This is a genomic window from Brevundimonas vitisensis (assembly GCF_016656965.1).
Taxonomy (GTDB): Bacteria; Pseudomonadota; Alphaproteobacteria; order Caulobacterales; family Caulobacteraceae; genus Brevundimonas; species Brevundimonas vitisensis.
This window is the reverse complement of record NZ_CP067977.1, coordinates 2,816,806-2,869,400: the sequence shown is the minus strand read 5'-3', so window position 1 is coordinate 2,869,400 and position 52,595 is coordinate 2,816,806. Positions and strand designations below refer to the sequence as shown.

The following is a 52,595-nucleotide window of genomic DNA, read 5'->3' as shown; positions in this document are numbered from 1 at the left end:
TGGGCAACCGGTTCGGGACCTACTTCATCGAGCGGGCCAAGCATGAGATGCGCCGGTGGCACATCAACTTGCCTGATCAGGACCTGGCCTATTTCCCGGAAGGGACGGACGGCTTCGTCCACTATGTCCAGGCGGTGTCGTGGGCGCAGAAATACGCGCGCGCCAACCGCGAGGTGATGATGGACAGCGTGCTCGGTGTGCTGAAGGCCTTCTGGCCGGATCTGGAGACGACGCAGGAGGCGGTGAACTGCCACCATAACTACGTCTCGAAAGAGCGCCACTTCGGCAAGGACGTGTTCCTGACCCGCAAGGGCGCAGTATCGGCCAAGCTGGATGAGCTGGGAATCATCCCCGGCTCGATGGGGGCAAAGTCCTTCATCGTGCGCGGCAAGGGCAATGCGGACTCGTTCTGCACCTGCTCGCACGGGGCTGGCCGGGCCATGAGCCGGGCCGAGGCCAAGCGGCGCTTCACGGTGGAGGACCACGTCCGCGCCACCGAGGGCGTCGAATGCCGCAAGGACGCCGAGGTGATCGACGAAACGCCGATGGCCTACAAGGACATCGACGCGGTCATCGCGGCTCAGACCGACCTGATCGAGGTCGTGCACACCCTGCGTCAGGTGGTGTGCGTCAAGGGATGACGGGAGCCGGTTCCACGCCTGTGGAGCCGGCTTTCGTCGTTCAGGGAATTACGCCGCCTCGTCCGCCTTGGGCATGACGTCACCAACCGTGGGGCAGTTGTCGACACGGGTCAGGAAGATGTCGCGGGGTTTGACGATTTCTTCGCAGTGACGGCAGGCGATCCGCGGGTCCAGGGAGTGGCCGCAGGTCTTGTGGATCATGTCGATGCCGGCGTCGCTGTCGCCATAGACATGCTTGGCACCCCAGCCGTGCAGGGTCACCAGAACGGCGTACAGATCCTTGCCCTTGGGCGTCAGGACATATTCGTTCCGGGGCGGGCGCTCGGAATAGAGCCTCGGCTCCAGCACCCCATGCTGCACCAGAGATTTCAGACGCGCGGCCAGGACGTTGCGCGCCAGGCCCAGTCGCTCCTGCCACTGCTCGAACCGGCTGACGCCGTTGAAGGCATCGCGGATCACCAGCAGCGTCCAGGGGTCGCCAATGACCTCCAGCGTCGCGGCGATGGAACAGCTCTGTCGGGAATAGTCTGCGGTACGGCCCATTCAGCGTAATCCGGAAAAGTGTGAAGCGGTTTTCCGATCAGATTACGCTTCGCCAAACTGCGAAGGTGACGCCGCGTCACCCAATATGCAAGTGGGTTGTCAATCGGGACGCACGTTGCATTGCACCACGACCCATGTCAGTCTTGTTTGGCAACGGACATGCGGGCAGTCGCCCGCGCTTCCTGCATTCCTCACCTGAACACGGGCGAAAGCGTCGTCTTTCGCCCGTCTCCTTGCCACGCTATCGCACGACCATGATCCAGCAGACCCTTGAGCAGGCCCTGATCCTGACCCCCGTCGCAGAGGGCGTGTTGAGCGCCGATCTGCACGGCGACTTTTCAAACGGACCGGTCAGCCAGCCGCCCGAGGCCGGGTTTCCGTTCGGGGGGCTGCTGGCGGCGCTCAGCGCCTCGGCCATGCGAACGGGCCTGGATGTCCGCGGACCGCTGCGGACCTTGTCGGTCCAGTACCTGGCGGCGGCGCGCTATGGCGAGCGTCTGGACTTCGCCCCTCGCCTGCTGCGTGGCGGCCGCAGCGCCGCCTTTGCCCAGGTCGAGGCCAGCCAGGGCGGTCGCCTGACCAATCACGCCACGGCCACCTATGGTGCAGACGTGCCGGGCCCCGCCCTGACGCCGCTGACCCTGCCGCCTCCGCCTTTGGCCGGGCTCGATCCCAAGGCCCAGCTCGGCGGCCCGATGATGCCCCGGTTTGCCCAGCACGTCGAATACCGCTTCGACGGCGGGCCGCACATCCTCAGCGGTCGTGACGGTGCTTCTGCCATCGAGCGGGTCTGGATGCGGATCGGCGATGGTCGTGCCCTGGACGAGATCGCGCTCTGCTATTTGCTGGACGCACTTTATCCGCCGGTCTGGACGGCCCTGACGCGCCCGGTCGCCATGTCGACGGTGGACCTGCGCTATGACTTTCTGACCGATGCATCGCCCGAGACGGCCCCTGACGGCTGGGCCTTCTTCGAGTTCCGCATGCTGGACTTCGGCCTGGGCTGGACGGTGGATGAGGCCACCGCCTGGGGCGTGGACGGCACCCCGCTGGCTATAGCGCGCCAACGGCGAAAGCTGGCCCCGCAAAGATCACCCGCCGAAGGGTGACGCTTGCGCTCACGCATTGATGCGCCGATCTAGGCCCCACAGTTTCTCCAAGGATTTCGATCATGTCCTCCGCCGATCCCGTCGTCATCGTCTCGTTCGCCCGCACGCCCATGGGTGGGTTCCAGGGGGCCCTGTCCGGTGCCAGGGCGACGGACCTGGGCGCGGCGGCGGTCAAGGCGGCTGTGGAGCGGGCGGGCATCTCTGCAGACAAGATCGAGCAGATCTACATGGGCTGCGTCCTGCCGGCGGGCCTGGGCCAGGCCCCTGCACGCCAGGCCGCACTCGGCGCGGGTCTGGGCCTGCACGTCGAGGCGACGACCGTGAACAAGATGTGCGGATCGGGGCTGCAGGCCGTGATGATGGCGTCCGACACTCTGGCCGCCGGATCGGCAGACGTGATCGTCGCCGGCGGCATGGAGTCGATGACCGGCGCCCCCTATCTGATGACCAAGCACCGCGGCGGGGCCCGGATCGGCCACGACACCATCGTCGACAGCATGATGATGGACGGACTGGAAGACGCCTATACCCCCGGCAAGCCGATGGGCTCCTTTGCCGAGGACACCGCCCGCACCTATCAGTTCACGCGTGAGGCGCAGGACGCCTATGCGGTCGAAAGCCTGACCCGGGCCCGCGCGGCCATCGCCTCGGGCGCCTTCAAGGCCGAGATCACCCCGGTCGAGGTCACCACGCGCAAGGGCACCGAAACGATCAGCGAGGACGAACAGCCCGGCAAGGCCATGCCGGAAAAGATCCCCGGCCTTAAGCCCGCCTTCGCCAAGGACGGCACCATCACGGCGGCCTCATCGGCCTCGATCTCGGACGGTGCGGCCGCATTGGTCCTGACGCGCCAGAGCGTGGCTGCGGCCCTGGGTCTGCCGGTCGTGGCCCGTATCGTCAGCCAGGCCTCCCATGCCCATGAGCCCGGCCTGTTCACCACCGCTCCGGTCCCGGCGATGCGCAAGGCTTTGGACAAGGCCGGCTGGTCGGTCGACGACGTCGATCTGTGGGAGGTGAACGAGGCCTTTGCCGTGGTGCCGATGATTGCCATGCAGGAACTGGGCATCGACCATGCGCGGCTGAATGTGAATGGCGGAGCCACGGCCCTGGGTCACCCGATCGGGGCCTCGGGCGCCCGCGTCCTGGCCACCCTTCTGGCGGCCCTTCAGGCGCGCGGCGGCCAAAAGGGCGTCGCCTCTCTGTGCATCGGCGGTGGCGAAGCCGTGGCCATGGCAGTCGAGCTGGCCTGACCACGATCTATTAGAAAAACTATCGACTCGCTACAAATCATATCGGTTCGTGGCGAGGCTGTTCAGGCCATAGGCTAACCTCTGCGGCACCACTCCCTGGTGCCGGGAGGGCTGACCCATGACACTCAGACAGAAATCCTCGGGACGAAAACCCATCGGTCGCGCAGCGCTGGCGACCTCGACGGCGATGATCGTCTGCGCCCTACTCGCCCCCACGGCTCAAGCCCAGGACGGCACCGACTCCGATGCTCAGGATCCCCGCTCGCGTCTGGTCTATGACGCACCCGAGATCATCGTCACCGCGCGCCGCCGTGCCGAGAACGTTCAGGACGTGCCGATCAGCCTGACCGTGGTCAATGGCGAGGCGCTGGAACGGACCAATACCAACAACGTCGGCCAGCTGACCCAGCTTGCCCCCAGCGTGCAGCTTCTCTCCTCCAATCCGCGCAATACGGCCATCACCATCCGGGGCCTGGGGGCCAGCTACGGCCTCGCGAACGATGGGCTGGAACAGGGCGTCGGTGTCTATGTCGACCAAGTCTATAACGCCCGCCCGGCGACGGCGACGCTGGACTTCGTCGACCTGGACCGGATCGAAATTCTGCGCGGCCCGCAAGGTACCCTGTTCGGCAAGAACACCACCGCCGGGGCGCTGAACATCACCACCCGCAGCGCCTCCTTCACGCCCGAGGCGACGATCGAGGGCACGGTCGGCGACTATGGCCTGGACCAGTTCAAGCTGAGCGTATCCGGCCCGCTGATCGGCGATCTTGTGGCCGGGCGGCTGTCGGTCGTCTCGACCGATCGGGACGGCTTCATCAGAAACACGACCACCGGCCAGCTCCAGAACGACGCCAAGAGCATCAGCCTGCGGGGCCAGTTGCTGATCGAGCCCACACCCGCTCTGACGATGCGACTCTATGCGGACTACAGCCGCCAGGAGACCGAGTGCTGCACCCAGGTCTATGTCCGGGTCGCGCCGACTCTTAGGCCTGCCGCCCAGCAGTATCCAAGCCTGGCGGCCGGTCGCGGCTATGCCCCGCCCAGCCTCAACCCCTATGACCGCCTGGCCGATGTCGATGCCGACATCCAGGCCGATCAGACCCACCTCGGTTTCTCGGCCATCACGGACTACGATTTCGGGCCGGTCACCCTGACCTCGATCACCGCCTATCGCGAGTGGGAATGGGACCCGGCCAACGACCGTGACTACGTTGCTCTGGACATCGTTCGTCAGTCGGCCAACCCGTCGGAACAGGACCAATTCAGCCAGGAGTTCCGCCTGGCCTCCAACGGCGACAGCGCCGTCAGCTGGGTCGGGGGCCTGTATTACTTCAACCAGACCGTGGCCACGACCGGGGTCACCGAGTACGGCTCGGACGCGACCTACTGGCTGCTGGGCGGCGGCCTGCCCGATGCCCTGCTGGACGGCTACAAGGTCTTCAACACCTCCAGCATCACGACCGACAGCTATGCCGTCTTCGGCCAGTTGACCTGGGAGGTCACCGACCGCCTGCGGATCACGCCAGGCCTGCGCTATACGGTCGAGGACAAGTCGGGCAGCTATCTGGCCACGGTCGAGGGCGGCCTGGCCAATCCGACACCGGCCCAGCAGACCCGCCGCCTGGGCATCGCCCGGCCGCAGTTCTATGAGGCGGAAACCTCCGACGACAGCCTGTCGGGCCAGGTGGCCGTGTCCTATGACGTGACCGAGGATGTGCTGGCCTATGTCAGCTATGCGCGAGGCAACAAGTCGGGTGGCATCAATATGGCGGGCATCCCGACCCTGCCCGATGGCAGCCCGGCCCTGAACAGCGCCGTAGTCCGACCCGAGGATGTCACTACCTATGAGGTAGGCTTGAAGACCCAGGCCTTCGACCGGCGCCTGACCGCCAACCTGGCGCTCTATCGGACCGAGATCGAGGACTTCCAGGCCAATGTCGTGGACGCCGGACCGGGGGCCCTGCGCGGCTATCTGGCCAGTGTCGAAAAGGTCGAGATCCAGGGCGCCGAACTGGACCTGGCCTTCCAGCCGATCGATGCCTTCAGCGCCTATGCCAACATTGCCTATACCGACGGCAAATATGCGTCCTTCACCAATGGCCCCTGCCCGCTGGAGCGCGTCGGCACATCGACCGCAGCCTGCGATCTCAGCGGTGAACAGTTCCCCGGCGTGTCCCCCTGGGCCGTGTCCACGGGTGGAGAATACCGCCTGCCCTTCGACGGCCTGGGTCAGTTCGGCGAACTCTATCTGGGGGCCGACGCCAGCTATCGCTCGACCTACAACTCGGACGCCACGGTGTCGGACTATACCGAGATCAAGGGCTATGCCCTGGTCAATCTGCGGGCCGGCTTCCGCTCGGACGACAACTGGGAAGCCTATGTCTTCGTCAAGAATGCCTTCGGCGAGGATTATCTGCAGTTCGTCAGCGTCCAGACTGGCAACTCCGGCCTGGTGATCGGCAACCCCGGCGATCCGCGCACGATCGGGGTCACGATCAGGGCGCGCTACTGACCGCTCAGGCCGCGCTGGCGAAACGATCCAGCGCGGCCTCCAGGTCGGGGGTGTCCAAGGCGACATGGCGGGCCCCGGCGGCCTGTTGTTCCTCAATGGTGTGAAAGCCCCAGGCGACACCCAGCGGATGGGCTCCGGCGTTCAGGGCCATCAGGATGTCGTGGCTGGTATCGCCAATCATGACGGTACCGGCTGGCGTCGCCCCGCAGGCCGTCATGGCGGCTCTCAGCATGGCGGGGTCGGGCTTGCCCGGCCCGTCCTCGGCACAGTGGGACGAGACGAACAGCTCGGCCCAGCCCTCGCGCGCCAGATTGCGGGCCACGCCGCGCCGGTTCTGCCCCGTGGCCAGGGCCAGCCGCCATCCGTCGCGGTGCAGGCGGCGCAGAGTGTCCATCACCCCGGGATAAAGGGGCTCCTGAAACGCCTCTTCATGCATCCGGCGGAAACTGGCCTGGAAGGCGGCGACGAAGTCCGCCAGTTCGGCATCCGTCAGCGTGGGCTCCAGCGTATGCAGGGCGTGATGTAGCGACAGGCCGACGATCCGGCGCACCCGGTCATACTCCGGCTCAGGCAGGCCCAGGTCACGGGCCGCCTCCGTCGCGGCGCGAAAGATGGACGCCCGGCTGTCGACCAGGGTGCCGTCGATGTCGAAGACGGCCAGGGGGTTGGTCATGCAGGCACCACGTCAAAGGCAATGGTGAGCCGGGTCTGATCCCCCTGAAACGGGATCGTGCCGTGCCACATATAGGACGGAAAGAGCACTAGCTTGCCCGGCTCGGGCTTCTCGAAATGCTGGTGCGGCAGGTCGGACGCGAACGGAGGGCCGCCAAAGCCGATCCAGCCCTGCCGGTCGGCTCCATCCACGGCATCCGGCAGATCGATATAGCAGGCCGACGACAGCCAGCCCTCCGGATGGACATGGGCCGCGTGATAGCCTCCCGCACCGAGCCGTACCGACCACGCGCCCGACAGTCGGTAATCACCTGTAATCCGGCGGCGCAACGGATCGTCCCCCGATCCAAGTCCGGCGATATGGGCCCGGATCGGCCGGTCGATGGCACGAAAAAAGGCCCGGATGGCCGGGTCGCGGCTGGCCAGCAGGCTGGCGGTCGTCTGGGTGCCGTGACGCAGGCTCTGCCCCAACGGATGGGTCGTCAGCCGATGCAGCTTCCTCAGCGACCTGGCCAGGTCGCGCAGATAGTCCGGCAGGGTCTTCCACGGCGCGGGCGTGTCGATGGTCCAGCCCCGAACCATGGCCCCATAGTCATAAAGGGCCGCCGCGCGCGGATCGTCCATCTGCCGCCAGGCCACGGCCAGAAGACCGAGCGCGCTCTGATCAGCGGGTTGGGCAACATGAACCGCCTCGATCAGCGGCAGGGCCGCCTGCGCCTGTCGGACGACGAGATAGACCTCGGCCAGCTTCAGGGCCGTGCGCATATCGGGACGAAGGGCATAGGCCGCCCGGGCATGGTCCAGGGCGCGCGCCGGATCGAAGCCGAGCGCCGCCTGTGTCGCCGCCAGTTCGATCCCCGCATCGGTGCCATCGGCCTGCAGCGCAGACCAGACGGCGTCCGGTGCTGCGCCGCCATATTCCATGACAGTGGCCCGTGCGATCCGCAGATCGGCTGCCCCCGGCGCGGCGTCCAGCGCGGGCTGGAACGGCCGCAGTGCCGCCTCCGCATCGCCGGTACGCATCCAGATCAGCTGGGCCAGATCCCGCACGGCCTCGGCATAGGCGGGGCGCCGGGACAAGGCCTGTTCATAAGCCTTCTCTGCATCGTCAAAGCGATCCTGGGCCAGCAGGGCGCGGGCCAGGACCAGCCAGGTCTCCGGAGCCTCGCCCCCCTTGGCCAGGGCCCTGCGCGCGGCGGCCTCGGCCTCGGGGGCCCGGCCCATGTCACCCAGGATGGACGCCAGATTGTGCTCGGCAACGGCGCTGGCCGGGCGCTGTTTCACCTCGCCGCGACGCAGGTCCAGCGCGATATCCAGACGACCGACCTTTTTCAGCAGGCCGACGGCCTCGGGCATCCGGCCGGCTGCGGCCAGGGACCGGGCCTGCTGCACCGGATCGGCCGCCGTCATCGCTGACGCCGCACCCCGACGAACGGGTCGTCGCGGCCCTCGGACGGCTCGAAGCCGAAATGGGCAAAACCGGCCTTCATCTCGGGGCTCAGCGGAGCCTCCACCGTCAAGGTGCCGCCGGACGGGTGGTCCAGCTCGATCCGCCGCGCATGCAACTGCAGCTTCAGCAGGCCGCTGAGCTGGGCCGAGGCCTCGTCGCCGTATTTGGGATCGCCCAGGATCGGATGGCCGATCGCCTTCATATGGGCGCGCAGCTGATGCGTCCGGCCGGTGAAGGGGCGCAGCGCCATCCACGACGCGCGCTGGCCCGCATGGCTGATGACGGTAAAGGCGGTCTCTGCCGGTTCGGCCCCCGCCTCCTTGCGGTCGGCCGGCCGCATGATCTCATAGTCGTTGATGCCGGACTTCTTCAGCGGCACGTCGATCTGGCCGCTGCCCGGCTTGGGCAGGCCCATGACGATGGCCCAGTAGGTCTTTTTGGCCTGACGCCGTGCAAAGGCTCCCGCCAGACGCTTGGCGGCCTCGGGCCCCTTCCCCAGCAGCAGCACGCCGGACGTGTCGCGGTCCAGCCGGTGCACCAGCCGCGGCCGGTCCAACCCCTCGCCCCAGGCCGACAGCAGCCGATCGACGTGTTTGGTCGTCTTGGTCCCGCCCTGCACCGCCAGGCCGTGCGGCTTGTTCAGCGCGATCACCAGGTCGTCCTCGTAAAGGACCAGGGACTTGGCAAAGGCGATGTCCCGCTCGGACAGCTGATGCGGATCGCCCGGCTGACGCGGCGCATCCTCTGGCAGCGGCGGTACGCGCACCACGGCCCCGGCGGTCAGACGTCCCTCCGGCTTGATACGGGCCCCGTCGACGCGGATCTGGCCGCTGCGGGCCAGTTTCTGGACCTGAATGTGCGAGACATGGGGCCAGCGCCGCTTGAACCAGCGGTCGAGGCGGATGCCGTCTTCGGCGGCGTCGACGATCAGGGTCTGGACTTCACGGCTCATGCCAGCACCCGCCGGGCCAGCATCAGGCCCAGGAACAGGGCCGCGATCGACGCCGCCACAGATACCCCGACATAAGCCGCCGCCGTTCCCAGCCGCCCCCGCTCGATCATCAGCGCCGCCTCCAGCGAGAAGGCGGAAAAGGTGGTGAACCCACCCAGCACCCCGACGGCGGCAAAGACGCGGACCGTCTCCTGGCCCGCTCCGCCCCGCAGCGCCAGCCAGCCCGTCAGCAGTCCCATCAGAAGCCCGCCCACGACATTGACCGCCAGCGTACCCCAGGGCCAGGCGACGCCAGGGGCCATTTTCACAGCGGCCTGACCGACCGCATATCGGGCCATGGAGCCGAGGGCCCCTCCCAGGGCGACGAGCAGGAAACGTGTCATGTCGGCGCGCTTATACGCCGTCGCGGGGATTTGCGAAGCAGTCCGCAGGCCCCTGCCTGACGTAATCTTCACTTGCAGCCGGACAGGGTTAACGGCGATAGCTGGACTGCGCCCCTTCGCGCTCTGGGAGAACGCCGGTGGCCGGGCCGCGCGTTCTGACATAATCACCGGTCACCTTGTGGGATCGAGTCAGCGGCTATGTCGAACGAAACGCCAGACACGCCTTTTTCTGGGGCTCATCTGCCGCCGGCCGCCAGCCCGCCGCCCTCGGGGGCCGAAAACCATCCCGACCGCGAGGCCCCGGCCCCGACCCCGCCTGCGGCCCAGCGGCTGCGCTCGGCCGACGGAATTCTGAAGCCGATCGGCGAAAGCCATTATTTCTCATACGACCCCGAAGAAATCGCCGGGGTGTCGGCCCACATCGACGAATATTTCAACCAGGCGCTGGACATCTTTCCGTTCTGGGAGTCGGACGGAAAGCCGGATCGTTTCCACGTCCTGTACACCCGTCAGATCAACGAGCGCTTCCCCGCCGACCTGGATATCCGCAGCCATATCCACGACTATGGACGGGGCGTCTTCGGGGCTCTGCTGGTCCACATCGGGTCCAAGCGGCTGGCCCAGGCCCTGGCCCTGGTAGCCTTCACCCTCCTCGCGACGCTGGGCCCGACCTGGTTCTCGACCTGGACGGGGTCACAGCCGATGGGACTGGGCCTGGCCGTCGTGGCCATGTTCGCCACCGTGGGCGTGTTCTGGGGCGTGCTGGCCATTCTGTTCGTTCAGTACCGCTTCCGGCTGGAGAACGATTCCTACGAAATCTCGCGCGAGATCGTGCAGCGGACGCGTGAGTTGCAGAACCTATTCACCTCGGCCCGCGCCATGGCCGACCAGGCCGAAACCCAGTATCAGATGGACGGCAAGGCCTGGGGCCAGCGCGCCCTCTATCTGACCCGCCTGACCATGTGGATCGGGGCGCGGATGGAGTACCTCGAGAAATACATCCAGCTGGAGCTGTGGCGTGTCCGGCGCGAGCGTTACTGGATGCGCTGGGTGGCCCGCATTGTCACGCCCCTGATCCTGGTTGTCTGGCTGGTGCTGTTCGCGCTGGAGCCCGCCCCTGCCGAGGCCGGGGCCTTCCGCGCCCTGCAAGCCCTGGCCGTCATCCTGGGCGTCTTCGTCAGCTGGATATCCTATGTCCGATGGCAGACACCCGTCGCGGCCATCCAGGACAAGCTGGGGGCCGATAACTGGGTCAGATACGCTTCGCTGGATGTCGATAACGCCGTCGGCGATCAGGTGCGCCGCGACAAGGAACGGCTGGTCGAATACCGGGCCCTGACGCGCGGACGCTGAACCCGCGCTCTATCAGGGCCGGATGGCGTCGCGCACGCCGCGTGCGTCATAGGCATTGGGACGATCCGGCCTGGCGCCTCGCCCCAGAACGACTTCCAACACTGTGGACGTCGGCGACGGCCCGCTGAGGTTCAGGCCCACGCCCACACCGACACCCGAAGCGGAAAACCCGCCGTACCGGCTGCTGCCTGCGCCGATCGAGACATTCGGTCGGATGCCGCCGGCACTGTCCGGCCGGCCATCGGTCCAGCGCTGCGTGACCTCGAACCAGTCATAGCCCTGTTCCAGCGTCAGCTCGGCGGCGCGCAGCAGCGCCCGATCGGCCACGGGCCCGGGTGCCCCAACGCCTCGATAGGTCACGCGATATCGGTTGGATTCGATCCGCTGCTCGGCAAAGCCCTGCCCATTCGGCGACCCCTGCGGCCCGTAGGGAGCCAGGCTGGCACAGGCGGACAGGGACAGGGCGGCGGTGATGGCAACGGCGGCTTGGCGGATCATGGCGAGATCTCCCGGTTCTGTTCCTTTAGCGCTCGGCACCTGCCACAGGTTCCTCAGCCAAGTCAGAGCACTGCCGCGCGCGCCAGCAGTCCGAAATCCTCCGGCGGCGGGGCCTCAAGCGTCAGATAACCGCCCGAAGGATGCGGAAACTTCAGCCGGGCCGCGTGCAGCATCAGGCGCGGTGCCGCCATTCCGGCAAACGTCAGCGCCCCGCCATAGCGGACGTCCCCCGCCAGCGGTCGGCCGATATGGGCCATGTGTACGCGCAGCTGATGCATCCGGCCGGTCACCGGCGACAGTTCCACCAGCGCCCCATCCACGCTGTGCGCCAGGGTGCGATAGCGGCTCTGCGCCGTCTGTGAGCCGGGCGTGCCGGGCGGGGCCACCCGCATATAGCTTTCGCGGCCGATCTCCTGGCGCAGCAGGGGGGCCTCGATCACGCCCGACGCCGGGTCGGGGGCGGCAGAGACCAGGGCCACATAGGTCTTCTGAAACCTGCGCGCCTCGATCGCCTTGCCCAGGAACCCGGCCGCAGGCTTTGTCCGAGCCGCCAGGATGACGCCCGAGGTATCGCGGTCCAGCCGGTGCACCAGGTCCGGGCGCTTGCCATTCGACCGGGCAAAGGCCCACAGCAGATCGTCCAGCGTATGGGCCTGGATGCGCCCTCCCTGGCTGGACAGGCCCGCCGGCTTGTTGAAGGCCAGGACGTGTTCGTCCTCGTGGATCACCCAGGCGCGAACGTCGGCGATCTCTTGCTCGGTCAGGACAGGGGGCTCTCTCACCGCGCCTGCATAGGCGATGAGAAGGGCCGCGTCAGCCGTTTAGCGCAGCACGCCCGCCTTCGACATGGTCCAGGCATACCACGCCTGGAACGCCGCCAGCGCCACGATGACCCAGGGCATGAACTTCATCATCGCCATGGCTTCCGGCAGTTCCGGCATCGGGTTGATCAGGCCGAACACCAGACTGCCCACCGCCCCCAGCAGCGACAGGGCGAACACCGGCGCGGCCAGCCTGTTTCGGATCAGCAGCAGGACCGCGGCCAGCAGCCCGCCCCACACGCCCAGCACCCAGGGCACATACATCCAGTTCGGCATGGCGGTGAAATAGTCGATCATCGGCTGATCGAAGCCGGACGCCCGCAGATAGGCTTCCCCCTGCGTCGTCGTCATCACGAAGTCGAACGCGCCGAACCCGTTCCAAAGCAGCGAAATCCCGCCGACCACCCACAGGTGCCACGGCGTCTTGACGGTCATCGAAGTCATCAAACCCCTCCCAAGGTCTATGACCGCAACCTATGCCCGAACCGCGCTCCGCGACAATGAACGCCGTTCAGTCAGACGGACCTACTTGTCGTAGACCAGGCGGCATTCGCCATCGATCACGGTGTAGCGCCCGTTGGACGCGTCGACGAACGAGATACTGCCCTCGCGGTCGCTGATCTTGCCGGTCGAGCGGCCCTGGAAGGTCTGGGTGCCATAGCTCCAGCAGGTGATGTCCGCCGGGCGATCGCTGAAGGTCGCCTCACGACGGGCGCGCGAACTGTCGGTGCAGGCCGATAGCCCGACCGCCACCCCCACGGTCGCCAGGATCATCATCGTCTTCATGCGTCGTCTCCCTTGGCCATGGCCTCCGCCCGCATCGCGGCCCAGCGTTCCAGCCGTTCCTTGACCTTGGCCTCGTGCCCCTCGCCTTTTGGCGCATAGAAGGTGCGCCGGTCCATCCCGTCGGGGAAGAAGTTGGCACCCGAAAACCCTTCCGGCGTATCGGGGTCGTATTGGTAGCCCTTGCCGTAGCCCAGCGACTTCATCAGCTTGGTCGGAGCGTTGCGGATGTGGGCGGGCGGCATCAGCGAACCGGTCTCGCGCGCCGCCTTGGACGCCGCCTTATAGGCTTCATAGACGCCGACCGACTTGGGCGCGGTGGCCAGGTGCACCACCGCCTGAGCCAAAGCCAGCTCCCCCTCCGGCGATCCCAGGAAGTCATAGGTATCCTTGGCCGCATTGGCGACCAGCAGCGACAGCGGGTCCGCCTGACCGATGTCCTCCACCGCCATCCGCACGATCCGCCGCGCCAGATACAGCGGATCCTCGCCCCCGTTCAGCATCCGCGCCAGCCAGTAAAGAGCCGCGTCCGGGTCCGACCCACGAACCGATTTATGCAGTGCAGATATCAGGTTATAGTGTTCTTCTCTGCTCTTGTCGTAAGCTGGCGCGCGCTTCTGCAGCGTTCCGGCCAGCCCCTGCACATCCAGCGTCACATCGGCCGGCAGGTCGAACAGCACCTCGCTCATGGTCAGCAGATAACGCCCGTCCCCATCGGCCAGGGCCAGCAGGGCATGACGCGCTTCCGCCGTCAGGGGCAGGGTCCGATCCTCGTGCGCCTCCGCCCGGATCAACAGTTGATTCAGTGCCGCATCGTCCAGCCGCTTCAGAACGAACACCTGGCTGCGCGACAGCAAGGCCCCGTTCAGCTCGAACGATGGGTTCTCGGTCGTGGCCCCGACCAGGGTCACCACCCCCTCTTCCACGAACGGCAGAAAGCCGTCCTGTTGCGCGCGGTTGAAGCGGTGGATTTCGTCGACGAACAACAGGGTGGACTGGCCGGCCGCGCGCCGCATCCGCGCCGCCTCGAACGCCTTCTTCAGGTCCGCCACGCCCGAGAAGACGGCGCTGATCTGCTGGAACTGATACCCCGCCGCCTGGGCCAGCAGACGGGCGATGGTGGTCTTTCCCGTGCCCGGCGGCCCCCACAGGATCATGGACCCCAGCCGCCCCGCTTCGATCATCCGCCGGATCGGCCCGCCCGGCCCCAGCAGGTGATCCTGCCCCACCACCTCGTCCAGGGTTGCGGGCCGCAGCCGGTCGGCCAGGGGGGCACCGGGCGGATGGATACCGGAGGCTTCAAACAAGTCTGACATGGGTCAGACCTATCAGGCTGTTGCACAGGTGTCTCGCCGCCCTCTACCCCCCGCGCATTGTCACTGCGCTTTCCTCACGATGCCGCTATGGGGAACTTCGAAAGAGAGTCTCCGCCTTGCTGCTGTCCATCGCCCACAAATTCGTCTTCGTCCGCGCCGTGAAGGTGGGCGGCACCAGTGTCGAGATCGGCCTATCCGCCATCTGCGGGCCCGACGACATCCTACCCCCCATGGTGGCCCTGGAGGAACGCCGCCGACAGGCCCTGGGCGTGCGCAGCCGCAACTATGGGGCCTCTCCCCTGCTGGAAGCCGCCTATGACACCCTGGTGCGCGAAACGCCGGACGAGAACCTGCACCGCGTGCCCCAGCCGTCCAGCCGATTTACCGCCCACACCAAGCTGTCAGAGGTGATCGAACACTATCCCGGTTCGCTGGATGGGTTCACGGCCGTCTGCCTGGCCCGCTCCCCCTATGCGCGGGTGCTGTCGGCCCTGAACATGCGCGACAACTACACGGACTATACCCGCGGCGCAGACATGCGGACCGATCCTAAGACCTGGGCCCAGGCGTTTGATAAGGAACTCGAATCTGGCTGGCTGAAGAAGATGTTCTCGCCCGACGTCTATGGCGATCCGAGCGGGCGGATGGACCGCTTCGTCATCCACTACGAACAGCTTCAGGACGAGTTCGACGCCTTCCTCGCGCGGCTGGGCGTGCCCGACCGCATCGTCCTGCCCCATGCCAAGGAGGGGATGATGTCCAATCGGTTCGACCCGCGCGACGTCCTGCGCCCCGATCAGATCGCCACCATCAACGCCATGTTCTCAGACGACTTCGAGGCCTTCGGCTACGCTCGTCTTTGACGGCGGGGTCCATCCGGACGGCAGGACGTTGACGATCAGGTGCACCCGGCGCCCCGGCCCCGCATTGGCCACCGAATGCCGTCGCATATTGTCCACCTCATAGACGGTGCCCGCCGCCAGATGATGGTCGATGCCGTCGATCGGGAACCGCACCCCCTCATGGGTCAGGATCGGCAGGTGACAGCGATGGGTGTCACGCAGCAGCAGGCCATGGTCCCGATGCGTGGGAATGGTGTGGCCGGGGGCCAGTTCGACCAGCAGGGCCCGCACGGCGGTGCCGCCATAATGGCCCTCAATCGCATCCACCGCCCGGTTCACGGCATCGGACAATGCCGGTGCCGGATAGGTCAGGCGCGCGACCGGCTGCGGGTCCGCGATCATCAGCTCTTCCAGCCAGCGGAATACGATCGACCGGGTCGCATTGTGGACTTCAAACTTGGCCTGGCGCGTGTTGAACACGCCCCAGACCGCGTCATCATTCGACGGCAAGGCGGCTAGAATATCGCCCACTGGCCAGTCAAACAAAGGCTCCAGCGGCAGGGGTCTATGCATCGTGCGCCTTATTCACCCAACCCACTGATCGCTCCCGCCGCTGGTCGCAATCTCAGCTCAGAGGCGCGCCGTAAACATCCCGCCTGGGGCCTTCGGCCTCTGCGGACTCGACGTCCAGACATTCCAGAACAGGCGCGATCCACTCGGCACGGTTGTCGACAGCCACGTTTGCAACGGTGGTCAAATCGCTATTTTTGTCGACAGTCATCGCTCTCACGCATTTTATCCGCACAGCGCGGATCTTGAAATTGCGCTGTTAGATCACGCGGTTGGCACGGTCAATGCCGTTTGCACGGTGCGAGAAATTAGGCTGGTGGCAGGTTGGTTATGGGACAGCCGCTCCATCGAACAACGGCTCCAGCTGCGGGTACGGACTTTGCGTCACGAGCCACCGTAGCCACCGTCGGCACCGTAGCCACCACTGTTTCCCGCCGACACCGTGTCGAAATGCTGCAGGGTCGGCGCGGTCCACACGGCGCGATCGTCAAGCAGCGCATCAGGTGTAGTCGTCAGGTCGGTATGGGTCACGATAGTCATCGGCTATAGTCCTTCGAGCCCCTGCATTGAGCAGAGACATCGTTCCTATGGGGTAGGCTCTACGACCAGCACCGTCAAAGACGATCGAACAAATTCGACCTGCCCCCTACCGCATCACCCCCGTCACCCGCTGGCCGCCACGCTGGATCGTGACCTCGGCCCCGCGGCCCAGATTGGCCAGGGCCTGTGTCGAGGTCACCGGGCGGCCGTCGACGGCCACGACGATGTCGCCCCGCTGGAAGCCGATGCGGTTGGCATAGCTGCCGCGCGCGACCCGGCCGATGATCACGCCGCTGGCGAATGGATCGCCACCCAGGGCATCGGCCAGGGCGGGGTTCAGGGTCAGGACCTGGGCCCCGGCCAGGGCCCCCTGCTGGATCGTCACGGCCCGCGCCACGTCGGCATCGCCCGGCAGGGGCTGGACCCGCGCCGACAGGGTCTGGGTCCGCCCACCCCGCAGGATCTCGACCTGCACCGCCGTATCCGGCGCGCGCGTCCCGACGCGGAAGTTCAGCCCGCCCTGGTCGTTGACCTCGGCCCCGTCCACGGCGGTGATGACGTCACCTTCACGCAGGCCCGCCCGCGCGCCCGGCCCGCCCGCATAGACGCCCGTCACGACCAGACCGCGCGGCCGCTCCAGCCCTAGCTCGCGCGCACGCTCGGCGGTGACGCTCTCGCCCTTGATGCCCAGCCATGGCCGGACCACGGCCCGGGCCCCGCCGACGGCACTGTCCACCACCTGGCGCACCATTGAGGCCGGCACCGCGAACCCGACCCCGGACGAGGAGCCCGAGCGCGAGAAGATGGCCGTATTGATCCCGATCAGCTCGCCGTCCATGTCGACCAGCGCCCCGCCCGAATTCCCCGGATTGATCGCCGCATCCGTCTGGATGAAGGAGCCGGAGTCCGAAATGCCCGTCTCCGTCCGGTTCAGGGCCGAGATGATGCCGTTGGTCACCGTCTGCCCCACCCCGAACGGATTGCCGATCGCCAGGACCAGATCGCCGATCTGCTGTTCCTCGCGGTCGTCGATGCTCAGGGTCGGCAGGCGCTCCTCCACCCCTTCCAGCTGAAGCACGGCGATGTCGCTGCGTTCGTCCGCCAGGATGACGCGGGCCGAGAACTCCCGCCGGTCGTTCAGTACCACCTTGATCTCGCTCATCCCGGCGATGACGTGGGCATTGGTGACCACCACGCCCTCGGGCCGCACGATCACGCCCGATCCGACCGAGCCGGTCGGCTGGCTGAACTGGCCCCAGAAGGGATCGCGAACAGTCTGCACCCCGCGCGCCGAGATATTGACCACGGCCGGGGCGGCGGTGCGCACCACGGGCGCGAAACTGGCCTTCATCGAACCGGCATCGCCCGGCGTGACGCGGTTCGTCTCTGCAAAGACGCCTTCCTGAGCCTGGGTGTCGGCGGGCGCTCCGCAGGCCGACATGGTCAAGGCAGCGATGGCGATCAACGCGTGGGTCTTCATCGGGCGGGTCTCTCCGAGCCAGGTAACAGCGCCATTTCGCCCCGGCATTTCGTCGGCTTGATGGCGGATCAGGCCGTCAAACCGCCGCGCTTTCCGATCGTTCCGCGCGCCACATGCCCGCCACGACATTGCCTAAGTTTAATCACGATCCGGCTTGTGGCGCGCCGGGCTTCTCGCCAAGGTCGGCCCATGAGCGCAGTCATCGAAACGACCGGTCTGACCAAGACCTATGGCACGGTGCGGGCCCTGAACGGCCTGAGCCTGAGCATTCCAAAGGGCGGCGTCTATGGCGTGCTGGGTCCCAACGGTGCCGGCAAGTCGACCCTGTTCCGCATCCTGCTGGGTCTGATCCGCCCCACCGAGGGCTCGGCCACGGTGATGGGGGGCGCGATCGGCGATCCGGCCTCCATGCGCCGTATGGGCTCGATGATCGAGACGCCCCGCTATCCCCCCTATATGTCCGCGCGCCAAGTCCTGACCTGGCTGTCGCTGGCCCATGGGCTGAAGGCCGACACCACCCGCACCGATCGCTGGCTGGAGCGGGTCGGCCTGACCGAGGCGGCGGACCGGCGCGTGCGCGGCTTCTCGGTCGGCATGCTGCAACGCCTGGGCGTGGCGGCCGCCCTGATCACCGAGCCGGAACTGATCATCCTGGATGAACCGACCAGCGGCATGGATCCCCCCGGCATCCAGGAGATGCGCGCCCTTATCCGCAGTCTGGCCCATGACGACGGCCTGACCGTCATCCTGGCCAGCCACCAGCTGCTGGAGGTCCAGCGCGTCTGCGACCGCGTTGCCATCATGAACCGCGGTAAGCTGGTGCGCGAGGGCACGGTCGCCGACCTGACCACCACGGGCGAGCGTCTGCGCCTGTCCCTGACGCCGGTCGACAGTGCCCCGCAACGCGCCGCCGCCATTCTGGGCGACCGCGCCAGCACCGACGGCACGGCCATCCTGGCCCATGTGCCGCGAGCAGAGGGCCCGGCCCTGATCCGCGCCCTGGTCGAACAGGGCATAGACATCGACGAGGCGCGCTGGGTCGGCACCGACCTGGAAAGCGTCTTCTTCACCGAGACGGGTGCCGTCCAGACACCGGAGCATGACCATGTGGGCTGACGCCATTCGCGCGGAGGCCTTCCGCCTGTCCAAGAGCCGCACCACTTGGTTCTGGAGCGTGTTCTTCGCCCCCATCCTGCTGCTCGTCGGTGGGGCGATCAGCAGCGTCGTCATCGACGCCAATGCCACCAAGATGGCCGCCGACCCCGAGGCGCCGCCCGAACTGACCCAGATGCTGTCGACCCAGCCGCTGGACCTGGGCCAGGCCATGATCGCCAATGCGGCGGGCCTGTCCAATGCGCTGGTCCTGCTGTTCATCCTGATTGGGGCGGCGACCGTCTATGCTGGCGACTATCGGTGGGAGACCTGGCGTCTGGTCAGTGCGCGCAACACGCGGCCCAACCTGCTGCTGGGCAAGCTGGCCGTCGTGGTCGGCCTGGCCCTGATCGCCATGCTGGCCATGCTGGTCTCGGGCACCATCAGCGACCTGATCCAGGCCATGGTGTTCGAGCGCGACCTGGCCTTTACCCTCAGCCTGGGCGATGTGGGGCAGATCCTGCTGCTGGCCGGACTGTGCCTGCTGCGGATCATCCAGTTCACCATGATCGGCCTCTTGGCCGCCGTCATGACCCGGTCCCTGCTGGTCGCCCTGTTCGTGCCCCTGGTCCTGGGCATCGCCCAGTTCTTCCTGCCGATGCAGGTCCTGCCGCCCATGGGCTTCCTGCCTGACAGCTGGCTGTCGGTCCTGGTCAATCCGGGCGGCGGGCTGGACACGCTCAAGACCCTGGTCCGCGGCGGACCCGACGCCGCCGCTGTCGCCGACGGCATGGTGCTCAAGGCCTGGCTCAGCTTCGCCCTGTGGACCCTGCTCCCCGCCGCCGGCGCCATCGTCTGGTTCAACCGCCAGGACCTGTCGAAGGAATAGCGGTCAGAGCGGCGCGCGGCCGGTCACTCCGGCGGGGTCGCGCGCCAGCATTGCGACAGTGACCCTGCCGCCTCGGCCCACCATTCCGCCACCGGCGAATTCACATTCCCGGAGATCTCCAGCCCCACCGTGGCATCGTCTGGACCAGACCGCGCCCACCGGTTCCAGAAGATGTGCTGGGTGCCGTCCAGGACCAGCCCCATCGTCTCGGTTTCCTGGCCAAGCTGCGGCGCATCGGGCCTGACAACCGGCAACTGTTCCATCGCGATAAAGGCTTTTTCGACCCCCTCGCAGGTACGCGAGTCGGCCCCCACGATCGTGTTCGCCTGCCCCGCTCCGCCCGTCACCCGCCGGACGATCCAGAACTTGGTCTGCTCCGGCGGTCGACCGCGGAACACCGTGTAGAAGGTATTCACCGACCAACTGCGGCTGAGATAGGCAAACTGCGTCAGGCCACCGAAGGGCTGACGCTGCTCGAACGCCAGTTCGCGACTGGCGCGCTCTGTTTCGTCAAAGCCATCCTGCGCTTCGCCACCGGAACCAGTCCAGCGAACACCAGAGCCCCAACCGTCACGGACAGAAGCAGCACTCTCATTTCCTGCCCCCTGACGGTTCGTCACTCATGGCCTGCATCAGCTCTTCTTCTTGCCCTGGGCGGCGATGATGGCGGCAAAGGCGGCCAGCATCGACCCCGCCACGGCCACCAGCACGGGCGACCCCTCGTCCCTGGCGATCATCCAGACCGCCAGCCCGATCAGCGCCAGCGAGGCGCCCAGCATGATGCCGACCAGAAAACGCAGTTGGGATGGCGACGGTGTCTTGGACATGGAGGCTCCCCCTTCAGGCCCCCCGACATCGCAGTGATTCACGACTTTCCACAATATGGCGGCATCGCCCTCGCCCCCTGATCAGCCGCGCGGCTGTTTGCTGCAGACGAATACGTCGTCACGTTTCGTCAGCTGTGGACACCTCTGTCGGAGGCACAATGCCAGCGACCCAGGAGACATCGATGCGCCTCACTCCCGCCGTGCTCGCGGCTCTATCGATCGCCGCCCCCGCAGCCGCCCAGGATGCCCAGAATGCCGAGTGGACGCCGTACTTCTTCGGCGACGGCAACTTCTACCTCGTTCAGGGAGGCTCCCAAGTCCGGTCGGGGCCGCAGCGACTGGCCGTTGCCACCCTCCCCGCTCCCGGGCGAACGTCAGGCGGTCGGGAGGTCGCCTATTACGTGGTTTCAGGTTCGCTCGATTGCACCGCGTGGACGATGAGCGTGTCGTCCGTCGAATTCTTTGGTCTGGACGGAGCCCCTCTGGAAGCGGATCGAACCGTCCAGCCGGCGCGCGCCATTACCGCCGGGTCGTCCATCGGGCTGGCAGCAGAAGTGCGATGCCGTGGCAAAGAGCTGAAGGGAACGGCGATGACACGCGACGGGATCGTCTCGCTCGCTCGAAGGAGCCGCGGACCGACGGAATAGGCGTCGAATAAGGTCCCCACGCATCCGCAAGCGCCGCAGAGCCCAGCCCAGCCCAAGGTATCGGCGGAGCCGGAGGCGATCTGCACACGCAAGACATTTGACGCCGCCCGAGAACGACGGACGGAAGGCCGCAGAACCCGCGCTCAAGCGGTGAGCGTTAGCGCCCAAGCAAAAGGGCGACCCGATCGCTCGGGCCGCCCTTTCGAATGTCAGCGTTGACGGGCCGAAATCAGGCTTCGTCGTCGCCCTCGACCTCATAGACCGGACCGGAGTCCTGACCCTTGGCGTCCACATCGCGATCGACGAACTCGATCACGGCCATGGCGGCGTTGTCGCCGTGGCGGAAGCCAGCCTTCATGATGCGGATATAGCCGCCGTTACGTTCGGCATAGCGGGGGCCGATCGTTTCAAACAGCTTGCCAACTTGCGGCACGTCGCGAACCTGGCTGATGGCCTGGCGACGGGCGTGCAGGTCGCCCTTCTTGGCCAGGGTGACCAGCTTTTCGACGAAGGGACGCAGTTCCTTGGCCTTGGGCAGGGTGGTCGTGATCTGCTCATGCTTGATCAACGACGCAGCCATGTTGGCGAACATGGCGGTCCGGTGGCTGGTCGTGCGACCAAGCTTGCGATAGGCGGCGCCGTGGCGCATCGGGGTCTCTCCTACTCCAGTCCTGGTATCCGTTCGCCGCTAGGGGCTCGGGACCTGGGGCTGTCCTCATTCTAACCGCTCCGGCACCCCTCATCGAGAGGATCGGGCGGAGGGTTGAAACTAGATCTGGTCGTCGAACTTCTTGGCCAGGTCTTCGATGTTTTCGGGCGGCCAGTTCGGCACATCCATGCCGAGCGACAGACCCATGGAGGTCAGGACCTCCTTGATTTCGTTCAGCGACTTGCGGCCGAAGTTCGGGGTGCGAAGCATCTCGCCCTCGGTCTTTTGGATCAGGTCGCCGATGTAGACGATGTTGTCGTTCTTCAGGCAGTTAGCCGAACGGACCGACAGTTCCAGCTCGTCGACCTTCTTCAGCAGGGCCGGGTTGAACGGCAGTTCGGGCTTGCCGTCCGTGGCCTCGACCGCCTTCTTGGGCTCGTCGAAGGTGATGAAGATCTGCAGCTGGTCTTGCAGGATACGGGCGGCATAGGCCACCGCGTCGACCGGCGAGACGGCACCGTTGGTTTCGACTTCCAGCACCAGCTTGTCATAGTCCAGCGACTGGCCCTGGCGGGTCGGCTCGACGCGATAGGCGACGCGCTTGACCGGCGAATACAGGGCGTCGACCGCGATCAGGCCGATCGGGGCGTCTTCCGGACGGTTCAGCTCGGAGGCGACATAGCCCTTGCCGTTCTGGACGGTCAGTTCCATGCGGATCGAGGCGCCGTCATCCAGGGTGCAGATGACGTGGTCCGGGTTCAGCACGTCGATGTCCGCGGGGACGTCGATCTGGCCGGCGGTCACGGGCCCGGGGCCGGTGGCACGCAGGGTCATGCGCTTGGGGCCCTCGGCATGCATGCGCAGAGCCAGCTGCTTGATGTTCAGCACGATGTCGACCACGTCCTCGCGCACGCCTTCCAGCGAGGAGAATTCGTGGACCACGCCGTCGATCTGGATGGCGGTGACCGCCGCGCCTTGCAGCGAGGACAGGAGCACGCGGCGCAGGGCATTGCCGAGCGTCACGCCGAAACCGCGCTCGAGGGGTTCGGCCACCAGGCGCGCCTTGCGCTGGGAGTCCGAGCCGAGCTCGATCTGCGGCTTCTCGGGACGGATCAGCTCTTGCCAGTTACGTTCGATCATAGGTGTCCCTCGGAGCGGGTTTCGCCGGTCCCTCTCACCTCGTCAGGGAGGCGGGACCGGCGTTGAATAGGGTCGGCGGCGAAGTCGCTTAGACGCGGCGGCGCTTGGGCGGACGGCAGCCGTTGTGCGGCATCGGCGTGACGTCGCGGATGGTGGTGATGGTCAGGCCCACCGACTGCAGGGCACGCAGCGCCGATTCACGGCCAGAACCCGGACCCGAAACGTTGACTTCCAGCGTCTTCACGCCGTGTTCCTGCGCCTTCTTGCCGGCGTCCTCAGCGGCCATCTGGGCGGCATAAGGAGTCGACTTACGCGAGCCCTTGAAACCCATGTGACCGGCAGACGACCACGAGATCGCATTGCCTTGGGCGTCGGTGATCGTGATCATCGTGTTGTTGAACGACGAATTCACATGAGCAACGCCCGACGTGATGTTCTTGCGTTCGCGCTTCTTTACGCGACCCGGTTCCTTGGCCATCGTTTTCTACTTACTTCTTCTTGCCGGCGATCGGCTTGGCGGGACCCTTGCGGGTGCGGGCGTTGGTGTGGGTGCGCTGACCGCGGACCGGCAGGCCCTTGCGGTGACGCAGGCCGCGGTAGCAGGCCAGATCCATCAGACGCTTGATGTTCATCGAGGTCTCGCGACGCAGGTCGCCCTCGACCGTCAGGTCGCGGTCGATGGTCTCGCGGATCTGCAGGACCTCAGCATCGGTCAGCTGGTTGACGCGGCGCTCGGCCTCGATACCAACTTTCTCGACGATGTCCTGCGCGGACTTCGGGCCGATGCCATGGATATATTGAAGCGCGATCACGACGCGCTTGTTGGTCGGAATGTTGACGCCAGCGATACGGGCCACGAAGCTCTCCAAATACGCGTTGTCGGACGCAACAAACGCTCCGGTCAACAGACCAGGAGCGTTCTGCGCCCTTCGCGGAAGCGCGCCGTTATAGCGGCGATTCAGATTGCGTCAATGGGTTGCGGGCACCTATCGACGCCCGCGCACCTGTCCGGCATCGAAATCGACGCCAAAGGTGATCTCAGCGCCCGCCAAGGGCTCTCCATCAATGGTGGGCGGTCGAAAGCGGAAGTTGGCAGCCGTGGCGAGGGCGGCAGCCCCAAAGCCCCGCCCCGGCGGACTTTCTTCCACCAGACGGCAGTCTTCCAGTCGCGTGTCCAGCCGAATGCGGCAAGTGATCAGGCCTCTGCCCGACACGCCCGCATTCAGGGCTGCACGCGGATAGACCCTGCGGATCTGATCGACCGACGGCCCCGAGAGCAGCAGCGGGCGACCACCGCGTCCAGGCCCCCTGCCCGCCCCTGTACCGCCGCCAGAGCCCGTTCCCTGACCGCCGAGGCCCGGCCCCGGCACGGCATCGGCATAGGGCGCAGTACCGACCACGATCGACGGCTCGGGGGCCTGGACCGGCGGGGCAACGATCTCGGGCGGCACAGGCGGCGGATCGGGCAGGATGTTTACCCGTGAGGGCGCAGCGGGCGATCCGCCACCGGCCACGACGGCAGGCTGCAAGGGCGGCGGCGGCGGCGGGGGCGGCGGCGGCGAAACCAGCACCACTTCGACCGGCGGCGGGATATCAGCTGCCGGCTCTGGCGCAGAAACCCGCGCCAGGAAGGGCAGGAAGGACAGGTGGACCAACAGCACCAGCAAACCAAGGCCGAACCGGCGCCGTTGCGGCACCTTCGGTCGTGCGGTCCCTGCGATGGTCATATACAGCCTCTCGGACGCGTCAGTCGGAAACTGTAACGCGCGAGCGGCAGAGGTCGATCAGACTCGCGTGTCGAGGGCCGTATCGATGGCGGCTGCAACGGCGTCGACCGAACCCATGCCGTCAACCTCGGTCAACAGGCCCTTCTCGTCATAGTACGGCAGAAGCGGCGCGGTGTTGCGGTTATAGGCTTCCAGCCGAACCTTGAAGCTGTCCGGATTGTCGTCAGGCCGCCCCTGGTCAGCGTAGCGGCGGGCGATGCGTTCAAGCAGCTGGCCGTCATCCACCTTCAGACGAACGACATGGTCGATCTTCTTGCCCAGCTTGGCCAACATGGCGTCCAGAGCCTCGGCCTGGCCCAGGGTGCGCGGGAAACCGTCGAAGATGGCCCCTCCGGCGTCCTCCGCCTCCTTCAGTCGCGCCTCGATCAGGGCGATGACGATGTCGTCGGCAATCAGGCCGCCACCGGACATGATGGCTTGGCACTGCTGGCCCAGTTCAGAGCCCGACGCGATGGCCTCGCGCAGCATGTCGCCGGTCGACAGCTGGACCATGCCGCGCTGCTCGACCAGACGCTTGGCCTGAGTACCCTTGCCCGCCGCAGGCGGTCCAAACAGGATCAGATTCATCGTCCGCCCTCCCCCAAAGGCCCGACCTAGCGCCGGACCGGAGCGGCCGAGCGTCCGGCCGGTGCCTTGGTGCCGGGCGTGCGACCGCCCTTGCCCCGCAGCTTGGCCTTCTTGATCAGGCCCTCATACTGGTGCGCCAGCAGGTGCGACTGGATCTGCGCCACCGTATCCATCGTCACCGACACCACGATCAGGATCGAGGTACCGCCGAAATAGACGCTGTTACCCATCTGGGCGACCAGGATCTCTGGCAACAGACAGACGGCGGTGATGTAGGCGGCCCCGATCACGGTCAGGCGGGTCAGGACATAGTCCAGATACTCCGCCGTACGCTTGCCCGGACGGATACCCGGCAGGAAGCCGCCGTATTTGCGCAGGTTCTCGGCCGTGTCCTCGGGATTGAAGGTGATCGAGGTGTAGAAGAAGCAGAAGAAGATGATCAGCACCGCATACAGCACGGTGAACACCGGCTGCCCGTGCTGCAACTGACCCGCTGCCGACGGCAGCCAGGCCAGCCAGGCCGGCAGGTTCGCATTGGCCGTCATCTGAGCCACCGTCGAAGGCAGCAGCAGCAGGCTGGAGGCGAAGATAGGCGGGATGACCCCGGCGGTGTTCACCTTCAGCGGCAGGAAGCTGCGCTCGCCGCCAGCCATCCGATTGCCTTCCTGGCGCTTCGGATACTGGATCAGAAGACGGCGCTGGGCCCGCTCCATGAAGACGATGAAGACGACGGTGGCGACGGCCAGGGCCGCAATGAACAGCAGGACGAAGGCCGACATCTGACCCTGCTGAGCCAGGCCGAACAGACGCGCGATCGTGCCCGGCAGCACCGCAACAATACCGGCGAAGATGATGAGCGAGATGCCGTTGCCGACGCCGCGCGCCGTCACCTGCTCACCCAGCCACATCAGGAACATGGTGCCGCCCGTCAGGGTGGTGACGGTCGAGATGATGAAGAACAGTCCGGGCGCATCGACCAGGCCCTGCTGAGCGTTCAGGCCGACCGCGATGCCGAAGGACTGCATCAGGGCCAGGAACACCGTCAGATAGCGGGTGTACTGGTTCAGCTGCTTGCGGCCGCTCTCGCCGCCTTCCTTGCGCAGCTTTTCCCACGGCGGATACACCGCAGCCATCAGCTGCACGATGATCGACGCCGAGATGTAAGGCATCACGTTCAGGGCGAAGACGGCCATCCGCTCGACGGCGCCTCCGGAGAACATGTTGAACATGTCCAGCACGCCGCGCTGGCCGTCCGGGTTCTGGAAGAAGGCCAGGAAGGCCTCCGAATTAATCCCCGGGATCGGCACATAGGTGCCGATGCGATAGACCAGCAGCGCACCCAGGGTGAACAGCAGGCGTTTGTGCAGCTCGGTCGCCTTGGCGAACGAGCCCATGTTCATATTGGCGGCAAGTTGTTCGGCGGCCGAAGCCATGTGTCGTTACCCCGACTGGTCAGAACGCGGCGCATCGAACGTGAATCCGGGGCCAACGTCCAGATAGGCGAAGGTCGGCCTCATAGCGAGACCGACCCCACAGCTTATTTGGCGGCCGTACGCGCGGCGCGGGCCGAGATCTTGTTCGCGTCGCCGCGCGGAGCCTTGGGAGCCGGAGCCTTGCCCTTGGCCGCATTGCGCTTTTCGACGCGTTCAGCGGCCTTGGCCTCGGCCGCGATCCGCTCCTGCACGACCGTGCCGCCCGCAGCCTCGATCGCCTTGATCGCACCTGCGGTCGCGGACCAGACGACCAGGTTCAGCTTGGCGCTGATTTCGCCGGTGCCCAGCAGACGCACGCCGTCCTTGACGCGGCGGATCACGCCGGCGGCGACCAGGGCATCGCCCTTGATCTCGGACTTGATGTCGATCTTGCCGGCATCGATGGCGTCTTGCAGGCGCCACAGGTTGACTTCGGCCAGCTTCAGCGCGTTCGGATTGTTGAAGCCGCGCTTGGGCATACGCATGTACAGCGGCATCTGGCCGCCCTCGAACCCGCCGATGGCGACGCCCGAACGGGACTTCTGGCCCTTGACGCCGCGACCGGCGGTCTTGCCCTTGCCCGAGCCCGGGCCGCGGCCGACCCGCATGCGCTTCTTGTGCGCGCCTTCGTTGTCGCGGATTTCATTCAGTTTCATGTGCCTGATCCTTTCGGGTTCTCGCGCCCGCCATGAAGACGGACTCGGCTTTGAAATAAGGAGGGGCCGCTTCTAGGCGGCCCCCTTCAGTATCGCAAGATGCAAGACGCCCTCCCCCAGGCTGGGAGAGGGCGAAACGCTTACTTTTCGACGATTTCGGTCAGGTGGGCGACCTTGGCGATCATCCCGCGAACCGACGGCGTGTCTTCCAGGGTGGACTCACGGCCCATCCGGTTCAGACCCAGGCCCGACAGGGTGGCGCGCTGGTCCGACTTGCGGCGGATCGGGCTACCGGTCTGACGAACCGTGATGGTGGCCTTGGATTCGGTATTGGCCATCTATCAGCCCTCCATGGCTTCGGGTGACGATGCGCCGTCGTTGCGACGACCCATCAGATCCGAGACCTTCTTGCCGCGCTTGGACGCGACCTGACGCGGCGAGGACTGAACCTTCAGCGCTTCGAAGGTGGCGCGGATCATGTTGTACGGGTTGGACGAACCGGTGGACTTGGCCACCACGTCGTGGACACCCAAGGTTTCCAGAACGGCACGCATCGGGCCGCCCGCGATGACGCCGGTCCCGGGAGGGGCAGCGCGCATCATGATCTTGCCGGCGCCCCAACGGCCGTTGCCGTCGTGGTGCAGGGTGCGGTTCTCGCGCAGCGGAACGCGGATCATGGTCTTCTTGGCTTCTTCGGTCGCCTTGCGGATGGCTTCCGGGACTTCACGGGCCTTGCCGTGACCGAAGCCGACACGACCCTTGCCGTCACCGACGACCATCAGGGCAGCGAACGAGAAACGACGGCCGCCCTTCACAGTGGCGGCGACGCGGTTGATGTGCACCAGCTTTTCGACGATGTCCGATTCCGGGCCGTCGACGGCCGGGCCGTTGCGGTTGTCGCGCCGGTTACGGTCGTTGCCGCCGCCGCTACGTTGGGGTTCACGAGCCATGCTTCTCGTCCCTTAGAAGTTCAGGCCGGCTTCACGCGCGGCCTCCGCCAGCGCCTTGACGCGGCCATGATAGATGTAGCCGCCGCGATCGAAGACGACGTCCTTGACGCCCTTATCCAGCGCGCGTTCGGCGATCAGCTTGCCGATGCGAGTGGCCGCTTCGGTGTCGGAACCCTTGGACTTGGAGCCCTTGGCGCCTTCCAGCGACGAGGCCGAGGCAACGGTAATGCCCTTTTCGTCGTCGATGATCTGAGCCGAGATGTTCTTGTCCGAGCGATAGACCGACAGGCGCAGGCGTCCGTTGGCCACAGCCTTCAGGCGGCGGCGGGTACGCTCCGAGCGGCGCTTGGCCGCCTGTTTGAGGGAAATGGCCATGACTTACTTCTTCTTGCCTTCCTTGCGCCGGACCTTTTCGCCCGTGTAGCGCACGCCCTTGCCCTTATAGGGTTCCGGCGGACGCAGCTTGCGGATGACGGCGGCGATCTGACCCACGGCCTGCTTGTCAGCGCCCTGGATCTTGATTTCGGTCTGCTTGGGCACGACGAAGGTCACGCCAGCCGGCGGAACGATATCCACCTCGTGCGAGAAGCCCAGCTGCAGCGACAGGTTCGGGCCCTTCAAAGCGGCGCGATAACCGACGCCGACCAGGTCGAGCGACTTCTCGAAACCCGTCGAGACACCGGTGATCATGTTGTCGACCAGGGTGCGCGACAGGCCCCACATCGCACGAGCGCGCTGGGTGTCGTTCACGGGGCTCAGAGTCAGGTCGTTGCCGTCCTGGCTCAGGGCGATTTCTTCCGCGACGGTCCAGGACAGCTCGCCCTTGGGACCCTTCACGGTCACCGTCTGACCGTCGAGCGCGATGGTCACGCCCTTCGGCACGGTGATGGTGCGTTTTCCGATACGGGACATCTTAATAGACCCTGCAGAGGACTTCGCCGCCAACATTGGCGTCACGGGCGGCGGCGTCGGACATCACGCCCTTGGACGTCGAGAGGATCGAGATGCCCAGGCCGTTCTTGATCGGCTTCAGGTCGGTGATGGCCGAATAGACGCGGCGGCCCGGCTTGGACACGCGAGCGATCTCGGCAATGACCGGCTGACCGTCGAAGTACTTCAGCTCGATCTCGAACTGCGGAAACTCGCCGGGGCTCTGAACCAGCGAATAGCCGCGGATGTAGCCTTCGTCCTGCAGCACGTCGAGGACGCGCTGGCGCAGACGCGAGGCCGGGGTCAGCACCTTGGAACGCTTGCGGGTCGCCGCGTTCTTGATGCGAGCGATCATGTCGCTCAGGGGGTCGTTGATCATCATGACTTTATGCTCCCCTTACCAGCTCGACTTCGTCAGGCCGGGGATCTGCCCCAGGTTGCCCAGCTCGCGCAGCGCGATCCGGCTCATCTTGAGCTTGCGATAATAACCGCGCGGACGACCCGTCACCTCGCAACGGTTGCGGATACGGACCGCAGCCGAGTTGCGCGGCAGCTCAGCCAGCTTCAGGCGCGCTTCGAAGCGCTCCTCCAGCGGCAGGGCCTCATTGGTGGCGATCGCCTTCAGGGCGGCCCGCTTGTCGGCGTACTTCGCGACGAGGGCTTTCACCTTCTCATTGCGGTTTACGGCGCTTTTCTTAGCCATTTTGCTTTTCCCTTCCCGCTCAGTTCTTCACGAACGGGAATTTGAACTCGGTGAGAAGCGCGCGCGCCTCGTCATCGGTCTTGGCCGTGGTGCAGACGATGATGTCCATGCCCCACATCTGATCGATCTCGTCGTAGTTGATCTCCGGGAACACGATGTGCTCCTTCAGACCCGTCGCATAGTTGCCGCGACCATCGAACGAGGTGCCTTTCAGGCCCCGGAAGTCCTTCACCCGCGGAAGGGCGATGGTGATGAAACGGTCCAGGAACTCGTACATCCGATCGCCCCGCAGCGTAACCTTGCCGCCGATGATCATGCCTTCACGCAGCTTGAAGCCGGCGATCGAGTTACGGGCCCGGGTCGGCACGGCCTTCTGGCCGGCAATCGCCGTCAGGTCCTTGAGAGCCGCATTGGCCTTCTTGGAGTCGGCCACCGCTTCGCCGATGCCCATGTTCAGGACGATCTTGTCCAGCTTGGGCACTTGCATCGGGTTGGTATAGCCGAACTTCTCGATCAGAACGGCGCGGATGCGGGCCTGATACTCGTCCTTCAGACGCGGAGTGTATTTGGTGTCAGCCATCAGATGACGTCTCCCGTCGTCTTGGCGAAGCGCACCTTCTTGCCGTCTTCCTCACGGAAGCCGACACGGGCCGGCTTGCCGTTGGCGTCGGCGATGGCGACGTTCGACAGGTGAAGCGACGCTTCCTTGTTCTTGATACCGCCCTGAGGGTCGGCCTGGGTGGGGCGGGTATGGCGCTGAACCATATTGATGCCCTCCACCATGACGCGATTGGTCGCCGGCAGGACCTTGGTCACCTTGCCGGTGCGGCCCTTGTCCTTGCCGGTCAGGACCACGACGTTGTCGCCGGTTTTGATCTTGGCGGCCATGATTACAGGACCTCCGGAGCCAGAGAGATGATCTTCATGTGGTTCTTGGCGCGCAGTTCGCGAGGAACCGGGCCAAAAATCCGCGTGCCGACCGGCTCGTTCTGCTTGTTGACGATCACCGCAGCCGACTTGTCGAAACGGATCACCGACCCGTCCCTGCGCTGGATGTCCTTCGCGGTACGCACGACGATGGCGCGAACGACATCGCCCTTCTTCACGCGACCACGCGGGATGGCTTCTTTAACCGACGCGACGATCGTGTCGCCCACCGAGGCGTAGCGGCGCTTAGAGCCGCCCAACACCTTGATGCACATGACCCGGCGAGCGCCCGAATTGTCGGCCACCTCCAGGTTAGTTTGCATCTGGATCATGGGATCCGATCCTTCTTGATTACGAGGCCGAGGCCGGGACGTCCTTGGACAGGACCTCCCAGGTCTTCAGCTTGGACTTCGGGGCACATTCCACGATGCGGGCGACGTCGCCCACCTTGAAGGCATTGGCCTCATCGTGAGCGTGGTACTTCTTGGACAGGCGGAAGGTCTTCTTCAGGACCGGGTGCAGCAGGGTCCGCTCGACCTTGACCACGACCGTCTTGTCGCCCTTGTCGGAGACGACCACGCCTTCGAGAATTCGTTTCGGCATCTTCGTTCCCTTAACCGGCGCTGCGCTTCTCACGCAGCAGCGTGGAGATGCGGGCGATGTCCTTGCGCACTTCCGAGACCCGGTGGGTCTTTTCCATCTGGCCGGTGGCGGCCTGGAAGCGCAGGTTGAATTGCTCTTTCTTCAGCGAGAGCAGCTGTTCACCCAGCTGGTCCGGCGTCTGCGAGCGAAGATCGGCGATCTTGGTCATCAGGCAGCTTGCTCCACGTGAGCGATACCGGCGTCCAGGCGAGTGACCACCTTGGTGCGGACCGGCAGCTTGGCGGCCCCCAGACGCAGCGCCTCGCGGGCGATGTCATCGGCGACGCCGTCGATTTCGAACAGGATACGGCCCGGGTGGCAGCGCGCCGCCCAGTGATCCACCGCGCCCTTGCCCTTACCCATACGGACTTCGGCAGGCTTGCCCGAGACGGGCACGTCCGGGAAGACGCGGATCCAGACGCGGCCCTGACGCTTCATCTGGCGGGTGATCGCGCGGCGGGCCGCCTCGATCTGACGCGCGGTGATGCGTTCCGGCTCCAGCGTCTTCAGGCCATAGGACCCGAAGTTAAGCGAGAAGCCACCCTTGGCGGCACCGTGGATACGGCCCTTGAAGGCCTTCCGGTACTTGGTTTTCTTCGGCTGCAGCATGATTAGCTCTCACGTCCCCGATCACGACGCGGACCGCGGTCGCCGCGGGGGCCACCACGCTCGCGGCCTTCGCTCGACGAAGGACCGGACGCTTCCTGGGCCCAACGCTTGTCCTGGGCCATCGGGTCGTGCTCCAGCACTTCACCCTTGAAGACCCAGACCTTCACGCCGATGATTCCGTAGGTCGTCTTGGCTTCATAGAAGCCATAGTCGATGTCGGCGCGCAGGGTGTGCAGCGGCACGCGACCTTCGCGATACCACTCCATGCGCGCGATTTCGGCACCGCCCAAACGACCCGACACATTGATCCGGACACCCTTGGCACCCAGACGCATGGCCGACTGCATCGAGCGCTTCATCGCCCGGCGGAAGGCCACACGGCGCTCCAGCTGCTGGGCAATGTTCTCGGCGATCAGCTGAGCGTCGGTCTCGGGCTTGCGGACCTCGACCAGGTTCAGGTGAACCTCGCCTTCGGTCATGGCCGAGATGTCCTTGCGCAGCTTGTCGATGTCCGCGCCCTTCTTGCCGATCACGACGCCCGGACGGGCGGCATAGATCGTCACGCGGCACTTCTTGTGCGGACGCTCGATGATGATGCGCGACACGCCAGCACCCGACAGGCGCTCACGCAGATACTCGCGCAGCTTCAGGTCCTGGTGCAGCAGGCGGGCGTAATCGGCCCCACCGGCGAACCAGCGGCTGTCCCAGGTGCGGTTGACGCCGAGGCGCAGACCGATCGGATTGACTTTCTGACCCATCAGGCGGCCTCGCCGGCTTCACGGACCACGATGGTGATCTCAGCGAAAGGTTTCAGGATGCGCGACGAACGGCCACGAGCACGGCTCGCGAAACGCTTCATCACCAGGTTCTTGCCCACGAAGGCTTCGGCAACGACCAGATTGTCGATGTCGAAGTTGTGGTTGTTCTCGGCATTGGAGACAGCCGAATACAGGACCTTGCGAACGTCGGTGGCGATGCGCTTACGGCTGAATTCCAGCTCGTTCAGCGCCTTCTGCACCGGCAGGCCGCGGATCGACTGGGCGACCAGATTCAGCTTCTGAGGGCTGATGCGGACGTTGACCAGCTTGGCGCGGGCTTCGGTCGGGGCGACCCGACGCGGGTTTTTTGTCTGGGCCATCGGTTACTTCCTTTTGGCCTTCTTGTCCGCGGCGTGACCCGGGAAGTTCCGGGTCGGCGCGAACTCGCCAAACTTCATGCCGACCATCTCTTCCGAGACGGAGACCGGCACGTGCTTCAGGCCGTTGTGCACACCGAACGTCAGACCGACGAACTGCGGCAGGATGGTTGAGCGGCGCGACCAGGTCTTGATCACGTCCTTGCGGCCCGACGACTGAACGGCGTCGGCCTTCTTGAGCAGATACCCGTCGACAAACGGGCCTTTCCAGGAGGAGCGAGCCATGTCTTAGCGAGCCTTCTTAACGTGGCGAGTACGGATGATGAACTTGTCCGTCGCCTTGTTCTTGCGGGTGCGAGTACCCTTGGTGTCCTTGCCCCACGGCGTGACCGGGGTACGACCACCCGAGGTCCGGCCTTCACCACCACCGTGCGGGTGGTCGATCGGGTTCATGGCGACACCGCGCACGTGCGGACGGAAGCCCATGTGACGCTTGCGGCCGGCCTTGCCCAGGTTCTGGTTCATGTGGTCCTGGTTCGAGACCGCACCGACCGTGGCCAGGCACGCGTCCAGAACCATGCGCAGCTCACCAGAGCCGAGGCGGATCTGGGCATAGCCCTGATCGCGACCGACCAGCTGGGCATAGGCACCGGCCGAGCGGGCCAGCTGAGCACCCTTGCCAGGCTTCATCTCCACATTGTGGATGATGGTGCCGACCGGGATCGAACGCAGGGGCATGCAGTTGCCCGGCTTCACGTCGACCTTTTCGCCCGCGATGATCGTGTCGCCAGCCTTAAGACGCTGCGGCGCGATGATGTAGGTCTTCTCGCCGTCGGCATAGTTGACCAGGGCGATGAAGGCCGTGCGGTTGGGATCGTATTCCAGACGCTCGACCGTGCCGACCACGTCGAACTTGCGACGCTTGAAGTCGATCTTGCGATACAGGCGCTTGGCACCACCGCCGCGGAAACGGACGGCAATACGGCCACCCTGGCCACGTCCGCCGGACTTGGTCAGGCCCTCGACCAGCGACTTCTCCGGGCGGCCCTTGTGGAGCTCGGAACGGTCGACCAGCACCAGGGCGCGGCGGCCGGGCGACGTCGGATTGAATGTCTTCAGAGCCATCTGATCAGAGCCCCGTGGTGACGTCGATCGACTGGCCGTCGGCCAGCGTCACGATCGCTTTTTTGATGTCGACCCGGCGTCCCATGATGCCACGGAACCGCTTGGTCTTGCCCTTTTGAACCAGGGTGTTGACCTTCAGGACGTTGACTTTGAACAGGGCCTCGACCGCCGCAGCGATCTCATCCTTGGTGGCCTTGTCCGCAACGCGGAAGACGACCTTGTTCTGCTCCGACAGGATCGTGGCCTTTTCGGTGATCACCGGAGCCAGGATGGTGTCGTAGTGACGGATCGAAGCCGCCACCGTCTTGGTTGCGCCGGCCATTATGCGGCCTCCTTCGCAGCTTGCTCGCGACGCGAGGGCTTGTGGTCCGCGTAGTTCGCCTCGATGGCGTCCACGGCGGCCTTGGTCAGCACCAGCTTCTGCGCGCGCAGGATGTCATAGACGTTCAGGCCGGCGTTCGGCAGCACGTCCACCAGCGGGATGTTGCGGGCGGCGAGACCGAAGTTCGTGTCGACTTCCGGTCCGGCGATGATCAGCGTCTTCGTCCAGCCCAGCTTGCCGAAGGTTTCGCGCAGACCGGCGGTCTTGGCGTCCTTCAGGGTCAGGCTGTCGACGACAACCAGGTCGCCTGACTTGGCCTTGGAGGACAGCGCGTGGCGCAGGGCCAGGGCGCGGACCTTCTTGGGCAGCGAGAAGCCGTGGTCGCGAACGACGGGGCCAAAGGCACGCGAGCCACCGACGAACTGGGGCGCACGACGCGAGCCGTGACGAGCGCCGCCGGTGCCCTTCTGCTTGTACATCTTCTTGCCGGTGCGAGAGTTCTCGTTCCGGGTCTGAACCTTGTGAGTGCCGGCACGGCGCTTGGCCAGCTGCCAGTTGACGTAACGGGCCAGGATGTCGCCGCGGATGTCGGTGATGCCGAAAACGACATCCGACAGCTCGACGTCACCGGCGGCCTTGCCGTCGAGATTGATGACCGAGAGTTTCATTACGCTTCACCGCCTTCGGTGGTTTCGACCGCCGCGGTCTCCTCGGCAGGCGTTTCCGCCGCCGGAGCCGTGTCTTCGGTCGTCGCCTTGGCCGACTTCAGGCCGCCAGGGAACGGAGCCTCTTCCGGACGCGCCTTCTTGATGGCGTCACGGACCTTAACCCAGGTGCCGTCGTGGCCGGGGACCGAACCCTTGATCAGGATCAGGCCACGCTCAGCGTCGACGCGGAAAACGGTCAGGTTCTGGGTGGTGACAGTTTCCTGACCCAGGTGACCGGCCATCTTCTTGCCGGGGAAGGTGCGGCCCGGATCCTGACGGTTACCCGTGGAGCCGTGCGAACGGTGCGAGACCGAAACACCGTGGGTGGCCCGCAGACCGCCGAAGTTCCAGCGCTTCATGGCACCAGCAAAGCCCTTACCAATGGTCGGGCCCTGGATGTCGACCTTCTGGCCGGCGACGAAGTGGTCGGCCGAGAGCTCGGAACCGATGTCCAGCAGGGCGTCTTCCGACACCCGGAACTCGGTCACGTGAGCCTTGGGCTCCACCTCAAGCTTGGCGAAAGCTTCGCGCTGAGCCTTGTTGGTGTTCTTGGCCTTTTTGGCGCCGGCACCGAGTTGCAGGGCGACGTAGCCGTCCCGCTCCTGAGTACGCTGGCCCACGACCTGACAACCGTCCAACTGAAGGACGGTGACCGGGACATGCGCGCCGTCTTCAGCGAAGACACGCGTCATTCCCAGCTTCTTGGCGATCACGCCCGTTCGTAGCGCTGATGTGCGCATCGGATCCCGCCTCTCCTCGATTAAATCTTGATCTCGACGTCCACGCCGGCGGACAGGTCGAGCTTCATGAGCGCGTCCACGGTCTGCGGGGTGGGGTCGACGATGTCGAGCACGCGCTTATGCGTGCGGATTTCAAACTGCTCGCGCGACTTCTTATCGACGTGCGGCGAGCGGTTCACGGTGAATTTTTCGATCAGGGTGGGCAACGGGATCGGACCGCGAACGGTCGCGCCGGTGCGCTTGGCGGTATTGACGATCTCGCGCGTCGAAAAATCGAGGACGCGGTGATCGAAGGCCTTCAGCCTGATGCGGATGCTCTGATCCATATCGGTTGTTTTTTCCCAAGCAGGTCGAAACCTGCGTCCCTGTGAACCATTTCAAAGACCGGAGCCTCGGAGCCCAAGGGCCCCCAGAGTACGCACGTCCGCAAAAACGATCGGCCCACGCAGCGAACCGCGAAGGCCGTTGAAGTCCTGGGTCACTGCAAAGAACAGGGTCTCAGGTCGTTCCTGCGGACCGCGTCTGCACCCCGATATCGAGTGGGGTGCACAGCCGGTCCAACAAGAGTTGGCGCTTATGCCGATTGAGTCCCCCGGCGTCAAGCGGCGAAACCGTGGCAGGCCTATTCCGTCGGCACAAAGGATCGCCTGGCCGGCTCCCATCGCATCGGGACCTTATCCAGCACGAGCAAGGCGGGTGCCTGGCCGATGTCAATCGCAAGGGTTTTGGCCGAATCCACCGTCATGGCCTGGATCGGATCACCATTGACCTGGCTGATGTGAAGCTCGCTGTCCGGCGCACTGTCGCCATCACAGGGAATCGGTTGCTGCACCAGCCAGTCGTCCTTTCCATCCCCGTTCAGGTCCGGCAGAGCCGCGGCGGTGGCCTGACGCAACTGTCCTTCCAGCGACAGGTCTTCCGCGGGACACAGAATGCGCGATGCCGCCAGTGTCATTCTGATGCTTGCCGGTTCCATGGGTTCCGCGCCATCGGCGTCTTGCGCAATGGCCGGGTAGCCGCCGTTGTCCAGCCGTGTGCGTCCAGCGTCCGTGGGAATGGGCAGCAGCCGGCCCGTCGTCGGGTTCCAGGCCCAGGCATAGCGGCAGTCCCAATCGTCGGGCACGCAGGCCCCGTGATGAACCTGCGCCTCAAGCCGCTGTCGGCCGACACGGCGGGAGATGTCAAAGGCCAGGACCTGATTGTCGAAGGCGCGCCGATATTCGCCGTCGTCGTCGCTGACATACAGAACCAGCCGGCAGCCGCCGGTTCCGCAGAACTGAGACAGGCCCGCTTTGGAATAGTCGATCAGCCAGTCGACCTGACCATCAGACGAAAGATCGACGGCGTGGATCATCCCCTCTGGCACTTCGGACACGATCGGCGGGCGGTTCATCGGCATGTCGCGATCCAGCCCGGTGATGTTGATGTCGTTCAGCACCATCCAGACCAGGGCCTCAGGCGGGGTCTGGGCCACGGCCTGTGCCGCCGGAGCAAAGACAGTGAGACAGAACGCGGACAGCAGGGCGGCAGGACGCATGGCGGGACCTCGGCATGAGAGTCGCAAGCCTGGCACGGCTGAACAGCGCTGGAGCCCTTCGATTTCTGACGCCGGTCCTGGCGCACGGCGTCCACCGACAGCAGCAAGGCCCCGGAGGGTCCAATCACCCGGGGCCTTGCTTCGATGCGACGGTGTCGGGCGTTCAGCGCCCGATTCTGATGTCGCCCGAACCGATCACGCTGCGGGCGACGTTGCCGGTGGCCCGCGCCACGCGGACATCGCCCGAGCCTGCGATGGAAACACTGACATCACGCGCCGTGCCGCCGAAATCCACATTGCCTGACCCGGCGATGGAGACGCTGAAGTCGTCGCTGCTGCCGTTACGGATGGTCACGTCGCCCGAGCCGCCGATGGCGATATCCACGGGCCCGTCGACCCTTGCCAGTTGGACCTCACCTGCTCCGCCGACCGCGAGTTCGAACGCGCCCGTCCGGCCCGCAATCATGTCGCCCGACCCGCCGAGCGCCACGTCGAGCGACCGGCTGGTGCCCAGACGGACGGTTCCGGAGCCTCCAAGGCTGACGTCGACGTTGCCGTCCACATTGGCCACGGTCCAGTCGCCACAGCCACCAGACGCCAGGTCGACCGAGGTCGCACCACGGCCCACCGAGCCGAACACCCCCTCCCCCGCGGCGACCTCGACCGATCGCGGACTACGGATCACGATCAAGGGGGCGTCTTCCAGGCGAATGCGGCCCATGCGGCGCACCTCGACAGAGGCCCCCTGCCCCGGTTGACGCGCATTGTCCGGGCCTGCGCGGCAATCCCGGACGGCATTGCGATCCAGACCGCCGTCGATACGCACGGCATCGCCGCGTCGTGTGACACGTACCGCCGGCAGCGCCGACCGCCCCTGTTCGATCTCGACCCCGACGTCGGCCCGATCCTCCACAATGACGACGACCCGCGCGACAGCGTTCTCGATCTTGACGTCCTGGGCAGCGGCTGGGGCCGCAGCGGCGGCGGTGGCCAGCATGGCGACGGCGGCAATGGCGAGCTTCATGGCGTTGTTTCCCTCTCCGGCTATGCAGAAAGGATGGGCCAACCTGCGGCCACAGTCATTTTAACTCGACGTCATGACCTCGATTTAACGAAGCGCTCGCGCGCCATCCGTCGAGCCGACCTGAGGTTCGAAGTCGCGCTCCAAGGTCGCGATCCGGCTTTTCAGCGCCCCGGCCCTTTTCAACGCCAAGGAAGCGGCCCAGCGGGCGGCCAACTCGGGCACCGCCATGGAGTCTGTCTGGCGCGGACGCCTCCCGGCGCGGCGCAGGACCGCATTTGTATAGAGGGCTCCGTTTCGCCAGCGCGAGGGCCAGGTCTGGTAGTCCATCGACAGGGAGACGCAGAACCGATCCAGGTTCTCGACCCGATGCGGCGCATAGAGCGGCCAGGTCAGGGCCTGACCGGGCTCAAGGTCCACGATCTGAGCGTCCGGTTCGAACGCGAGGGTATAGGGGAGCTCTTCGGTCGTCTGCCGGGCCACGACATTCTCCATGTCGACCTCGGCCAGGTGGGCCTCGTCGCCTGGATAGACGAACAGCCGCTTGCGCCCACGCAGATGAAACAGAACCACGCCTGCGGCATCGAAATGATAGGGAACCCGCGCCGCCGGTGACGACAGGATCAGCTGCCCCGCATTCGTCACCGCCTTCATGCCGGGATAGGTCGCCTGGATGGCGTGGAAGTCGGCCATGGCGGCGGCCCACAACTCGGGCCAGGCCGTCTCGACTCCCCTCAGATTGACCCACAGGCGCCCTTGCTGGATGGCCGCCAGAAGATCCGATCCGCTCAATCGGCCCCTTGCTCCCGTTCGCAGCGACACCTGCCCCTCGGCGTCGTAGTCGTAGAGGTTGATGTCGAACAGTTCGGCTGGATAGCGATCCAGAATACCGGCCAGCACCTCGTCCGAGGCGAACCCTTGCTCTACCAGGCGGTGGGGATGGACCTTGGCCTCGGTGACCGGACCGGGATAACGGGTACGGCTCATGTGGCGCTCACGCATGAGAGGGACGCGAGACCTTGGCCAGGGCAGCCTGGGCCGCATTCACCGCTCCCCGGGCGCGCGCCATGGGCGTAACCTCACAGGCCTCGATCGCAGCCCATCGGCGGCGGACACTGTTACGCAGCTGTTCGCCGCGGCCGGCTCCGGCCACATTCAAGAGGCCGACAGCCGCCTGACTGACCGAGGCACCGAGGCCGGGGCGCAGGATGACGGCCTCGCGCACCTCGCGCTCGGCATTGCAGAAATATTTCTTGTAGTGCTCGCCCTCGAAACCGAAGTCGAAGGTCCGGTATCCGGCCGCCCCCGCCATCTGCATGGTATCCATGCTCAGCAGGATGCCGGGCGAACAGCGGGCCAATTCCGGAAAATAGCCGGGGAACCAGAAGTGATACTGGTCGCCTGCGTGCATGGAATACTCCATGGCGCACAGCCGCCCCCCCGCCCAAAGCCCGGCCATGGAGGCACCCAGCCCACCTTCCGGCTGAGCCATCAGGCGGTGAAGCAGATCAGCGGTCCAGCCGCAGGCGAATATGTCATGGCGGCCGGTACGGCGATACTGATCCCGCTTCAGCGCAATGAGCTGGTCCAGCAGCTCGGGATCACGCAGGCCTCGCTTCACTTCTATGGGGCCTAGTTCGGCCTCCATACTACGACGTGCCCGCTCCTTGTCCTTGAAGAATTTGGCGTGGCTCTTGCGACGCTCCGAATACCAGGCGGCATAGTCGCCGTCGGGCAGTTGGACCTGGACCGTCCGCCGCGCCTGACCGACTTCGCCGTGACCCACCCAGCCTCCGACCGTCAGTCGCGGCGCATTCAGCAGCGTCGCCGCCTCGTCCAAACTCGGTCGATCGGCGGCGCGCGCGATAATGCCGTGATAGTCGTTCATCGGTGCGGCCAGCGGTTGCATCGTGCCGCTGCGTCGCTGATGGGGGAAATATCCGATCGTCTGTGTTCCGCGCCGAAACACGGCGACGGCGGCGCCTGGGCAGACCTCTGCCGCCACGCGCGTGAACTGCGGCCAGAAGTAAGGACTAATCAGGTCCGGCTCGTCGGACTGAATCCGGGACCAAAGAGCCCAGTCGTCCTGAGTCAGGGCCTCCACGCCGACAATTTCGACTTTCAGCCCGCGCATTCCTGATTCCCTGTGGCCCGCCCGATAGGCGTTTCGCCAGCATGCCTAACCTCGACCGAGTTGCGACGGGGTGTGCGGGAATGGTGAACGCGGTCTTATCCGTGGAGCGAACCGGCCGGTCCATGCGTTGCCGTATCCCACATCCTGCTGGAGCCATCATGTCCGACGCCCGCCCCGACACCCGTGAGATCGAAACCGAGAACCAGCGGACGCCCGCGTCCGAGGGTCAGCCCCCCCGTCCCGCCACCGAACCGCGCGGTGCCGAGGGCAGTTCCAACTCCGGCGAAACCGAAACCGACCCGGCCACCGGCAAACCGAACGACTGATCGCCAGCAAAAATATAAAAACCCCCGCCGGTTTCCCGACGGGGGTCTTTGTAGTGGGCCTTAGGCGCTTGCGCGCGGCTTTAGGCCATTCGTCTGCGCTCGGCAGCGGGGCCAAGCAGGCCCCGCCTTGGAGCATCCAGCCTCTATCAGGCCAGGATCTTGGCCACGACGCCGGCGCCGACGGTGCGGCCGCCTTCACGGATGGCGAAGCGCAGCTTCTCTTCCATCGCGATCGGGGTGATCAGCTCGACGTTCAGCTCGGCGTTGTCGCCCGGCATGATCATCTCGACGCCTTCCTTCAGCGTCACGATGCCGGTCACGTCCGTCGTGCGGAAGTAGAACTGCGGGCGGTAGTTGGTGAAGAACGGCGTGTGACGGCCACCCTCTTCCTTGGTCAGGATGTAGGCCTCGGCCAGGAACTTGGTGTGCGGCGTGATCGAACCGGGCTTGCACAGAACCTGACCGCGCTCGACGTCTTCACGCTTGGTGCCGCGCAGCAGCACGCCCACGTTGTCGCCCGCCTGGCCCTGGTCCAGCAGCTTGCGGAACATTTCCACGCCCGTGCAGGTCGTCTTCTGAACCGGACGGATGCCCACGATCTCGACTTCCTCGCCGACCTTGACGATGCCGCGCTCGACCCGGCCCGTCACCACGGTGCCGCGACCCGAGATCGAGAACACGTCTTCCACCGGCATCAGGAACGGCAGGTCCACCGGACGCTCCGGCTGCGGGATGTAGGCGTCCACCGTCTCCATCAGCTTCAGAACCGACTGCTCGCCGATCTCCGGATTCACGCCGTCGGTCGCGGCCTTGGCCGAACCCGCCGTGATCGGAATCTCGTCGCCCGGGAACTGGTAGCTCGACAGCAGCTCGCGGATCTCCATCTCGACCAGCTCAAGCAACTCGGCGTCGTCGACCAGATCCACCTTGTTCATGTACACGACCAGCGCCGGCACGCCGACCTGACGGGCCAGCAGGATGTGCTCGCGCGTCTGCGGCATCGGGCCGTCAGCGGCCGAAACCACCAGGATCGCGCCGTCCATCTGCGCCGCGCCCGTGATCATGTTCTTCACATAGTCGGCGTGGCCAGGGCAGTCGACGTGAGCATAGTGACGGTTCTCCGTCTCATATTCCACGTGCGCCGTGTTGATCGTGATGCCCCGCGCCTTCTCTTCCGGCGCAGCGTCGATGTCCGCATAGTTCATCGCCTTGGCACCACCGGCCTTCGCCAGCGTCATCGTGATCGCCGCCGTCAGCGTCGTCTTGCCGTGGTCAACGTGACCAATCGTGCCGATGTTGCAGTGCGGCTTAGTCCGCTCAAACTTTTCCTTGGCCATAGCCAAAACTCCTGTGGCCCGGGTCCGTCAGCGGAGGGGCGCATGCTGATCTAAAAACCTGGAGCGGGTAGACGGGATCGAACCGACATCCTCAGCTTGGAAGGCTGCTGCACTACCATTGTGCTATACCCGCGCGAAGAATGCGGTTGTCACGCTGGACCGCCGCACCCGGTTCCGTTCCGTCGTCCTGGCCGCCGGTCTCGAAACGCGCGTGGTGGGGGAAGCAGGACTCGAACCTGCGAAGCTTACGCAGGGGATTTACAGTCCCCCCCCTTTGCCGCTCGGGACATTCCCCCGCGCGCGTTTTCGACACCAACCGGACCGCCCAACGAAAGTCTTTCGACCGCCGCCAGACAAAAGCTCTCGGTGTCTTGCGTCGCCTGGTTTAGAGGGGGCGCCGGACCCGAAAGCCCTAGGGCTCCAAATCGGAGGGCGTCTTATAGTGTCGCAAAATCGAGAACGCAACGACCGCAAGGGGGGCAAGAAGCAGCCTTTTTCTGCGCGCACCAGCAAGGCTTCGGATACGCCCAGGCCGGGCGGCTGGAACCCCAATCCCCCGCCCAAGTCGTTCGCCGACAGCAGGCCCCGCCCGCCAGCACGCGGAAAGGTGGATGCCGACAATCTTATATGGGGACGTCATCCTGTCCTGGCGGCGCTGGCCAATCCGGCCCGCAAGGGCATGGGTCGCCTGATGGCCACGCCGGATCGCGCCGCCGAGATAGAGCGCGACGGCCTGGCCCCCCATGGCCATGCGGTCGAGGTGATGGAGGCTCAGGCTCTGGACCGGATCGTGCCGGTCGGCGCCGTCCATCAGGGCCTGGTATTCAAGGTCGCCCCGCTGGAAGGCGTCGGACTAGAGGATTTCGCTGAGCCGGCCAGCGGCATCATCGTCATGCTGGACCAGCTGACCGATCCCCAGAATGTCGGGGCCATCTTCCGCTCAGCCCTAGCCTTCGGAGCCAGGGGGATCGTGGTCCAGGACCGGCATTCGCCTGCCCTGGCCGGTGCCCTGGCCAAGGCGGCTGCCGGCGCGACCGAGCGCCTGCCCTGCGCGCGCGTCACCAACCTCAGCCGCGCGCTGGAACGACTGGCCGACCTGGGGTGGCGTGCCGTCGGGCTGGACGGCGCGGCCGAGGAAACGCTGGATCAGGCCCTGGATCATCAGCCGACGGTCCTGGTCATGGGGTCCGAGGGCGACGGCATCCGCCGCCTGGTGGCCGAGCATTGCGATGCCTTGGCGCAAATCCCCATGCCTGGCGGCTTCGAGAGCCTGAACGTCTCAAACGCAGCCGCTGTGGCACTCTATGAGGCCGCCAAAAAGCAGACCCCCTGATCGCCCGCGCCAATCCCCTTGGCGCGTCCGGTGCTGACCGCTAGAGAGCAAAAATGGAATTCGCAGACCTCTTCTCCGCCGACGCACTGGCCGCTCTGGGCCAGGTGCTGATGATCGATCTCGTGCTTGCCGGTGACAACGCCGTGGCGGTCGGCCTGGCGGCGGCCGCCCTGCCGGCCGAACAGCGGCGCAAAGCCATCCTGATCGGCCTGGCCGCAGCGGTCGTGATGCGAATCGGTTTTGCCCTGATCACGGTCCAGCTGCTGGCCATTGTCGGCCTGCTGTTGGCCGGTGGCGTCCTGCTGATGTGGGTCTGCTGGAAAATGTGGCGCGAGCTGCGCGAACAGGCCACCCACGATCAGGCCGAGGCTGAAGCCGAGCTGGAACTGGCCATGCAGATCGAGCACGGCAAGGGCCCCTCACCCGAGGAATTGGGCATCAAGCGCAAGACCTTTGGCGCGGCCCTGCTGCAGATCATGATCGCCGACGTGACCATGTCGCTGGACAACGTCCTGGCGGTTGCCGGTGCCGCCCATGACCACCCGTGGATCATGGTGTTCGGCCTGGTGCTGTCCATCGGCCTGATGGGTGTGGCAGCGACCTTCATCGCCAAGCTGCTGACCAAGCATCGCTGGATCGGCTACGTCGGTCTGGTCATCGTCCTCTATGTCGCCTTGCACATGATCTGGGACGGCTATCGCTCGGTGGTCGTGCGAACCGGCAATCTGGAATCGCACAATGCGGCCGCGCCGGGCTTCCTGGACATCAGTGAAGAAGAGGCGGCCAAGCACCTGAAGGGCGTCCGCACCGAGGACAGCACCCTGCCCGCCCCGCCGACGCCGCAGCCGTCGGCGGCCACCGCCTCGCCCCCGGCTCAGCCGGTCACCCCCGCTCCCGCGTCCTGACGATGACCGTGCTGTCGGTCTCGGTCGAGCAAGCGGCGGCGTGGCTGGAGGCCGGAGAGGCCGTCATGGTCGATGTGCGCGAGGTCGACGAGCACGCTGCGATGCGAATCGATGGCGTGATCCTCGCCCCGCTCAGCCGTATGCCCGCGGCCTTGGACGGCCTGGACCTGCCTACCGATCGAAAGATCATCATGCAGTGCGCCAAGGGCGGACGCAGCGCCCAGGTCTGCGCCTATCTGCAAGGCACGGGGCCTCAGGGTCAGGCCGTCTATAATCTGACCGGCGGGATCGCGGCCTGGCAGGCCGCGGGCCTGCCCGTCGTCGGCGGCTAGGCCTCAGCCCCTCCGAAACGCTCAGCCCATTCCGTGACCTGAGCATCCTCGATCTTGCGGAACAGGACTTCGGTCGCCTGAACCTTTTGACCCCGCGGCAGAAGGTCGAGCAGAGGACCACTCGCCTCAGGCCAGGAAAGATCGTCAACCCCGACGCTGGCGGCGATTCGTGCCGCCGATGACGGAATGACCGGGGCGGCCAGACGAGCAAACAGCGCGACCAGATTCAGGGCGGTGCGGACCGAAGCGGCCGCCTGGACCGGATCGGTCTTGAACACCGTCCAGGGGGCCGCGACCTGCAGATACTCATTGCCCAGGACCCACACCGCCCGCAGAGCGACGCAGGCCTTGCGGAACTCCATGGCCTCGAAAGCGGCCGTCGCCTCGGCGATGCCGGCAGACATATCGCGCGCCAGATCGGCCTCGAGCGGCCCGACTTCGCCCCCATCAGGAACGACGCCGTCGAACTTTGACTCGGTGAATTTCACGATCCGGTTGACGAAATTACCCAGCACATCGGCCAGGTCCTTGTTGGTCGTCGACTGGAACTGTTCCCAGGTGAAGGCGGCGTCCGACCCCTCCGGCCCATAGGCGGTCAGATGCCAGCGCCAGTAGTCTGCGGGCAGGATCTCCAGCGCCTGGTCCATGAAGACGCCGCGCTTCTGGCTGGTCGAGAACTTGCCGCCGTACCAGTTCAGCCAGTTGAATGCCTTGAGCGTATCCACCGTCTTCCACGGTTCGCCGCTGCCCAGGATCGTGGCGGGGAAGCTGACGGTGTGGAAGGCCACATTGTCCTTGCCCATGAACTGGACATAGCGGACGTCGCCCGCCCCCTCGTCCGTGCGCCACCAATCGCGCCAGGTCCGGCCATTGGCATCGGCCAATTCCTGGGTGGCACCGATGTATTCGATGGGAGCGTCGAACCAGACATAGAAGACCTTGCCCTCCATCCCCGGGCGCGGGCCGCCATCCGGTGCGACCACCGGCACGCCCCATTTCAGATCGCGGGTGATTCCCCGATCAATCAGGCCCTCGTCCAGATGTTTCAGGGCAATGGATTTGGCCAAGGTCTGCCAGCCCTGGCGGCCGTCGATCCAGTCGCGAATCGGCTGCTCCAGGCGGGTCTGCAGCAAATACAGGTGGCGGGTGTCCCGAACCTCCAGGTTCCGGCTGCCCGACACCGACGAATAGGGATCGATCAGGTCGGTCGGATCCAACAGCCGCCCACAGTTGTCGCACTGGTCACCCCGCGCCCCGACATGGCCACAGTGGGGGCAGGTCCCTTCGACATAACGGTCAGGCAGGAAGCGGGCGTCGTCGATCGAATAGATCATCCGATCAACCCGCTCCTCGATATAGCCATTGGCTTCCAGGGCGGCGGCGAAATGCTGGGTCAGGGCGCGGTTGGCGTCACTGGAGGACCGTCCGAACCAGTCATAGGAAAGGCCGAACGCCTCGCCTGCCGCCTTCTGAATCTGATGTTGCTCATCGCAATAGGTGCGCACGTCCTGACCAGCGGCGGCAGCGGCCAGCTCTGCCGGGGTGCCGTGCTCATCGGTGGCGCAGATGTAGAGCACCTCATCGCCGCGGGCGCGCTTGAACCGCGCATAGACATCCGCAGGCAGCATGGAGCCCGCCAGATTCCCCAGGTGCTTGATGCCGTTGATGTAGGGCAAAGCCGAGGTGATGAGGATGCGGGCCATGGGAATCCGGTCGGTGAAGGATGCTGCGATATAGGCAGCAAGAAGCGTCTCGTCATCTTCTCCCTCCACCTATGCGAAGGAACGGCGAGCCTGGGGCAGCGGGTAGATCGGGGATCAGGCCAATCGGCGGGTCACCCGCACGAACCGCCCGGTCAGCAAGGTCGCCGAGACCAGGCTGGCTATGATGACGGCCCAGACCAGGCCGTCCACGCCTATCTCCTGCGCCAGCCACCAGCCCAACGGCATCATGATCGCCGAATAGGCGACGAAGTGCAGAATCGTCGGCCACCATATGTCGCCCGCCGCCCGATTGGCCGAGGCTGCCACGACCTGGATCGCATCGGCCACGAAAAACAGGGTTGCCAAGGCGAGCGCCGGTGCTGCCACCGCCACCAGCACAGGGTCGCGATTATAGGCCTGGGTCAGCAAACTGGCCGTCGGCCAGACGAGGATGGCGATAAGGGTCGCCAGACCCGCCACCACCCCGATCCCGACCAGTCCTGCCCTCAGCACCGCCGCTCGATCGCGTGCGCCATAGGCACGTCCGACCAGTACGGCCGTGGCGGCCGACAGCCCCATGGGCACCATGAACACAATGGCCGAGATGTTCAGCACAATGGTCCAGGCCGTCGTCTCGACAGCACCCAGCCGGCCGGCGATGAAGGTCATGGCGGCAAAGGCCCCGACCTCGATGAAATAGCTGGACCCGGCCCCATAGCCGATCTTGCGCTGTTCCCGCTCAGCCGGACGATCGCGCGCCGGACGGGCGAACACGCCAAGCGACCGGGCCTCCGGCAGTCGCAGGATATAGACGACCAGGAATGCCGCCAGGGCTGTCCGCGCACCGAAGGTCGCCCAGGCAGAGGCCACGGCACCGGACTGCCCGATGCCCAGAAGGTCAGGCACCAGCAGCAGATTGAGCCCCAGATTCACACCGTTGGCGATCCACATGGCCCACATGCCGGGCTTGGGTCGACCCAGGGCTTCCAGAAAGAACTGGGCTGCCACGCTGATCAGATAGGCGGGCATGGACAGGGCAAAGACGATCAGGGCCGGACTGGCCCCTTCGCCCAGGCCGTCGGCCAGCCCGAGGTTCCGCATGGCCCACGGGCCCAGCAGGATCAGAGCGACCATGGAAACCAGGCCGATCTGCAGGGAATAGGCGACGCCGCGCCGGAATACGGCACCAACCTCAGCCCGGCGTCCCTCACCCAGCAGACGGGCGGTCATCACCTGAACGCCCATCATCAGACCGACCGCAGTGGTGATGACGATCGAGGTCGGAGCCCAGGCCAGGGCGTGAAAGGCCAGTTCCTCGCCCGAATGGTTGCCCACCACGATGGCGTCGGTCAGGCCCATGGTCATGATGCCGATGCGCGCCAGCACCACAGGCCAGGCCAAGGTCAGCAGATCGCGCAGCGTCGATCGCGTCGCAGAAGAAGGAATCATGGATGTGCCGAATGCGAACAGCGACCGAAGTCGAGGTGCCCTATTCCCACTCGATGGTTCCCGGCGGCTTGGAGGTCACGTCATAGACGACGCGGTTCACACCCCGGACCTCGTTGACGATTCGCGTGGCCGTCTTGCCCAGGACGTCCCAAGGGAACTCGAAGAAGTCCGCCGTCATACCGTCGGTCGATGACACGGCCCGCAGCGCCAGCACCTTCTCATAGGTCCGCGCGTCGCCCATGACGCCGACGGTCTTGACCGGCAGCAGGACGGCGAAGGCCTGCCAGATCTTGTCGTAGAGACCGGCCTTGCGGATTTCGTCCAGATAGATGGCATCGGCCTGTTGCAGGGTTTCGACGGCATCGGGCGTGATTTCGCCGGGGATACGGATAGCCAGCCCCGGCCCCGGGAAGGGATGACGGCCGACGAAGGCGTCGCTCAGCCCCAGTTCGCGGCCAAGAGCCCGGACCTCATCCTTGAACAGCTCACGCAGCGGCTCGACCAGCTTCAGCTTCATATAGTCGGGCAGACCACCGACGTTGTGGTGGCTCTTGATGACATGAGCCTTGCCGCTGGAGGACGATACGCTCTCGATCACGTCGGGATAGAGCGTGCCCTGGGCCAGGAATTCGGCGCCATCGATCTTGGCCGCCTCGCGGTCGAACACCTCGATGAAAACCCGGCCGATCGTCTTGCGTTTGGTCTCCGGGTCCGACTGGCCGGCCAAGGCCCCCAGGAACTCGGCCGAGGCGTCCACGTGGATCAGCGGGATGTTGTAGTACTCTCGGAACAGGGTCGTGACCTGTTTGGCCTCGTCCTTGCGCAACAGGCCGGTGTCGACGAAGACACACGTCAGCTGATCACCGATCGCCTCATGGATCAGCACGGCCGCGACGGAGGAATCCACCCCGCCGGACAGACCGCAGATAACCTTGGCGTCGCCGACCTGTTCGCGGATCTGCGCGATCTTTTCGTCGCGATAGGCGGCCATGGTCCAGTCGCCCTTCAGCCCGGCGATCCGATGCGTGAAGTTCGTCAGCATCTGGTGGCCCCGGGGCGTGTGCATCACCTCGGGGTGGAACTGCACACCGTAGAAGCGGCGGTTCTCATCGGCGATTACCGCATAGGGCGAGCCGGCCGAAGAGGCGACGACATCGAAGCCTTCGGGAATGGCGACGATCTTGTCGCCATGGCTCATCCAGACGGTCTCTTCCTCACCGACCGGTGCCAGGCCCTCCAGTAGCGGAGACGCCTTTTCGACGGTGATTTCTGCCCGGCCGAACTCGCGAGTGTGACCGCCCTCGACCTTGCCGCCCAGCTGCTCGCACATGGTCATTTCGCCGTAGCAGATGCCCAGCACCGGCACGCCCGCCTCGAAGACGGCCTGGGGCGCGCGGGGGCTGCCCTCTTCGTGGACGCTTTCGGGACCGCCCGACAGGATGATGGCCGCCGGCTTCATTCCCGCCAGCGCCGCCTCGGCCTTCGCATGGGGATGAATCTCGCAATAGACATTGGCCTCGCGCAGACGGCGGGCGATCAGTTGAGTCACCTGACTGCCGAAGTCGACGATCAGGACTTTTTGGTGATCGGTTTCGGTCATGCGGAGACATCCGTGTGGGCAGAGAATTCGGGGGCGGAAAGGCCGCTCTCTTCCAGCAGAGCGATCAGTCTGTCGAGGGCCAGGGCCAGGTTTTCATCGACGTGGTGCAGGGTCGAGGTCCAGTCTTCCAGCGCCGTCAGTTTCGTCCGGCCATCGGAGACGCCGCGCAGGGCGACCAGGGGCACGTCAAACGTCTGGGCCGACCGGACCAGGGCCCAGGTTTCCATGTCCACCATTTCGGCGGTCACAACATCATAGGCATCACCGGAAACGACGTTTGCGCCGGTCGACAGGCTGGCCCTGGGCACCCCCGGGATCGGGCACGGCAGGGCCATGACGGCGGGCCGGTCCAGCAAGGGCGTTACGCCTGGCTCGAACCCAAGCGGACTGGCATCCATGTCACGGTAGGCTACCGACGACGCCTGATAGACTTTGGCATGATCCAGGCTGCGCGATCCGCAGGATCCCAGGGACACGATCAGGTCGGGCAGCGTTCCCGCCGCCTGCAGTCTGGCCAGGGCGGCGGTCAGGGCGACGGCCGCTTCCACCGGACCGATGCCGGTCATCAAGGGGTCGATGCGCGCCTTCAGATGATCACCGTATTCGGCCGGGGCCGCCATGACGCACAGGACCGAAACGTCGCCGTATCGCTCCAGCCGTCCCTGACTCATCCGGCCCGCTCCAGCACCGCCACGAAGAAGCCGTCCGTCCCGGCCGTCTTGGGCGACAGCCGCAGGAAGCCGTCCGGCGTGCGCCACCGCGAATAATCGGCAGGCGGGTCAACGCGGCCGAAGCCCGGCGCGCGCGCCAGAAAGGCGGCGATCCGGTCCTCGTTCTCTTCGGCGAACAGGGAACAGGTGACATAGACCAGACGCCCGCCCGTCTTCACCAGGGGCGCGGCCTGATCCAGGACGGTGTCCTGCTCGGCCATGCGACGCTCCAGCTGTTCGGGGCTGATCCGCCATTTGGTGTCGGGATGCCGGCGCCAGGTGCCCGAGCCGGTGCAGGGCGCATCGACGAAGACCACGTCCATCCGCCCGTCCAGACCCTTCAGCGGCTCGGCCTCGACCGGCGAGCGGACCTGCAGGTTGCGTACCCCCGCCCGGCGTCCGCGCGGGATCAGATCGGCCATGCGGCGCGCGTCGCTGTCATGGGCCCAAAGCTGGCCGGTGTTGCCCATGGCTGCGGCCAGGGCCAGGGTCTTGCCTCCGCCCCCGGCACAGAAATCCATCACCTGTTTGCCGGCGATCTCGCCCGCGCAGGCCGCCGCGATCTGTGAGCCCAGGTCCTGGACCTCGAACCAGCCCTTGCCAAAGGCGGGAATGGTCTCGACCGCCCCGGTCCGGGTGGCGGGATCGGGGGCCGGAATGCGGGCCGCCGTCACCATGCCTTCGACCGGCTCGACTCCCAGGGGGGCCAGGGCCTTCATGGCCCGCTCCGGCTCGGTCTTCAGCGTATTGATCCGCAAGTCGACCGGTGCGCGTTCGGCCAAGGCCTGCCCCGCCTCGCCGCGCGTCCCGCCGAATACGCGGGCCATGTGCGTATCCAGCCAATCGGGATAGTCACCGCGAACGGCATCCGGCGCGGCGTCGAGTGTGATCGGGTCGTTCAGACGCGCGGTCTCGTCCGGCGTCAGGGCCCCTGGACCATGGGTCTCGTCGGCGGCCGCCTCGGCCACCCGATCGACGGACCAGCGCCAATCCCAGGCCAGGGTGGCCAGGACCGCCGCCCGCGGGCTGTCATCGCCCATCCGCCAAGCCAGAGATCGCCTGCGCCGCAGGGCATCCAGCACCAGGCCGGAGACGAAGGCGCGATCCTTCGATCCTGCGAACCGCGAGCGCTCGCCCCAGGCCTTCAGCGCCAGCCGCGCCGGAACCCGCCGCGTCTCGACATCGGTAAGGACCTCGATCGCTGCCTCTATGCGTCCACCGTCGCGCATCTACAGGAACAGGGCGACGATGATCGCCACCAGTCCGCCCGTCGACGCCAACCAAACCAGAGAGCGCAGATAGGGAATACCGAGCGCATACAGGCCCAGATAGACCACCCGTCCCAGAACATAGACGTGGGCCCCGACGGAGGTGACCAGTCCGTCCTTGCCCGCGACATGGGCCATGATGACCGCCGCCGCGAACAGCGGCAGGGTCTCGAACAGATTGGCCTGGGCCCGCATCAGCCGCCCGGCCAGCTTGCCCGGCGGCGGCGTATCTCCGTCGCGGGGCCCGGCGTTCCATTTGGCGCCCAGCTCGGCCGTGCGTGCAGCGCCGGCAGCCATGATCTGGACCAGAGCCAGCACCAGGGCCCCGGCCAGCAGGATGAACTCGGGCGTCATGTCCATGGTCCTATCCCTGCCTGTAGTTGGGCGCTTCGCGTGTGATCATCACGTCGTGGACGTGACTTTCGCGCAGGCCTGCCCCGGTGATCCGCACGAAACGGGCCCGGTCCTGGAAGTCGGCGATGTTGGCGGCACCAACATAACCCATGGCGGCGCGCAGTCCTCCGACCATCTGGTGCAGCACCGGCGCGATCGGGCCCTTGTAGGGTGTCTGACCCTCGATGCCCTCGGGTACCAGCTTCTGGGTCTCGACCTCTTTCTGGAAGTAGCGATCGGCCGAACCGGCGCCCATGGCCCCGACCGAGCCCATGCCCCGATAGCTCTTGTAGGACCGGCCCTGGTACAGAAA

At 65.8% G+C, this 52,595-nt stretch carries 69 protein-coding genes and 2 tRNA genes (2 of these 71 only partly in view); 13 read left to right on the top strand and 58 right to left on the bottom strand.

What is annotated here, in order from left to right:
* Positions 1-641, top strand: partial view of an RtcB family protein gene (locus JIP62_RS14515; protein ID WP_201102853.1) — the 3' portion only. It extends 580 nt beyond the left edge of the window; only the last 641 of its 1,221 coding nucleotides appear in the window; its start codon lies off the left edge, out of view; it ends in the stop codon at positions 639-641.
* Positions 642-689: 48 nt separating this feature from the next.
* Here JIP62_RS14515 and JIP62_RS14510 read toward each other — a convergent pair whose 3' ends face one another.
* The gene (locus JIP62_RS14510; protein WP_201102852.1) at positions 690-1,184 is read right to left on the bottom strand and encodes a winged helix-turn-helix transcriptional regulator; all 495 of its coding nucleotides are present in this window, start codon (positions 1,182-1,184) and stop codon (positions 690-692) included.
* 254 nt (positions 1,185-1,438) lie between these two features.
* On the opposite strand from JIP62_RS14510, the gene JIP62_RS14505 reads away from it, so the two are divergent.
* The 3 genes from JIP62_RS14505 to JIP62_RS14495 all read left to right on the top strand — a co-directional run bounded on the left by JIP62_RS14505 (position 1,439) and on the right by JIP62_RS14495 (position 6,058).
* Entirely contained in the window at positions 1,439-2,293 is an 855-nt protein-coding gene (locus JIP62_RS14505; protein ID WP_201102851.1) for an acyl-CoA thioesterase, read from the top strand.
* Between the two features lie 62 nt (positions 2,294-2,355).
* On the top strand, positions 2,356-3,543 hold the full coding sequence (locus JIP62_RS14500; protein ID WP_201102850.1) for a thiolase family protein: 1,188 nt from the start codon (positions 2,356-2,358) through the stop codon (positions 3,541-3,543).
* A gap of 118 nt (positions 3,544-3,661) precedes the next feature.
* Positions 3,662-6,058, top strand: coding sequence for a TonB-dependent receptor (locus JIP62_RS14495; RefSeq protein WP_201102849.1), 2,397 nt, complete (start codon positions 3,662-3,664; stop codon positions 6,056-6,058).
* A gap of 4 nt (positions 6,059-6,062) precedes the next feature.
* On the opposite strand, the gene JIP62_RS14490 is transcribed toward JIP62_RS14495, so the two are convergent.
* Genes JIP62_RS14490 through crcB form a run of 4 tightly spaced genes read right to left on the bottom strand, consistent with a single transcriptional unit; the run spans position 6,063 to position 9,515 of the window.
* Positions 6,063-6,731 carry an HAD-IA family hydrolase gene (locus JIP62_RS14490; RefSeq protein ID WP_201102848.1) on the bottom strand — a complete coding sequence of 223 codons (669 nt, stop codon included), beginning with the start codon at positions 6,729-6,731 and terminating at the stop codon, positions 6,063-6,065.
* Complete coding sequence (locus JIP62_RS14485) at positions 6,728-8,140, bottom strand: putative 2OG-Fe(II) oxygenase (RefSeq protein WP_201102847.1); 1,413 nt, start codon at positions 8,138-8,140, stop codon at positions 6,728-6,730. Before JIP62_RS14485 ends, JIP62_RS14490 begins: the two co-directional genes overlap by 4 nt.
* Positions 8,137-9,132, bottom strand: a complete 996-nt coding sequence (locus JIP62_RS14480; protein WP_201102846.1) for an RluA family pseudouridine synthase — start codon at positions 9,130-9,132, stop codon at positions 8,137-8,139. The genes JIP62_RS14485 and JIP62_RS14480 overlap by 4 nt, the downstream gene beginning before the upstream one ends.
* The gene (gene crcB, locus JIP62_RS14475) at positions 9,129-9,515 is read right to left on the bottom strand and encodes a fluoride efflux transporter CrcB (protein WP_201102845.1); all 387 of its coding nucleotides are present in this window, start codon (positions 9,513-9,515) and stop codon (positions 9,129-9,131) included. Before crcB ends, JIP62_RS14480 begins: the two co-directional genes overlap by 4 nt.
* Before the next feature lie 198 nt (positions 9,516-9,713).
* Between crcB and JIP62_RS14470 the strand changes: the two genes are divergently transcribed.
* The gene (locus tag JIP62_RS14470) at positions 9,714-10,868 is read left to right on the top strand and encodes a hypothetical protein (protein ID WP_201102844.1); all 1,155 of its coding nucleotides are present in this window, start codon (positions 9,714-9,716) and stop codon (positions 10,866-10,868) included.
* Between the two features lie 12 nt (positions 10,869-10,880).
* On the opposite strand, the gene JIP62_RS14465 is transcribed toward JIP62_RS14470, so the two are convergent.
* The 5 genes from JIP62_RS14465 to JIP62_RS14445 all read right to left on the bottom strand — a co-directional run bounded on the left by JIP62_RS14465 (position 10,881) and on the right by JIP62_RS14445 (position 14,286).
* Positions 10,881-11,366: a CC0125/CC1285 family lipoprotein gene (locus JIP62_RS14465; RefSeq protein ID WP_201102843.1), complete on the bottom strand. Its 486-nt coding sequence runs from the start codon at positions 11,364-11,366 to the stop codon at positions 10,881-10,883.
* Between the two features lie 62 nt (positions 11,367-11,428).
* On the bottom strand, positions 11,429-12,148 hold the full coding sequence (locus JIP62_RS14460; protein WP_230974775.1) for an RluA family pseudouridine synthase: 720 nt from the start codon (positions 12,146-12,148) through the stop codon (positions 11,429-11,431).
* 39 nt (positions 12,149-12,187) lie between these two features.
* Entirely contained in the window at positions 12,188-12,631 is a 444-nt protein-coding gene (locus JIP62_RS14455) for a hypothetical protein (protein WP_201102842.1), read from the bottom strand.
* An 81-nt stretch (positions 12,632-12,712) separates the two neighbouring features.
* Complete coding sequence (locus tag JIP62_RS14450; RefSeq protein ID WP_201102841.1) at positions 12,713-12,973, bottom strand: hypothetical protein; 261 nt, start codon at positions 12,971-12,973, stop codon at positions 12,713-12,715.
* Positions 12,970-14,286, bottom strand: a complete 1,317-nt coding sequence (locus JIP62_RS14445; protein WP_201102840.1) for a replication-associated recombination protein A — start codon at positions 14,284-14,286, stop codon at positions 12,970-12,972. The genes JIP62_RS14450 and JIP62_RS14445 overlap by 4 nt, the downstream gene beginning before the upstream one ends.
* A gap of 116 nt (positions 14,287-14,402) precedes the next feature.
* Between JIP62_RS14445 and JIP62_RS14440 the strand changes: the two genes are divergently transcribed.
* Positions 14,403-15,149, top strand: coding sequence for a sulfotransferase family 2 domain-containing protein (locus JIP62_RS14440; protein ID WP_201102839.1), 747 nt, complete (start codon positions 14,403-14,405; stop codon positions 15,147-15,149).
* On the opposite strand, the gene JIP62_RS14435 is transcribed toward JIP62_RS14440, so the two are convergent.
* From JIP62_RS14435 to JIP62_RS14425, 4 genes are all read right to left on the bottom strand, one after another.
* Positions 15,111-15,701 carry an aspartyl/asparaginyl beta-hydroxylase domain-containing protein gene (locus tag JIP62_RS14435; protein WP_201102838.1) on the bottom strand — a complete coding sequence of 197 codons (591 nt, stop codon included), beginning with the start codon at positions 15,699-15,701 and terminating at the stop codon, positions 15,111-15,113. The two genes, JIP62_RS14440 and JIP62_RS14435, sit on opposite strands and share 39 nt — an antisense overlap.
* A 52-nt stretch (positions 15,702-15,753) precedes the next feature.
* Positions 15,754-15,885, bottom strand: coding sequence for a hypothetical protein (locus tag JIP62_RS15270; RefSeq protein WP_269145459.1), 132 nt, complete (start codon positions 15,883-15,885; stop codon positions 15,754-15,756).
* Between the two features lie 197 nt (positions 15,886-16,082).
* The gene (locus tag JIP62_RS14430; protein ID WP_201102837.1) at positions 16,083-16,238 is read right to left on the bottom strand and encodes a hypothetical protein; all 156 of its coding nucleotides are present in this window, start codon (positions 16,236-16,238) and stop codon (positions 16,083-16,085) included.
* A gap of 106 nt (positions 16,239-16,344) precedes the next feature.
* Complete coding sequence (locus tag JIP62_RS14425) at positions 16,345-17,718, bottom strand: trypsin-like peptidase domain-containing protein (RefSeq protein ID WP_201102836.1); 1,374 nt, start codon at positions 17,716-17,718, stop codon at positions 16,345-16,347.
* A gap of 189 nt (positions 17,719-17,907) precedes the next feature.
* Between JIP62_RS14425 and JIP62_RS14420 the strand changes: the two genes are divergently transcribed.
* Together JIP62_RS14420 and JIP62_RS14415 are read left to right on the top strand one after the other, a co-directional pair.
* Positions 17,908-18,834, top strand: coding sequence for an ABC transporter ATP-binding protein (locus JIP62_RS14420; protein WP_201102835.1), 927 nt, complete (start codon positions 17,908-17,910; stop codon positions 18,832-18,834).
* Positions 18,818-19,699: an ABC transporter permease subunit gene (locus JIP62_RS14415; RefSeq protein ID WP_201102834.1), complete on the top strand. Its 882-nt coding sequence runs from the start codon at positions 18,818-18,820 to the stop codon at positions 19,697-19,699. The genes JIP62_RS14420 and JIP62_RS14415 overlap by 17 nt, the downstream gene beginning before the upstream one ends.
* Before the next feature lie 23 nt (positions 19,700-19,722).
* On the opposite strand, the gene JIP62_RS14410 is transcribed toward JIP62_RS14415, so the two are convergent.
* Together JIP62_RS14410 and JIP62_RS14405 are read right to left on the bottom strand one after the other, a co-directional pair.
* Complete coding sequence (locus JIP62_RS14410) at positions 19,723-20,319, bottom strand: hypothetical protein (RefSeq protein ID WP_201102833.1); 597 nt, start codon at positions 20,317-20,319, stop codon at positions 19,723-19,725.
* A gap of 12 nt (positions 20,320-20,331) precedes the next feature.
* Positions 20,332-20,526, bottom strand: coding sequence for a hypothetical protein (locus JIP62_RS14405; RefSeq protein WP_201102832.1), 195 nt, complete (start codon positions 20,524-20,526; stop codon positions 20,332-20,334).
* A gap of 182 nt (positions 20,527-20,708) precedes the next feature.
* Between JIP62_RS14405 and JIP62_RS14400 the strand changes: the two genes are divergently transcribed.
* Complete coding sequence (locus tag JIP62_RS14400) at positions 20,709-21,173, top strand: hypothetical protein (RefSeq protein ID WP_201102831.1); 465 nt, start codon at positions 20,709-20,711, stop codon at positions 21,171-21,173.
* Positions 21,174-21,402: 229 nt separating this feature from the next.
* Here JIP62_RS14400 and rplQ read toward each other — a convergent pair whose 3' ends face one another.
* The 32 genes from rplQ to JIP62_RS14240 form a co-directional block, all read right to left on the bottom strand.
* A complete protein-coding gene (gene rplQ, locus JIP62_RS14395; RefSeq protein ID WP_201102830.1) occupies positions 21,403-21,822 on the bottom strand; it encodes a 50S ribosomal protein L17 in 420 nt (139 codons plus the stop codon).
* 120 nt (positions 21,823-21,942) lie between these two features.
* Complete coding sequence (locus JIP62_RS14390; RefSeq protein ID WP_201102829.1) at positions 21,943-22,962, bottom strand: DNA-directed RNA polymerase subunit alpha; 1,020 nt, start codon at positions 22,960-22,962, stop codon at positions 21,943-21,945.
* An 88-nt stretch (positions 22,963-23,050) separates the two neighbouring features.
* Complete coding sequence (gene rpsK, locus JIP62_RS14385) at positions 23,051-23,440, bottom strand: 30S ribosomal protein S11 (protein WP_201102828.1); 390 nt, start codon at positions 23,438-23,440, stop codon at positions 23,051-23,053.
* Between the two features lie 10 nt (positions 23,441-23,450).
* On the bottom strand, positions 23,451-23,819 hold the full coding sequence (gene rpsM / locus JIP62_RS14380; protein WP_201102827.1) for a 30S ribosomal protein S13: 369 nt from the start codon (positions 23,817-23,819) through the stop codon (positions 23,451-23,453).
* Between the two features lie 129 nt (positions 23,820-23,948).
* Entirely contained in the window at positions 23,949-24,689 is a 741-nt protein-coding gene (locus tag JIP62_RS15265; protein ID WP_201102826.1) for a TonB family protein, read from the bottom strand.
* Between the two features lie 57 nt (positions 24,690-24,746).
* Positions 24,747-25,316 (bottom strand): adenylate kinase, encoded by a 570-nt coding sequence (locus JIP62_RS14370; RefSeq protein ID WP_201102825.1) that lies wholly within the window; start codon positions 25,314-25,316, stop codon positions 24,747-24,749.
* Between the two features lie 26 nt (positions 25,317-25,342).
* Complete coding sequence (gene secY / locus JIP62_RS14365; RefSeq protein WP_201102824.1) at positions 25,343-26,749, bottom strand: preprotein translocase subunit SecY; 1,407 nt, start codon at positions 26,747-26,749, stop codon at positions 25,343-25,345.
* Between the two features lie 104 nt (positions 26,750-26,853).
* Positions 26,854-27,444 (bottom strand): 50S ribosomal protein L15, encoded by a 591-nt coding sequence (rplO, locus tag JIP62_RS14360; RefSeq protein WP_201102823.1) that lies wholly within the window; start codon positions 27,442-27,444, stop codon positions 26,854-26,856.
* Between the two features lie 140 nt (positions 27,445-27,584).
* Positions 27,585-27,782 carry a 50S ribosomal protein L30 gene (gene rpmD, locus JIP62_RS14355; protein WP_201102822.1) on the bottom strand — a complete coding sequence of 66 codons (198 nt, stop codon included), beginning with the start codon at positions 27,780-27,782 and terminating at the stop codon, positions 27,585-27,587.
* Between the two features lie 3 nt (positions 27,783-27,785).
* Positions 27,786-28,394, bottom strand: a complete 609-nt coding sequence (rpsE, locus tag JIP62_RS14350) for a 30S ribosomal protein S5 (protein WP_201102821.1) — start codon at positions 28,392-28,394, stop codon at positions 27,786-27,788.
* A 12-nt stretch (positions 28,395-28,406) separates the two neighbouring features.
* Positions 28,407-28,769 carry a 50S ribosomal protein L18 gene (gene rplR / locus JIP62_RS14345; RefSeq protein WP_201102820.1) on the bottom strand — a complete coding sequence of 121 codons (363 nt, stop codon included), beginning with the start codon at positions 28,767-28,769 and terminating at the stop codon, positions 28,407-28,409.
* A gap of 3 nt (positions 28,770-28,772) precedes the next feature.
* A complete protein-coding gene (gene rplF / locus JIP62_RS14340; protein WP_201102819.1) occupies positions 28,773-29,306 on the bottom strand; it encodes a 50S ribosomal protein L6 in 534 nt (177 codons plus the stop codon).
* Between the two features lies 1 nt (position 29,307).
* Positions 29,308-29,706 carry a 30S ribosomal protein S8 gene (gene rpsH, locus JIP62_RS14335; RefSeq protein ID WP_201102818.1) on the bottom strand — a complete coding sequence of 133 codons (399 nt, stop codon included), beginning with the start codon at positions 29,704-29,706 and terminating at the stop codon, positions 29,308-29,310.
* A gap of 15 nt (positions 29,707-29,721) precedes the next feature.
* Complete coding sequence (gene rpsN / locus JIP62_RS14330) at positions 29,722-30,027, bottom strand: 30S ribosomal protein S14 (protein ID WP_201102817.1); 306 nt, start codon at positions 30,025-30,027, stop codon at positions 29,722-29,724.
* Between the two features lie 19 nt (positions 30,028-30,046).
* Positions 30,047-30,607, bottom strand: a complete 561-nt coding sequence (gene rplE, locus JIP62_RS14325; protein ID WP_201102816.1) for a 50S ribosomal protein L5 — start codon at positions 30,605-30,607, stop codon at positions 30,047-30,049.
* Positions 30,607-30,915, bottom strand: coding sequence for a 50S ribosomal protein L24 (rplX, locus tag JIP62_RS14320; RefSeq protein ID WP_201102815.1), 309 nt, complete (start codon positions 30,913-30,915; stop codon positions 30,607-30,609). The genes rplE and rplX overlap by 1 nt, the downstream gene beginning before the upstream one ends.
* Before the next feature lie 2 nt (positions 30,916-30,917).
* Positions 30,918-31,286 (bottom strand): 50S ribosomal protein L14, encoded by a 369-nt coding sequence (rplN, locus tag JIP62_RS14315; RefSeq protein ID WP_201102814.1) that lies wholly within the window; start codon positions 31,284-31,286, stop codon positions 30,918-30,920.
* Positions 31,287-31,305: 19 nt separating this feature from the next.
* The gene (gene rpsQ / locus JIP62_RS14310; protein ID WP_201102813.1) at positions 31,306-31,557 is read right to left on the bottom strand and encodes a 30S ribosomal protein S17; all 252 of its coding nucleotides are present in this window, start codon (positions 31,555-31,557) and stop codon (positions 31,306-31,308) included.
* A gap of 10 nt (positions 31,558-31,567) precedes the next feature.
* Positions 31,568-31,765 (bottom strand): 50S ribosomal protein L29, encoded by a 198-nt coding sequence (gene rpmC / locus JIP62_RS14305; protein ID WP_201102812.1) that lies wholly within the window; start codon positions 31,763-31,765, stop codon positions 31,568-31,570.
* Entirely contained in the window at positions 31,765-32,205 is a 441-nt protein-coding gene (rplP, locus tag JIP62_RS14300) for a 50S ribosomal protein L16 (protein WP_201102811.1), read from the bottom strand. The genes rpmC and rplP overlap by 1 nt, the downstream gene beginning before the upstream one ends.
* Before the next feature lie 2 nt (positions 32,206-32,207).
* The gene (gene rpsC / locus JIP62_RS14295) at positions 32,208-32,963 is read right to left on the bottom strand and encodes a 30S ribosomal protein S3 (protein ID WP_201102810.1); all 756 of its coding nucleotides are present in this window, start codon (positions 32,961-32,963) and stop codon (positions 32,208-32,210) included.
* Positions 32,963-33,343 (bottom strand): 50S ribosomal protein L22, encoded by a 381-nt coding sequence (rplV, locus tag JIP62_RS14290; RefSeq protein WP_201102809.1) that lies wholly within the window; start codon positions 33,341-33,343, stop codon positions 32,963-32,965. The genes rpsC and rplV overlap by 1 nt, the downstream gene beginning before the upstream one ends.
* A 3-nt stretch (positions 33,344-33,346) precedes the next feature.
* Complete coding sequence (gene rpsS, locus JIP62_RS14285; protein WP_201102808.1) at positions 33,347-33,625, bottom strand: 30S ribosomal protein S19; 279 nt, start codon at positions 33,623-33,625, stop codon at positions 33,347-33,349.
* 3 nt (positions 33,626-33,628) lie between these two features.
* On the bottom strand, positions 33,629-34,465 hold the full coding sequence (rplB, locus tag JIP62_RS14280; protein WP_201102807.1) for a 50S ribosomal protein L2: 837 nt from the start codon (positions 34,463-34,465) through the stop codon (positions 33,629-33,631).
* Positions 34,466-34,469: 4 nt separating this feature from the next.
* On the bottom strand, positions 34,470-34,766 hold the full coding sequence (locus JIP62_RS14275) for a 50S ribosomal protein L23 (protein ID WP_201104789.1): 297 nt from the start codon (positions 34,764-34,766) through the stop codon (positions 34,470-34,472).
* A gap of 20 nt (positions 34,767-34,786) precedes the next feature.
* On the bottom strand, positions 34,787-35,455 hold the full coding sequence (rplD, locus tag JIP62_RS14270) for a 50S ribosomal protein L4 (protein ID WP_201102806.1): 669 nt from the start codon (positions 35,453-35,455) through the stop codon (positions 34,787-34,789).
* A complete protein-coding gene (rplC, locus tag JIP62_RS14265; protein ID WP_201102805.1) occupies positions 35,455-36,234 on the bottom strand; it encodes a 50S ribosomal protein L3 in 780 nt (259 codons plus the stop codon). The genes rplD and rplC overlap by 1 nt, the downstream gene beginning before the upstream one ends.
* Positions 36,235-36,254: 20 nt before the next feature.
* Positions 36,255-36,560, bottom strand: coding sequence for a 30S ribosomal protein S10 (rpsJ, locus tag JIP62_RS14260; protein ID WP_003164367.1), 306 nt, complete (start codon positions 36,558-36,560; stop codon positions 36,255-36,257).
* A 296-nt stretch (positions 36,561-36,856) separates the two neighbouring features.
* Positions 36,857-37,771 carry a hypothetical protein gene (locus tag JIP62_RS14255; protein ID WP_201102804.1) on the bottom strand — a complete coding sequence of 305 codons (915 nt, stop codon included), beginning with the start codon at positions 37,769-37,771 and terminating at the stop codon, positions 36,857-36,859.
* Between the two features lie 163 nt (positions 37,772-37,934).
* Entirely contained in the window at positions 37,935-38,795 is an 861-nt protein-coding gene (locus tag JIP62_RS14250) for a GIN domain-containing protein (protein ID WP_201102803.1), read from the bottom strand.
* 84 nt (positions 38,796-38,879) lie between these two features.
* Positions 38,880-39,779, bottom strand: a complete 900-nt coding sequence (locus JIP62_RS14245; protein WP_201102802.1) for a cupin-like domain-containing protein — start codon at positions 39,777-39,779, stop codon at positions 38,880-38,882.
* Between the two features lie 7 nt (positions 39,780-39,786).
* On the bottom strand, positions 39,787-40,926 hold the full coding sequence (locus JIP62_RS14240) for a GNAT family N-acetyltransferase (RefSeq protein ID WP_201102801.1): 1,140 nt from the start codon (positions 40,924-40,926) through the stop codon (positions 39,787-39,789).
* A gap of 158 nt (positions 40,927-41,084) precedes the next feature.
* Between JIP62_RS14240 and JIP62_RS14235 the strand changes: the two genes are divergently transcribed.
* Positions 41,085-41,252 (top strand): hypothetical protein, encoded by a 168-nt coding sequence (locus tag JIP62_RS14235; RefSeq protein ID WP_201102800.1) that lies wholly within the window; start codon positions 41,085-41,087, stop codon positions 41,250-41,252.
* 146 nt (positions 41,253-41,398) lie between these two features.
* Here JIP62_RS14235 and tuf read toward each other — a convergent pair whose 3' ends face one another.
* From tuf to JIP62_RS14220, 3 genes are all read right to left on the bottom strand, one after another.
* Positions 41,399-42,589: an elongation factor Tu gene (gene tuf, locus JIP62_RS14230; RefSeq protein ID WP_201102799.1), complete on the bottom strand. Its 1,191-nt coding sequence runs from the start codon at positions 42,587-42,589 to the stop codon at positions 41,399-41,401.
* 59 nt (positions 42,590-42,648) lie between these two features.
* A tRNA-Gly gene (locus JIP62_RS14225) sits at positions 42,649-42,722 on the bottom strand.
* A gap of 79 nt (positions 42,723-42,801) precedes the next feature.
* Positions 42,802-42,885, bottom strand: a tRNA-Tyr gene (locus JIP62_RS14220).
* A 146-nt stretch (positions 42,886-43,031) separates the two neighbouring features.
* Here JIP62_RS14220 and rlmB point away from each other — a divergent pair.
* Genes rlmB through JIP62_RS14205 form a run of 3 tightly spaced genes read left to right on the top strand, consistent with a single transcriptional unit; the run spans position 43,032 to position 45,159 of the window.
* A complete protein-coding gene (gene rlmB / locus JIP62_RS14215) occupies positions 43,032-43,922 on the top strand; it encodes a 23S rRNA (guanosine(2251)-2'-O)-methyltransferase RlmB (protein WP_201102798.1) in 891 nt (296 codons plus the stop codon).
* 53 nt (positions 43,923-43,975) lie between these two features.
* Entirely contained in the window at positions 43,976-44,827 is an 852-nt protein-coding gene (locus JIP62_RS14210; RefSeq protein WP_201102797.1) for a TerC family protein, read from the top strand.
* A gap of 2 nt (positions 44,828-44,829) precedes the next feature.
* Positions 44,830-45,159 (top strand): rhodanese-like domain-containing protein, encoded by a 330-nt coding sequence (locus tag JIP62_RS14205; protein WP_201102796.1) that lies wholly within the window; start codon positions 44,830-44,832, stop codon positions 45,157-45,159.
* Here JIP62_RS14205 and metG read toward each other — a convergent pair.
* The 7 genes from metG to guaB form a co-directional block, all read right to left on the bottom strand.
* Positions 45,156-46,862 (bottom strand): methionine--tRNA ligase, encoded by a 1,707-nt coding sequence (gene metG / locus JIP62_RS14200; protein ID WP_201102795.1) that lies wholly within the window; start codon positions 46,860-46,862, stop codon positions 45,156-45,158. The genes JIP62_RS14205 and metG overlap by 4 nt on opposite strands.
* Before the next feature lie 114 nt (positions 46,863-46,976).
* Positions 46,977-48,311: an MATE family efflux transporter gene (locus JIP62_RS14195; RefSeq protein ID WP_201102794.1), complete on the bottom strand. Its 1,335-nt coding sequence runs from the start codon at positions 48,309-48,311 to the stop codon at positions 46,977-46,979.
* Between the two features lie 40 nt (positions 48,312-48,351).
* Complete coding sequence (gene guaA / locus JIP62_RS14190; protein WP_201102793.1) at positions 48,352-49,911, bottom strand: glutamine-hydrolyzing GMP synthase; 1,560 nt, start codon at positions 49,909-49,911, stop codon at positions 48,352-48,354.
* On the bottom strand, positions 49,908-50,582 hold the full coding sequence (locus tag JIP62_RS14185; RefSeq protein WP_201102792.1) for a 5'-methylthioadenosine/S-adenosylhomocysteine nucleosidase: 675 nt from the start codon (positions 50,580-50,582) through the stop codon (positions 49,908-49,910). Before JIP62_RS14185 ends, guaA begins: the two co-directional genes overlap by 4 nt.
* Positions 50,579-51,850, bottom strand: coding sequence for an RsmB/NOP family class I SAM-dependent RNA methyltransferase (locus JIP62_RS14180; RefSeq protein WP_201102791.1), 1,272 nt, complete (start codon positions 51,848-51,850; stop codon positions 50,579-50,581). The genes JIP62_RS14185 and JIP62_RS14180 overlap by 4 nt, the downstream gene beginning before the upstream one ends.
* Positions 51,851-52,249 carry an MAPEG family protein gene (locus JIP62_RS14175; RefSeq protein WP_230974774.1) on the bottom strand — a complete coding sequence of 133 codons (399 nt, stop codon included), beginning with the start codon at positions 52,247-52,249 and terminating at the stop codon, positions 51,851-51,853.
* Positions 52,250-52,253: 4 nt separating this feature from the next.
* Positions 52,254-52,595, bottom strand: the 3' end of a protein-coding gene (gene guaB / locus JIP62_RS14170) for an IMP dehydrogenase (protein ID WP_201102790.1). The gene runs 1,116 nt beyond the window's last position; the window shows 342 of its 1,458 coding nt (coding positions 1,117-1,458); its start codon lies off the right edge, out of view — the gene reads right to left on this strand; it ends in the stop codon at positions 52,254-52,256.

Excerpts from the sequence above, each read along its gene's own strand:
- rplN (WP_201102814.1), bottom strand. The coding sequence starts at position 31,286 with ATGATCCAGATGCAAACTAACCTGGAGGTGGCCGACAATTCGGGCGCT.
- rpsC (WP_201102810.1), bottom strand. The coding sequence starts at position 32,963 with ATGGGTCAGAAAGTCAATCCGATCGGTCTGCGCCTCGGCGTCAACCGC.
- metG (WP_201102795.1), bottom strand. The coding sequence starts at position 46,862 with ATGGCCCGCATCCTCATCACCTCGGCTTTGCCCTACATCAACGGCATC.
- rpsQ (WP_201102813.1), bottom strand. The coding sequence starts at position 31,557 with ATGCCGAAACGAATTCTCGAAGGCGTGGTCGTCTCCGACAAGGGCGAC.
- JIP62_RS15265 (WP_201102826.1), bottom strand. The coding sequence starts at position 24,689 with ATGACCATCGCAGGGACCGCACGACCGAAGGTGCCGCAACGGCGCCGG.
- rplX (WP_201102815.1), bottom strand. The coding sequence starts at position 30,915 with ATGGCCGCCAAGATCAAAACCGGCGACAACGTCGTGGTCCTGACCGGC.
- rplB (WP_201102807.1), bottom strand. The coding sequence starts at position 34,465 with ATGGCTCTGAAGACATTCAATCCGACGTCGCCCGGCCGCCGCGCCCTG.
- JIP62_RS14485 (WP_201102847.1), bottom strand. The coding sequence starts at position 8,140 with ATGACGGCGGCCGATCCGGTGCAGCAGGCCCGGTCCCTGGCCGCAGCC.
- JIP62_RS14405 (WP_201102832.1), bottom strand. The coding sequence starts at position 20,526 with ATGTCCAAGACACCGTCGCCATCCCAACTGCGTTTTCTGGTCGGCATC.
- rplP (WP_201102811.1), bottom strand. The coding sequence starts at position 32,205 with ATGCTGCAGCCGAAGAAAACCAAGTACCGGAAGGCCTTCAAGGGCCGT.
- rplE (WP_201102816.1), bottom strand. The coding sequence starts at position 30,607 with ATGGCTGACACCAAATACACTCCGCGTCTGAAGGACGAGTATCAGGCC.
- JIP62_RS14240 (WP_201102801.1), bottom strand. The coding sequence starts at position 40,926 with ATGCGCGGGCTGAAAGTCGAAATTGTCGGCGTGGAGGCCCTGACTCAG.
- JIP62_RS14210 (WP_201102797.1), top strand. The coding sequence starts at position 43,976 with ATGGAATTCGCAGACCTCTTCTCCGCCGACGCACTGGCCGCTCTGGGC.
- JIP62_RS14465 (WP_201102843.1), bottom strand. The coding sequence starts at position 11,366 with ATGATCCGCCAAGCCGCCGTTGCCATCACCGCCGCCCTGTCCCTGTCC.
- JIP62_RS14245 (WP_201102802.1), bottom strand. The coding sequence starts at position 39,779 with ATGAGCCGTACCCGTTATCCCGGTCCGGTCACCGAGGCCAAGGTCCAT.
- rpsS (WP_201102808.1), bottom strand. The coding sequence starts at position 33,625 with ATGGCTCGCTCCTCCTGGAAAGGCCCGTTTGTCGACGGGTATCTGCTC.
- secY (WP_201102824.1), bottom strand. The coding sequence starts at position 26,749 with ATGGCTTCGGCCGCCGAACAACTTGCCGCCAATATGAACATGGGCTCG.
- JIP62_RS14480 (WP_201102846.1), bottom strand. The coding sequence starts at position 9,132 with ATGAGCCGTGAAGTCCAGACCCTGATCGTCGACGCCGCCGAAGACGGC.
- rplO (WP_201102823.1), bottom strand. The coding sequence starts at position 27,444 with ATGAAACTGAATGAAATCCGCGACAACGAAGGCGCGCACAAGAAGCGC.
- JIP62_RS14370 (WP_201102825.1), bottom strand. The coding sequence starts at position 25,316 with ATGAATCTGATCCTGTTTGGACCGCCTGCGGCGGGCAAGGGTACTCAG.
- JIP62_RS14185 (WP_201102792.1), bottom strand. The coding sequence starts at position 50,582 with ATGAGTCAGGGACGGCTGGAGCGATACGGCGACGTTTCGGTCCTGTGC.
- rplF (WP_201102819.1), bottom strand. The coding sequence starts at position 29,306 with ATGTCCCGTATCGGAAAACGCACCATCACCGTGCCGAAGGGCGTGACC.
- JIP62_RS14505 (WP_201102851.1), top strand. The coding sequence starts at position 1,439 with ATGATCCAGCAGACCCTTGAGCAGGCCCTGATCCTGACCCCCGTCGCA.
- rpmD (WP_201102822.1), bottom strand. The coding sequence starts at position 27,782 with ATGGCCAATACCGAATCCAAGGCCACCATCACGGTTCGTCAGACCGGT.
- rpsE (WP_201102821.1), bottom strand. The coding sequence starts at position 28,394 with ATGGCTCGTGAACCCCAACGTAGCGGCGGCGGCAACGACCGTAACCGG.
- rpsK (WP_201102828.1), bottom strand. The coding sequence starts at position 23,440 with ATGGCCAAGGAACCGGGTCGCGTAAAGAAGCGCGAACGCAAGAACATC.
- JIP62_RS14205 (WP_201102796.1), top strand. The coding sequence starts at position 44,830 with ATGACCGTGCTGTCGGTCTCGGTCGAGCAAGCGGCGGCGTGGCTGGAG.
- rplD (WP_201102806.1), bottom strand. The coding sequence starts at position 35,455 with ATGAAACTCTCGGTCATCAATCTCGACGGCAAGGCCGCCGGTGACGTC.
- tuf (WP_201102799.1), bottom strand. The coding sequence starts at position 42,589 with ATGGCCAAGGAAAAGTTTGAGCGGACTAAGCCGCACTGCAACATCGGC.
- JIP62_RS14490 (WP_201102848.1), bottom strand. The coding sequence starts at position 6,731 with ATGACCAACCCCCTGGCCGTCTTCGACATCGACGGCACCCTGGTCGAC.
- rpsJ (WP_003164367.1), bottom strand. The coding sequence starts at position 36,560 with ATGGATCAGAGCATCCGCATCAGGCTGAAGGCCTTCGATCACCGCGTC.
- JIP62_RS14175 (WP_230974774.1), bottom strand. The coding sequence starts at position 52,249 with ATGGACATGACGCCCGAGTTCATCCTGCTGGCCGGGGCCCTGGTGCTG.
- rpmC (WP_201102812.1), bottom strand. The coding sequence starts at position 31,765 with ATGACCAAGATCGCCGATCTTCGCTCGCAGACGCCGGACCAGCTGGGT.
- JIP62_RS14415 (WP_201102834.1), top strand. The coding sequence starts at position 18,818 with ATGACCATGTGGGCTGACGCCATTCGCGCGGAGGCCTTCCGCCTGTCC.
- rplC (WP_201102805.1), bottom strand. The coding sequence starts at position 36,234 with ATGCGCACATCAGCGCTACGAACGGGCGTGATCGCCAAGAAGCTGGGA.
- JIP62_RS14445 (WP_201102840.1), bottom strand. The coding sequence starts at position 14,286 with ATGTCAGACTTGTTTGAAGCCTCCGGTATCCATCCGCCCGGTGCCCCC.
- JIP62_RS14420 (WP_201102835.1), top strand. The coding sequence starts at position 17,908 with ATGAGCGCAGTCATCGAAACGACCGGTCTGACCAAGACCTATGGCACG.
- JIP62_RS14390 (WP_201102829.1), bottom strand. The coding sequence starts at position 22,962 with ATGATCGAACGTAACTGGCAAGAGCTGATCCGTCCCGAGAAGCCGCAG.
- JIP62_RS14195 (WP_201102794.1), bottom strand. The coding sequence starts at position 48,311 with ATGATTCCTTCTTCTGCGACGCGATCGACGCTGCGCGATCTGCTGACC.
- rpsN (WP_201102817.1), bottom strand. The coding sequence starts at position 30,027 with ATGGCTAAGAAAAGCGCCGTAAACCGCAATGAGAAGGTGAAAGCCCTC.
- JIP62_RS14180 (WP_201102791.1), bottom strand. The coding sequence starts at position 51,850 with ATGCGCGACGGTGGACGCATAGAGGCAGCGATCGAGGTCCTTACCGAT.
- JIP62_RS14450 (WP_201102841.1), bottom strand. The coding sequence starts at position 12,973 with ATGAAGACGATGATGATCCTGGCGACCGTGGGGGTGGCGGTCGGGCTA.
- guaA (WP_201102793.1), bottom strand. The coding sequence starts at position 49,911 with ATGACCGAAACCGATCACCAAAAAGTCCTGATCGTCGACTTCGGCAGT.
- JIP62_RS14250 (WP_201102803.1), bottom strand. The coding sequence starts at position 38,795 with ATGAAGCTCGCCATTGCCGCCGTCGCCATGCTGGCCACCGCCGCCGCT.
- rpsH (WP_201102818.1), bottom strand. The coding sequence starts at position 29,706 with ATGATGATCAACGACCCCCTGAGCGACATGATCGCTCGCATCAAGAAC.
- JIP62_RS14500 (WP_201102850.1), top strand. The coding sequence starts at position 2,356 with ATGTCCTCCGCCGATCCCGTCGTCATCGTCTCGTTCGCCCGCACGCCC.
- rplR (WP_201102820.1), bottom strand. The coding sequence starts at position 28,769 with ATGGCCATTTCCCTCAAACAGGCGGCCAAGCGCCGCTCGGAGCGTACC.
- JIP62_RS14510 (WP_201102852.1), bottom strand. The coding sequence starts at position 1,184 with ATGGGCCGTACCGCAGACTATTCCCGACAGAGCTGTTCCATCGCCGCG.
- JIP62_RS14235 (WP_201102800.1), top strand. The coding sequence starts at position 41,085 with ATGTCCGACGCCCGCCCCGACACCCGTGAGATCGAAACCGAGAACCAG.
- rplQ (WP_201102830.1), bottom strand. The coding sequence starts at position 21,822 with ATGCGCCACGGCGCCGCCTATCGCAAGCTTGGTCGCACGACCAGCCAC.
- JIP62_RS14430 (WP_201102837.1), bottom strand. The coding sequence starts at position 16,238 with ATGACTATCGTGACCCATACCGACCTGACGACTACACCTGATGCGCTG.
- crcB (WP_201102845.1), bottom strand. The coding sequence starts at position 9,515 with ATGACACGTTTCCTGCTCGTCGCCCTGGGAGGGGCCCTCGGCTCCATG.
- rplV (WP_201102809.1), bottom strand. The coding sequence starts at position 33,343 with ATGGCCCAGACAAAAAACCCGCGTCGGGTCGCCCCGACCGAAGCCCGC.
- JIP62_RS14470 (WP_201102844.1), top strand. The coding sequence starts at position 9,714 with ATGTCGAACGAAACGCCAGACACGCCTTTTTCTGGGGCTCATCTGCCG.
- JIP62_RS14400 (WP_201102831.1), top strand. The coding sequence starts at position 20,709 with ATGCGCCTCACTCCCGCCGTGCTCGCGGCTCTATCGATCGCCGCCCCC.
- JIP62_RS14425 (WP_201102836.1), bottom strand. The coding sequence starts at position 17,718 with ATGAAGACCCACGCGTTGATCGCCATCGCTGCCTTGACCATGTCGGCC.
- JIP62_RS14255 (WP_201102804.1), bottom strand. The coding sequence starts at position 37,771 with ATGCGTCCTGCCGCCCTGCTGTCCGCGTTCTGTCTCACTGTCTTTGCT.
- JIP62_RS14455 (WP_201102842.1), bottom strand. The coding sequence starts at position 12,631 with ATGACTTCGATGACCGTCAAGACGCCGTGGCACCTGTGGGTGGTCGGC.
- JIP62_RS14495 (WP_201102849.1), top strand. The coding sequence starts at position 3,662 with ATGACACTCAGACAGAAATCCTCGGGACGAAAACCCATCGGTCGCGCA.
- JIP62_RS14435 (WP_201102838.1), bottom strand. The coding sequence starts at position 15,701 with ATGCATAGACCCCTGCCGCTGGAGCCTTTGTTTGACTGGCCAGTGGGC.